The sequence below is a fragment of the Hominimerdicola aceti genome, assembly GCF_025567495.1.
GTDB classification, from domain to species: Bacteria; Bacillota; Clostridia; order Oscillospirales; family Ruminococcaceae; genus Hominimerdicola; species Hominimerdicola aceti.
Window position 1 is genome coordinate 1 of the sequence record NZ_JAOQJZ010000018.1, and the last position, 42,489, is coordinate 42,489.

At 43.4% G+C, this 42,489-nt stretch carries 43 protein-coding genes and 1 other annotated feature; of the genes, 24 read left to right on the plus strand and 19 right to left on the minus strand.

Annotated elements, in window-relative coordinates; translation table 11 throughout:
- Positions 1-100 precede the first annotated feature (100 nt).
- From OCV57_RS13095 to OCV57_RS13145, 11 genes are all read right to left on the minus strand, one after another.
- Positions 101-1,018 carry a 3'-5' exonuclease gene (locus tag OCV57_RS13095; protein WP_117924627.1) on the minus strand — a complete coding sequence of 306 codons (918 nt, stop codon included), beginning with the start codon at positions 1,016-1,018 and terminating at the stop codon, positions 101-103.
- A 22-nt stretch (positions 1,019-1,040) separates the two neighbouring features.
- The gene (locus OCV57_RS13100; protein ID WP_051706702.1) at positions 1,041-1,442 is read right to left on the minus strand and encodes a DUF6075 family protein; all 402 of its coding nucleotides are present in this window, start codon (positions 1,440-1,442) and stop codon (positions 1,041-1,043) included.
- Positions 1,439-1,561, minus strand: a complete 123-nt coding sequence (locus tag OCV57_RS13105) for a hypothetical protein (RefSeq protein ID WP_256320652.1) — start codon at positions 1,559-1,561, stop codon at positions 1,439-1,441. Before OCV57_RS13105 ends, OCV57_RS13100 begins: the two co-directional genes overlap by 4 nt.
- A gap of 67 nt (positions 1,562-1,628) precedes the next feature.
- On the minus strand, positions 1,629-2,159 hold the full coding sequence (locus OCV57_RS13110; protein ID WP_038672330.1) for an N-acetyltransferase: 531 nt from the start codon (positions 2,157-2,159) through the stop codon (positions 1,629-1,631).
- 8 nt (positions 2,160-2,167) lie between these two features.
- Positions 2,168-2,482 carry a hypothetical protein gene (locus tag OCV57_RS13115; RefSeq protein ID WP_147342898.1) on the minus strand — a complete coding sequence of 105 codons (315 nt, stop codon included), beginning with the start codon at positions 2,480-2,482 and terminating at the stop codon, positions 2,168-2,170.
- 613 nt (positions 2,483-3,095) lie between these two features.
- Positions 3,096-3,941, minus strand: a complete 846-nt coding sequence (locus OCV57_RS13120; RefSeq protein WP_051706701.1) for a PD-(D/E)XK nuclease family transposase — start codon at positions 3,939-3,941, stop codon at positions 3,096-3,098.
- 102 nt (positions 3,942-4,043) lie between these two features.
- Positions 4,044-4,478 (minus strand): TnpV protein, encoded by a 435-nt coding sequence (locus OCV57_RS13125; protein ID WP_256321806.1) that lies wholly within the window; start codon positions 4,476-4,478, stop codon positions 4,044-4,046.
- 19 nt (positions 4,479-4,497) lie between these two features.
- Positions 4,498-4,842 carry a hypothetical protein gene (locus OCV57_RS13130; protein WP_267301921.1) on the minus strand — a complete coding sequence of 115 codons (345 nt, stop codon included), beginning with the start codon at positions 4,840-4,842 and terminating at the stop codon, positions 4,498-4,500.
- Positions 4,835-5,068, minus strand: a complete 234-nt coding sequence (locus OCV57_RS13135) for a hypothetical protein (RefSeq protein ID WP_117924631.1) — start codon at positions 5,066-5,068, stop codon at positions 4,835-4,837. Before OCV57_RS13135 ends, OCV57_RS13130 begins: the two co-directional genes overlap by 8 nt.
- A 33-nt stretch (positions 5,069-5,101) precedes the next feature.
- Positions 5,102-6,028 (minus strand): ParB/RepB/Spo0J family partition protein, encoded by a 927-nt coding sequence (locus OCV57_RS13140; protein WP_267301922.1) that lies wholly within the window; start codon positions 6,026-6,028, stop codon positions 5,102-5,104.
- Positions 6,029-6,040: 12 nt separating this feature from the next.
- Entirely contained in the window at positions 6,041-6,856 is an 816-nt protein-coding gene (locus OCV57_RS13145) for a ParA family protein (protein ID WP_256320647.1), read from the minus strand.
- Positions 6,857-7,293: 437 nt separating this feature from the next.
- Between OCV57_RS13145 and OCV57_RS13150 the strand changes: the two genes are divergently transcribed.
- Both OCV57_RS13150 and OCV57_RS13155 read left to right on the plus strand, forming a co-directional pair.
- A complete protein-coding gene (locus tag OCV57_RS13150; RefSeq protein WP_267301924.1) occupies positions 7,294-8,247 on the plus strand; it encodes a GTP-binding protein in 954 nt (317 codons plus the stop codon).
- 345 nt (positions 8,248-8,592) lie between these two features.
- On the plus strand, positions 8,593-9,249 hold the full coding sequence (locus OCV57_RS13155; protein WP_022287608.1) for an HD domain-containing protein: 657 nt from the start codon (positions 8,593-8,595) through the stop codon (positions 9,247-9,249).
- A gap of 245 nt (positions 9,250-9,494) precedes the next feature.
- Here OCV57_RS13155 and OCV57_RS13160 read toward each other — a convergent pair whose 3' ends face one another.
- Positions 9,495-12,032, minus strand: coding sequence for a GH25 family lysozyme (locus OCV57_RS13160; RefSeq protein WP_267301925.1), 2,538 nt, complete (start codon positions 12,030-12,032; stop codon positions 9,495-9,497).
- Positions 12,033-12,372: 340 nt separating this feature from the next.
- On the opposite strand from OCV57_RS13160, the gene ypeB reads away from it, so the two are divergent.
- The 10 genes from ypeB (at position 12,373) to OCV57_RS13210 (ending at position 23,142) form a co-directional block, all read left to right on the plus strand.
- Positions 12,373-13,704, plus strand: coding sequence for a germination protein YpeB (gene ypeB, locus OCV57_RS13165; RefSeq protein WP_267301927.1), 1,332 nt, complete (start codon positions 12,373-12,375; stop codon positions 13,702-13,704).
- Between the two features lie 17 nt (positions 13,705-13,721).
- Positions 13,722-14,333, plus strand: coding sequence for a rubrerythrin (rbr, locus tag OCV57_RS13170; protein WP_046441622.1), 612 nt, complete (start codon positions 13,722-13,724; stop codon positions 14,331-14,333).
- A 173-nt stretch (positions 14,334-14,506) separates the two neighbouring features.
- Entirely contained in the window at positions 14,507-15,637 is a 1,131-nt protein-coding gene (locus OCV57_RS13175; RefSeq protein ID WP_267301929.1) for a cysteine desulfurase family protein, read from the plus strand.
- Positions 15,638-15,754: 117 nt separating this feature from the next.
- Positions 15,755-16,930, plus strand: coding sequence for a tRNA uracil 4-sulfurtransferase ThiI (gene thiI, locus OCV57_RS13180; protein WP_117863880.1), 1,176 nt, complete (start codon positions 15,755-15,757; stop codon positions 16,928-16,930).
- Positions 16,931-17,281: 351 nt separating this feature from the next.
- The gene (locus OCV57_RS13185) at positions 17,282-17,821 is read left to right on the plus strand and encodes a CinA family protein (RefSeq protein ID WP_046441625.1); all 540 of its coding nucleotides are present in this window, start codon (positions 17,282-17,284) and stop codon (positions 17,819-17,821) included.
- Positions 17,822-17,826: 5 nt separating this feature from the next.
- Positions 17,827-18,897: a class B sortase gene (locus OCV57_RS13190; protein ID WP_022287615.1), complete on the plus strand. Its 1,071-nt coding sequence runs from the start codon at positions 17,827-17,829 to the stop codon at positions 18,895-18,897.
- A gap of 109 nt (positions 18,898-19,006) precedes the next feature.
- A complete protein-coding gene (locus OCV57_RS13195; RefSeq protein ID WP_046441626.1) occupies positions 19,007-20,107 on the plus strand; it encodes a cell wall hydrolase in 1,101 nt (366 codons plus the stop codon).
- Positions 20,108-20,308: 201 nt separating this feature from the next.
- Positions 20,309-21,742, plus strand: coding sequence for a SpoIID/LytB domain-containing protein (locus OCV57_RS13200; protein WP_267301932.1), 1,434 nt, complete (start codon positions 20,309-20,311; stop codon positions 21,740-21,742).
- Between the two features lie 18 nt (positions 21,743-21,760).
- Complete coding sequence (locus tag OCV57_RS13205) at positions 21,761-22,456, plus strand: zinc-ribbon domain-containing protein (protein ID WP_267301933.1); 696 nt, start codon at positions 21,761-21,763, stop codon at positions 22,454-22,456.
- A gap of 80 nt (positions 22,457-22,536) precedes the next feature.
- Positions 22,537-23,142, plus strand: coding sequence for a Maf family protein (locus OCV57_RS13210; RefSeq protein ID WP_181979751.1), 606 nt, complete (start codon positions 22,537-22,539; stop codon positions 23,140-23,142).
- Here OCV57_RS13210 and OCV57_RS13215 read toward each other — a convergent pair.
- Positions 23,130-23,882: a DUF421 domain-containing protein gene (locus tag OCV57_RS13215; RefSeq protein ID WP_267301935.1), complete on the minus strand. Its 753-nt coding sequence runs from the start codon at positions 23,880-23,882 to the stop codon at positions 23,130-23,132. The two genes, OCV57_RS13210 and OCV57_RS13215, sit on opposite strands and share 13 nt — an antisense overlap.
- 31 nt (positions 23,883-23,913) lie before the next feature.
- Here OCV57_RS13215 and OCV57_RS13220 point away from each other — a divergent pair, with 31 nt between their 5' ends.
- The 5 genes from OCV57_RS13220 to OCV57_RS13240 all read left to right on the plus strand — a co-directional run bounded on the left by OCV57_RS13220 (position 23,914) and on the right by OCV57_RS13240 (position 28,010).
- On the plus strand, positions 23,914-24,153 hold the full coding sequence (locus OCV57_RS13220) for a hypothetical protein (protein WP_038672306.1): 240 nt from the start codon (positions 23,914-23,916) through the stop codon (positions 24,151-24,153).
- Between the two features lie 14 nt (positions 24,154-24,167).
- On the plus strand, positions 24,168-24,473 hold the full coding sequence (locus OCV57_RS13225; RefSeq protein ID WP_022287622.1) for a hypothetical protein: 306 nt from the start codon (positions 24,168-24,170) through the stop codon (positions 24,471-24,473).
- Positions 24,474-24,733: 260 nt separating this feature from the next.
- Positions 24,734-24,958 (plus strand) — a binding site (T-box leader).
- 46 nt (positions 24,959-25,004) lie between these two features.
- Positions 25,005-26,207 (plus strand): threonine ammonia-lyase, encoded by a 1,203-nt coding sequence (gene ilvA / locus OCV57_RS13230; RefSeq protein WP_022287623.1) that lies wholly within the window; start codon positions 25,005-25,007, stop codon positions 26,205-26,207.
- Between the two features lie 23 nt (positions 26,208-26,230).
- A complete protein-coding gene (locus OCV57_RS13235) occupies positions 26,231-26,605 on the plus strand; it encodes a RidA family protein (protein WP_022287624.1) in 375 nt (124 codons plus the stop codon).
- Positions 26,606-26,771: 166 nt separating this feature from the next.
- The gene (locus OCV57_RS13240; protein ID WP_046441633.1) at positions 26,772-28,010 is read left to right on the plus strand and encodes a chloride channel protein; all 1,239 of its coding nucleotides are present in this window, start codon (positions 26,772-26,774) and stop codon (positions 28,008-28,010) included.
- Positions 28,011-28,037: 27 nt separating this feature from the next.
- On the opposite strand, the gene ybaK is transcribed toward OCV57_RS13240, so the two are convergent.
- From ybaK to gpr, 5 genes are all read right to left on the minus strand, one after another.
- Positions 28,038-28,526 carry a Cys-tRNA(Pro) deacylase gene (gene ybaK, locus OCV57_RS13245; protein WP_022287626.1) on the minus strand — a complete coding sequence of 163 codons (489 nt, stop codon included), beginning with the start codon at positions 28,524-28,526 and terminating at the stop codon, positions 28,038-28,040.
- A gap of 29 nt (positions 28,527-28,555) precedes the next feature.
- Positions 28,556-29,158 carry a cytidylate kinase-like family protein gene (locus OCV57_RS13250; RefSeq protein ID WP_022287627.1) on the minus strand — a complete coding sequence of 201 codons (603 nt, stop codon included), beginning with the start codon at positions 29,156-29,158 and terminating at the stop codon, positions 28,556-28,558.
- A 217-nt stretch (positions 29,159-29,375) separates the two neighbouring features.
- Positions 29,376-30,005, minus strand: coding sequence for a cytidylate kinase-like family protein (locus OCV57_RS13255; protein ID WP_022287628.1), 630 nt, complete (start codon positions 30,003-30,005; stop codon positions 29,376-29,378).
- Between the two features lie 214 nt (positions 30,006-30,219).
- Positions 30,220-31,635, minus strand: a complete 1,416-nt coding sequence (locus OCV57_RS13260) for an ABC transporter substrate-binding protein (protein ID WP_267301936.1) — start codon at positions 31,633-31,635, stop codon at positions 30,220-30,222.
- A gap of 321 nt (positions 31,636-31,956) precedes the next feature.
- Positions 31,957-32,826, minus strand: coding sequence for a GPR endopeptidase (gpr, locus tag OCV57_RS13265; protein ID WP_267301937.1), 870 nt, complete (start codon positions 32,824-32,826; stop codon positions 31,957-31,959).
- Between the two features lie 221 nt (positions 32,827-33,047).
- On the opposite strand from gpr, the gene rpsT reads away from it, so the two are divergent.
- From rpsT to OCV57_RS13280, 3 genes are all read left to right on the plus strand, one after another.
- Positions 33,048-33,299 (plus strand): 30S ribosomal protein S20, encoded by a 252-nt coding sequence (gene rpsT / locus OCV57_RS13270; protein WP_022287631.1) that lies wholly within the window; start codon positions 33,048-33,050, stop codon positions 33,297-33,299.
- 154 nt (positions 33,300-33,453) lie between these two features.
- The gene (locus OCV57_RS13275) at positions 33,454-34,299 is read left to right on the plus strand and encodes a glycosyltransferase (protein WP_022287632.1); all 846 of its coding nucleotides are present in this window, start codon (positions 33,454-33,456) and stop codon (positions 34,297-34,299) included.
- A gap of 240 nt (positions 34,300-34,539) precedes the next feature.
- Positions 34,540-36,192 carry a glycosyl hydrolase gene (locus OCV57_RS13280; RefSeq protein WP_267301938.1) on the plus strand — a complete coding sequence of 551 codons (1,653 nt, stop codon included), beginning with the start codon at positions 34,540-34,542 and terminating at the stop codon, positions 36,190-36,192.
- A 122-nt stretch (positions 36,193-36,314) separates the two neighbouring features.
- On the opposite strand, the gene OCV57_RS13285 is transcribed toward OCV57_RS13280, so the two are convergent.
- On the minus strand, positions 36,315-38,990 hold the full coding sequence (locus OCV57_RS13285; RefSeq protein ID WP_267301939.1) for a YfhO family protein: 2,676 nt from the start codon (positions 38,988-38,990) through the stop codon (positions 36,315-36,317).
- A 232-nt stretch (positions 38,991-39,222) separates the two neighbouring features.
- Between OCV57_RS13285 and OCV57_RS13290 the strand changes: the two genes are divergently transcribed.
- From OCV57_RS13290 to OCV57_RS13305, 4 genes are all read left to right on the plus strand, one after another.
- A complete protein-coding gene (locus tag OCV57_RS13290; RefSeq protein WP_267301940.1) occupies positions 39,223-39,858 on the plus strand; it encodes a peptidylprolyl isomerase in 636 nt (211 codons plus the stop codon).
- A 213-nt stretch (positions 39,859-40,071) separates the two neighbouring features.
- Positions 40,072-40,851, plus strand: coding sequence for a transporter substrate-binding domain-containing protein (locus OCV57_RS13295; RefSeq protein WP_022287636.1), 780 nt, complete (start codon positions 40,072-40,074; stop codon positions 40,849-40,851).
- A gap of 68 nt (positions 40,852-40,919) precedes the next feature.
- The gene (locus OCV57_RS13300) at positions 40,920-41,612 is read left to right on the plus strand and encodes an amino acid ABC transporter permease (protein WP_022287637.1); all 693 of its coding nucleotides are present in this window, start codon (positions 40,920-40,922) and stop codon (positions 41,610-41,612) included.
- Positions 41,599-42,324 carry an amino acid ABC transporter ATP-binding protein gene (locus OCV57_RS13305; RefSeq protein ID WP_267301941.1) on the plus strand — a complete coding sequence of 242 codons (726 nt, stop codon included), beginning with the start codon at positions 41,599-41,601 and terminating at the stop codon, positions 42,322-42,324. Before OCV57_RS13300 ends, OCV57_RS13305 begins: the two co-directional genes overlap by 14 nt.
- The last annotated feature ends 165 nt before the right edge of the window (positions 42,325-42,489 follow it).

A 42,489-nucleotide genomic window follows, 5' to 3' on the forward strand; every position in this document is an offset into this window, starting at 1 on the left:
TTAAGTCGAACAAACAACCGTCCTATGCGTCCCCTCAAATGGTTTTCGCCTATCGAATTTCTTAATAATAGTGTCCAATATGATTGACAAACCTACACTGCTATTCTTCGCTAAGTATTTTATGATACACAAAAAGCGTTGCAAAGCAATCACCCAAGCTGTTATGTGCTTCCTCATGCTCAGCCCAATCATAATCATAGTACGCTGCCGCTGTTGTGAGTTTCTGCCACTTATAATCTTCATGATATACACTGTATTCACCGTAAATTTCAGCGAATTGTATCATCACATCTTCAGTGCGAAAGGCGTTGCACTCCTCATCTGTTATGATATCGCTTCCCACAAGAAAATTCAAATCAAAATCAACGTTATAGCCGATTATCCAGTGTGCCTGTGATAATATCGCATATAGTTCAGCGGCTTTCTCGTTTATATATGGTGCGTCAGCTACCATTTTTGGCGAGATATGATTAACACTTTCTGCTTTTGACCATTCTTTGTGCCTGATCGGCTTGAAGTAGCTGTCAAAAAGAACGTTTCCTTCCTCGTCAATGATAGACACCTGCAATAGCTCATCATGAAAAGGGTCAAGTCCTGTGGTTTCGGTGTCTATAACAATTGCCTGTGGATACTCTTTTTTCGGATAAAGCTCTTTTGTTTTCTCGGTTAATCTCCATATCAACTTTCTATAAGGCAATAAGGCAGCTTCAACTGCTTCGTCAAAAATCTTTTTCTGCTCCTCTTGGCGTTTCTTTTCCTCGGCTTCTTTACGCCACTTGCGGTTAAGTCTTGCCAGCTTATTTTTTCTGTCCCTCTCAGGCTGAAAAAAATCCTGCAACTCTTTTTCTGTTGCAGGATCTACCTCATCAGGGCTATAGTACACATATGAGGCTTGACAATTCCTATTTGCCCAAAGTTCAACGCCTTTAGCGTCTTTTTTCGGCAACTGTCCTAAGAGCGCCCACTGACGTATGGTTTTGTATTCTTCAAATTCAGGACAATAGTTCTTAGCTTTCATATCATTACCTTCATTTCATTACTTACATGAAAATCTCGAATCTCATCTTGAGCGCTTCCATATAGTATGGCGTATACGTGCAGTGGAAAATTCTGTCGGGCGCATAGTATTTGCTTGGTACATATTCTTTCTCTCCATTTTTGTCGATATAAGTTTCAGGTGGATCTGAGTCATAAACCGTGCCGTTCCAAAGATTAAATGCAAGGCGTGTTGTTTTCAAGCTCGTATGCGTCTGAAACGGCTTGCTCAAGCCCTCGAAAATAATCACGTCTTTTTTAACGTCATACAGTGCGCCAATATGATAACGCAAAACAGCGTCCATCGTGAGGAGATAAGCAAGTGACAAGTGATAGCCGTCTAAATAGGGCATTTTGCCACACAGCTTATTGAACATTTCCTCGTGTTCGTCATCATAAAAAATCATTTTTCTTTCCTGCCTTTCTTGAAAATTCTGAATTTATCAGGAATAAATGCGCTTATAATAGTCCAAATTCCTGTTATACAAAGAGCTATTCCCAGTGAACCATAAAATATTTTTTCCATTGTCCAATCACTCCTTTTTGTAAAAAAAGGACACCTGAAACTTCAAGTGTCCTTATGTTTGTGTTTATTACTCTAAATTCATGTAAAATCTTTTGCCTTTTATTTCAAACCCGTTTTTTTGATAAAAACAGCAAAGATTATCAAAACCGATCGGTGTATCTACCCAGATACTCCCCCATATTTTTTTTAACTTCATTAATCTTGCAATGGCTATCATTGCTTGAATATTTCTGCTGCCATGACCTTCTCTGTGCAGTTCTTTTGTATCAACAGAAACAATTTCCATTACATCATCCACAATATCACTTGATGACATAGATATTGGATTGCAATAAGCTGCACATCGTGTTGTAACATATATTGGTCTATTGCGATTTAATATAGGTGATACAAATAGTCCAAATAGTGAGCCATTAACATCGTACATGTCAAGTAGTGTTTCTTGATGATCACCTATATGATCCATTATTGTATTGAGGAAATCTGCTCTGTCTGATAGTTTTGACATGGTATGTTGTAGCTTTGCAAGCTGCTCTCTGCTTTTAACAAGAGAGTTGTATTCAAAATTTGGTATGATTTTATAATTCTTTATGATCATGTGTACACCTATATTCTAAATGCAGAAGTAATTATTTCTGCAAGCAGCCTGTTATACTCAATCGTATCAAATTTTGTTTTATTATGATTGAGAGTTTTGAGCATAGCTTTGAGCAGCATACCCTTATTTCTGTCATTGTTTATATTTTTGAGATACAACATTGTACGATCTATCACCGTTCTATCAATGCGTTCGTTATTGTTAAGTGCCGAATAAAAATTTGCATTTGATAAATTATTATAGTAATCGGATATACAATTTTCAACTTTCATGAGAAGATATTCGTACTGTGACTTGGTAAGACATTGCATATCAACGATCATGAGTCTTCGACAAAACTTTTTTTGTTCAGACAGAATACCTGAACATATGCAAGCGTTGCATTCGTGTAAGAGTTCTGTGTAAAGATCCAATGTTGTTCACCTTTATTCTATCATTTTCGCTTTATCTTGTCAACAAAAAAGGACACCTGAAATTCAAGTGTCCTTACGTTTGTATTCGAATGTAGTTTTAAGTAAGTTCATAAATCCACTTCCAACATAGAAAAATTAAAAGAAAATTGGTTATACTCAATAAAATTATTTTCTGTGTCTTAGATAAAGGACTGCAGTATTTTTCCCTCAGAACAATATATATATCCATTAATAAGGTAACCGTCAGTTGGGGAATAAGCCGCTTAGTAAGTTTTGTTGATATAACATATAATGCTAGTAAGCAAAACTTATCAATAATAGATGTTACTAATTCGCTGCTGTTCTTCTTGTTATTTGAAATGTACAATATTCCAAACAGAAATATGATTATAAATATAGTATACCAAATCATTCCTCATTCTCCCATTTTATCATTTAAAGTGACATTTGTCAACAAAAAAGGACACCTGAAATTCAAGTGTCCTTATAATCATATTCTGTTCTGCTTTGTCCACGGACAAAATTACTTTTCAGCTTTACCCTCTTGCTTCTTGTAAGCGTTATAGTATTCTATAGCTCTTTCTTTGGAAATCTCAAGCCGTGACATCAACCTTGCAATTATCGCTTCATCGTCTGCTCCAGTTTCCAACATAAGAGCGATTATTTCGTAGGCTCTGCCTTCAACTCTGCCCTCAGCCTCTTTCCTATATCCATAGTTTTCAACAGCCTCACACATACTATCCGCTCCTTTCGTTGTTCTTTTGTGGTTGTATACTGCCTTTGACAGCTCTCCGAACGAGCTGTTGTCAGCACTGCTGTTCTTTAGATATTGCAGCAGCTTGGCAAGAGAGCTGCCGTCATCAACTGCTGCATTAAAGTAATATTCGTGTACGCCGTTGTCAATTTCCTGATGTGTTTCATCGACCATGCGGCGAACCGTGTATTTACACTTGCCGCCTTTCAGCCAGTCAGTAGCCGAAATAAATATCAGGTACAACTCAGGCAGCTCTTTGTAATTCTGATTTTTCTCAAGAAACAGAGTATCAAGACTTGCCTGATAGTATCTTACCCTTTTGGGGTGATAATCTTTGTTTTTGACCTGAACTTCTATGTTATATAGCTTATGCTCCTCGTCCTCGGCAAGTGCGTCAAGCACTACCGAATGTCCGTTGTAATTTCTTATGGCATATTGCGTATCAACTTTAATGACATTGAGCTTTTTGTCAAGCAGTCTGCTCAGTGTATATGAACACGCAGCTTTGTCACGCATTACCACGGCAAAGAAGTCATCGTCCATAAGGTTAAAGCTGTCAGCGATAGCCATTTTATCCTCAATGGACCCTTTTAGCTTTTCATCAGTTATTATCATTCTCTTTTCACCTTTATTTTATCAGATTTTTGAGCCAATGTCAATAAAGTGTATATCTTTTTTATATATTTTTGTGTCACGGTGACACACTGGAGAAATTTTTCATTCTCTGCGCTTATAAACGATCTCCTCCATTACCTGATGTTCGAGCGTCATGAGCCTTTCCTTTTCCCACTTGCGTATAGCATTGAACTCTGTAGGACGTGGGTGATCTTTTCTGTAGATCTCGTCAAGCTCGTCAAACCTCTCCTCAGCTTCGATATCTATTTCTCTCGGAATGATCTGCCAACGGCATTCGCACACGAGAATGTCAACGTCTGCTGGGTGTTCTGCTTCCATCCATTTCATCCATGCACGTCCCCATCTGCGGATAGGCTTCTTAAGCAACTTTTCTTCTTCGGGGTCACTTGTGTATGCTATCTTCGGGACGTATGTACCCTCTGGAGTAAGCTCATACTCAAAAAGATCGCAGCCAACATCTTCTGGTCCTGCCTGCTCGATTTCAAAATCTTCGTTAAAATTCCTGTTTTCGTTCATAATGGTCCTCCTCTTTCAATTACAAACTTTTATGCTTTTGAGTGATGTTATCTGAGTGTGTCACCGTGACACATTGTTCTTTGATGTTTTCTTCTGCTTTGGAGCTGTCAAAGCATTTATGAAGTCTATCACTGTAGCTTTTCGCCTGTGATAAACGGTCAAAGTATTCAATGCTCGAATAGTCTATTACATTGTTTACTTCGTCAAGGAACGGCTTCGCAGCTACCGCAAATGTATCATTAAACGCCGCCATTACAGCGCAATCACTGTCTATTGATACTATCTCATAAAGCCGTTTGTCTTTAGCCATATACAAGGCGGTCTGATGATTGCTGCCAAATGTTTTTATGACGCCGCTACTCATTGACCTGCTCCGCCTTTTTCTTGCTGTCAGTTTTAATCTCCGCTGATTTTCTGAGATATTCCTGAACTTTTTTCGGAACAGTCTTGCTGTACAGCCTGTTCACCACATTTTCAGCAGCTTTGGTTATCTCCTCATTGAGCAGATCTTCAATGTTTCCGTCAGGCATATAGCAGCGGATAGCTTCAACTTTTCTGCGGTCTATGTCTATTTTGAACGTCATGTTCATATCTTTTCCTCCTGTTGCTATGATTATAGCATATTATTTTTCATTTGTGGTAACTTTTTTTGTACTCTTGAAATTATTTTCAAGATATTTATCAAGCAGCTCATACACTATCTTGTCAAGCTCACTTTCGGTCATGTTCTGCATACATGACGACTTTTTGATATACATCTCATTGTATAAGCTGTTCTTGTATGGCTCTTTTTCCTTTTCAGACAGATTCCTTATAGCTTTTATGATATCATAGATATCACTGCTTCCGTTGTCTGTCATTTGCTCTATAACCAATGTCAGCTCTTTTGAACTGAGCCGTTCGTCATAATTGTAATAGTCTGCTATGGCTTTCTGCTGCTCAGGACTGAGCTTTGCAAGCGGCTCAATGAATCTTATCTGAATAGATTTGCTGTCTATAAGCTCTGCTAACCCATTATCAAGATTTGAGATATTTGCATAGCGGTAAATGGTTTTTCTGGATATACCGAACATATTGCTTATCTCATTTACTGTCAGGTCTGCTGAAACGTTTTTCCTTAGACTTAAGTATGTATTGAACATTTTTGAAAGCTCGCTTGGACGTGGCTCTTTACGCTGAATGTTTGCCTGGCAGACTATATCGAAAGCCACGTTATCATCAGTGACTTCGATAACAACGGCGTCAATGTCAAGGTACATAAGCTTTTTGCAGGCGGCGTATCTTTTATGACCGCTGAGTATCTGATAGCTGTTGCTGCTAATGCTGCGAACTATTATCGGTGTGATAATTCCACACTTTGAAATAGAGTCGGCAAGTGCAGATATCTCATTTTCATCTATTGCAAAGGGCTGTGGATCACCATTAAAGCTGAATGGCTCAATTTTTGACATAGGCAGTGAAACCACCTTTTGCTTATCCATGAGAAGCTCCTCAAAGTTATTTGAGAAGTTAGCTCTTGGACGATTTGCGGAGCGTTTTATATCTATCATATTGAAACCTCCTTAGTGTGTCACCGTGACACACTCTATTTTGTCAGCTATAACACGATACTCGTCTGCGAGCATATTCTTGTATTTATTTGTGCTGCTGATTTTATAGTTGCAAAGGGCGATGCCCTCACGGCTGCTGTCCTGAGCTGCTTTTGACTTGCTTATGCTGCCAAGGTATTTATCATTGAATGCGGCTTTTATTGACTCAATTACTTCAGCTGACATTGTGTTGTTTTTCTCTGTCCATGTTGCGAATACTCCGAGTATTTCAAGGTCAGGGTTAGCGTACTCATGGATATCGTCAATGCTGTCAAGAAGAAGCGGTATTCCGCCCAATGCCATTTCCTGAGCAAGCACAGGTATCAAGACCATATCTGCGGCGGAAAGCGCATTGTAGAGCAAGTTGCTCAGTGACGGAGGGCAATCTATGATGATGTAGTCATAGCAGCCGATGTAATTACTAATGACACGCTTCAGCACCATTTCGCAGCAGCGTGTTCTGCACAGGTCAACTTCAATTCCCGAAAGTGTTATAGTCGCAGGAATATAGTCAATGTTGTTCGGCTCGTTGTGGTGTACAGCTGCCTTGAAATCAATGGTTTTCTTATTTATGATAGATGACATAAGCTCAGTGATAGTGATATCGTCAGGGTCATATTCGTACTTCATGCACGATACTGACAAGCTGCTCTGAGGGTCAAGGTCTATCATAAGGACTCTTTTCTCTCGCTGTGCAAGAATAGCGGCAATATTGAATGCCGATGTTGTTTTGGCAACTCCGCCTTTCTGATTTGCCACGGATACGATCTTTGTTTTTGTGTTCTCCATTAAAAACACCCTTTCTGAAAATGTTTAAGTTCTCCGTATTAAGCACAGAAAAAGCGGCAGGGGAGAACGTCCTGCCGCTCAGGGAGCTACCCTGTCTATGCTTGATGATATGTGTAAATATCATCAAAAAAGCTGCCAAAGTCTTAGCAGCAATTTTCATGATATTTTATTTGACTGAAAGAAAATTTGTGGTTTTATTTTTGGGTAGAGTGACTGGCTACGAACCAGTAGGTCGGGGGTTCGAGTCCCTTCTGGCGCACCAGCGTATTTACGCACTTTGCGAGCTTGCAGGGTGCGTTTTTTGTTGTCAACTTTACAATGTAGGGCGAGTCCCTGTACAAAACACGCTTTACTTAGTGTAAGGCGTGTTTTTTTATTTCTCTCATTGCAAAAGCCTTGTCAATGTGGTATAATATGACCATTAGGAGGCATTAACTATGAATACAGAGAAAAAGAAAACCAAGGTAGATCTTGTGACGGGGTTTCTCGGAGCAGGGAAGACCACTTTTATAAAAAAATATGCCCGTTATCTTTTGGATAAGGGCTGTAAAATTGGCGTGCTGGAGAATGATTTCGGTGCAGTGAATGTGGATATGCTTCTTTTGCAGGAGCTTTTGGACGAGAATTGCGACCTTGAAATGGTCTCGGCGGCTGATAAGGATTGCCACAGACGGCGTTTTAAGACTAAGCTTATCGCTATGGGTATGCGTGGCCTTGACAGGGTCATTGTGGAGCCGTCAGGCATTTATGAAGCTGACGAGTTCTTTGACGTGCTTAGAGAAGAACCTCTTGATAATTGGTATGAGATAGGAAGCGTTATAACTATTGCAGATGCCTGCCTTGATACCAACTTGTCGGAAGCTTCTGATTATCTTCTTGCTTCTCAGCTTTCGGAAGCAGGCATAGTTCTCATGAGCAGATGTCAGGAAGCCACAAAACAGGAGCTTGAGGATACTCTAAAACACCTTGAAGCCGTGCAGAAAAAGTTCCATTGCCACAGAATGACCAAGCCTGAGATAATAATGAAAGATTGGTCGGGGCTTACAGACGATGATATGGAAAGGATAGCCAACAGTGGCTATGAGCCGGATTCCCACGAAAAGCTGTGGTTCGACCAAGATAAAGCTTATACCTCTTTGTATTTTATGAATATGAAGCTTCCTGACAATGCTATGGAAGATGCTGTGAGCAGGCTTATGAGCGACAGCAAGTGCGGAAGGATATTCCGCGTAAAAGGCTTTATGCAAAACGCTGAGGGCGAGTGGCTTGAGCTTAATGCCACCCACAAGAACATCACTGTTGAGCCTATAGAGCGAGGTCAGGCGGTGTTTATCGTCATTGGCGAGGGGCTTGACAATGAGCATATTGACGGCTATTTTGTGCCTGTATAGTGTCAAAATATTGTAAAATAAATGCGGAATGTATTGTATATAAGCTTGGATAGTGATATGATAATTGCAGGCTATAATTACACATTTTAAAGATCGGTGCAAGTGTATCTCATGCTGCAATGTATGGCGTAAAATGCCCGTCACGGCGAGTGACTGTAGGGGAGCGGCGCAATTTCTGCTTTGCAGAAATACGATGTCCCGTTCGGAGAGCGACATGGTTTGTATAATCGCAAATTCATGCAGGCGAGCAAATGCGGGCGAACACTGTTCGCCCCTACAATACATTATGTGGACGTAAAAAGCCTTGCGTAGATAAATATAATCATAAACCAACAGGAGAAATCAATGACATACAAAGAGATAAGAAAAAACAAGGAAATAAAAGCATTTATAAAAAGGGCAGGGATAAATCTTACATCTCTGGGTTTTACAGACCATTCAGAGGTGCATACCACTCTTGTGGCAGACAGAGCCGCCGCAATACTTAAAGAGTTCGGCTATGATGAGCATACCATAGAGCTTGCAAAGATAGCAGGGTATATGCACGATATCGGCAACGCTGTCAATCGTACACACCATGCAGAGTATGGTGCAATACTTGCAAACGATATTCTCAAAGACACTGATATGCCATTGGAAGATAGGGTGACGATAGTTTCCTGCATTGGAAGCCATGACGAATCAACAGGGGGCGCAACAGACCCGGTGTCAGCCGCAGTGATAATAGGTGATAAAACAGACGTGCGAAGAAATCGTGTGTCAAATAAGGATAAGTCCTCTTTTGATATCCATGACAGGGTGAACTATGCGGTAACAGAAGCGAGCTTAAAGATAAATGCTGATAAAAAGGTCATATCCCTTAATTTGCAGATAGACGAAAGTATCTGCACCATGTATGACTATTTTGACATTTTCCTGCAGCGTATGCTTATGTGCAGAGGTGCGGCAGGTGTTCTGGGAGCAAAGTTCAAGCTTACAGCAAATGGAAGCAAAGTATTGTGATTTAACGCACAAACTATGTAGGGGAGCGGCGCAATTTCTGCTTTGCAGAAATACGACGTCCCACTCGGGGCGATATGGTTTGGATTATCCAGAATTTGTGTAGAGCAACATTGTGCGGATAATACAAATGAGATTGCAGACGAAACGTCGAGGGGACGGGCTGTCGAGGGCGCCAGCCCCTACAGTTGCATTATATCCATAAATAACAAAAGGCTATGTGTTTTTTTTCACACATAGCCTTTGTTTTATTTTACAGTCTTTTCAGTATAAGCACCATAATAGTTCACACCATTGTATTTTCTGTATGCCCTTATTCTGAATGTTTTAGTGCCTGACAGATTTTTTGCAGTGTAGCTTTTGCCTGATGTTGTGGTGAGCTTCTTCCAACTGCGTCCTGACTTAACATATATCTCATAACCTGTGGCTTTTGATACCTTGTTCCATGCAAGTGAGATGTTGCTTCCCGAACGCTTTGCCGTTTTGACAGTGACGTTTGCAGGAAGTGTGCAGGTGACCACCTGTGCAGGCTTGCTGTATTGCATAACATTGTCGCTTACATAATATGCCTTTACTCTGTACGTGTACATAGTGCCTGATGACTTGCCTGAGTTGGTGTAGTATGGATAAGCAGTGTCCCCAAGCTTTTTGTAGCTGTCTGACGTTCCTACCCACTGATAAACGCTGTAGCCAGATACTCCATTCACGCTTTCCCATGTGATAGTGTTAGAACTTGATGTGTTCGCTGATGAGGAAAGCCCCTCTGGTGTGTTTGCAGGACGAATGGTGATGTCCTTTTCAGTGTAGTCACCGTAGTAGTTTATGTAGTTATAATTTCTTATGGCTCTCACTCTGAAACGATACGCTGTTTTCTGTGAAAGATCGCTTGCAGTGTAGCTCGTTCCCGAAAGGGTGGAGAGAGTTTTCCATGTTCCGTTTGTGTACATCTCTACCTGATAGCCTGTAGCCTTTGATACCTTGTTCCAGTTGAGTGTTATGGAATCAACGTCAGTGGAGCAAAGGGAGAATGATACGTTTGCAGGAAGAGTGCAGGTGGTAAGCTCAGAGGAATATGCACCCTCGATACGCTGTCCGTCAACAATGTTGAATGCCCTTACCTTGTATCTGTACATCGTGCCTGAGCTTTTCTTTGAGTTTGTGAACTTTGTGGACGTGGTCGTGCCTATGAGCTTGTAGCTGTCGTTAGTACCTATCCACTGATAGATCTCATAGCCTTCCGCTTTTTTGGAAGCGTTCCATGTTATGGTGTTTGATGTAGAAGTGTTTGAAGTGCTTCTTATGCCTGTTACTGTACTTGGTATGTCAGTGACCTCAGCGTTTACATATGTGTAGCCACCATTGTAATATACGCCACAGTAATTTCTTCTCGCCTTTACCCTGAACTTATTAACGCCGTTCTGTGTGATACCATTCACCTTGTATGATAAGCTTGAAGTTGTGCCGACCTGCTTCCATGCACCGTTCACATAATGCTCCACGATGTAGTCGGTCGCCTTTGAAACTTTGTCCCAGCTAATGGTGACAGAAGTTCCCCTTGCAGAAGCGGATATCTTTGAGATGTTCGCAGGAAGAGTGCAGGTGGTGAAAACATCAGAGTAATCGCCGTAAACACGCTTGCCAGAAGCGTCACTGTAGGCTCTCACCTTGTATTTATACATCGTGCCTGAACTTTTCTTTGAGTTTGTGAACTTTGTCGATGTGGTCGTGCCTATGCGCTTATAGCTGTCGTTAGTACCTATCCACTGATATACCTCATATCCTGTTGCGTCAGGAGCGCCGTTCCAGGCAAATGTGTTGGAGGTGGAGGTGTTTTTCACTGAGATAAGGTCGGACACATAAAGTGGAAGCTTGCCCGAATACCATACGTTCACGTCAGTGTAGGCTGAAATGCCTGAAACAGTACCGCTTCCTGAATATTGCCACATATCCATGCGTTGGTCATAATTGGTGTTGCTTGTGTAGTGAGCCAGCCATATAGGATATTTCTTGCCAAGCCCTGCTCCGTCAATGTAGTAGTTTAGCCATGTGTAGTTTGCATAAACACCTGCGCTGTAGCCCGACTTTATGATAGTGTCGCAAAAAGCTGTGCAAAGAGCGGTCTTTTGAGCCTTGGAAAGCCCTGCGCTGTCAAGTCTGCCAGTGTCATAGTCAACAGACTCGATATCGTAATAAACAGGCATTTGCAGAGAATATCCCTTTATCCTGTCAAGAACGAACTTAGCCTCTGCCTTAGCCTCGGCTGTGGTTATCGCCTGCGTGTAGAAGTATACGCCAACTTTAAGTCCTGCCTTGGTAGCTCCGTCAAGATAGGTCTTGAACTTAGGGTCTTCCACAAGCGTTCCTGCACTGCCATAGCCACGGTAGCCTACTCTTATGATAACAAATTCCACGCCGCTGTTTTTGACCTTTTTCCAATCTATGTTGCCCTGATAATAGGAAACGTCAATGCCATAGACCTTTGAAACACCGCTGAATCTGTTTTGATGAGTAAGGCTGTCAGCCCCCCACAGAGCAGACATTGTCATAATGCCGTATGGATCGTTGTTTTCAAGATATTTATGATACTCAGGGTCGTCCTCAGTGACAGGCTCTAAAAGACCATCAGCCTCCATATTGCCTGTAGCATATTCAGGCTTTGATATCTGGATATCATTTGAAAGCTCACTTGATGCAATGCTTTTCTCTGCCGCATACACGAATGGAACAGACTGAGCCATTATTGCCGCTGACAAAACCACGCCAGTCAGCTTTGGAATAAATTTCATAATTTCCTCCCGTAGAATTGTAGGCAGAGCTAACATTTTTTTCTGCCATTTTACACGATAATTTTTACACATCCTTTATTATAGCCCTTTTACAGCACGTTGTCAAATTTGCGTTTATACAGATAAATACAATTCAGTAATTTTAAAGTTAAATCATTACACTTATTTTGAGATTTATGTAATAATAAGTAAATAAAGATGTTCATGATACACAAGATTAGGAAAGAAATTTTGTGTATCATGATATGCCTGAAATGGCACTGCAAGGCACAGTTAATGAGAATAATCAGCATTTTAGCTGGCATAATAATGGAGAAAAAAGAAAAGGAGAGCATAAAAAATGGATATATCAAAGCGAAACGCAGTTAGGATAGTGTCTTTCACAGTGGCTGTCATGGGTGTGCTTGCGGTGAGAAATATACAGCTTATGAGCAGTGAAAAAAGGGCGTTGCGTAGTGTGAGCTACACCTATTCAAGAGCCATGGGCGACCTGTGCGACGCAGTAGATAACGTGAGCGACACTCTTGAAAAGGAACTTTATGCAGGCTCAGGAAAGATGCACCAGTCACTTGCGGTGAAGCTTTACAGAGAAGCGTCCTCGGCAAAGGCGGCTCTGTCACAGCTTCCCATAGAAGAGCTGCAGCTTAAAAACACCTACAAATTTCTCTCACAGGTAGGAAATTACTCCATGGCAGTGAGCGAGAGGCTCATGAACGGCGAGGAGATAACAGACGAGGAGTATGAGAACATATCCTCGCTCTATGACTTTTCCAAAGAACTTTCCGAGGATATGTGGGAGCTTGAAAGCTCAGTGAACAGCGGTGAGATAGCCCTCACCCAAACAGGCTCACAGCAGAGCGACCCGCCCACAGTGACAGAGGGCTTCTCAGACTTTGAGGGAAGCTTTGAAAGCTATCCAAGCCTTATTTATGACGGCCCATTCTCAGACAATATCATGGAGCGTACCCCACGCATGACATCTGAGGCAGAGAACGTTTCACAGACCAAAGCCCTTGAACGCTGTTCCCTGGGGCTTAACATGAACTCCACAGTGTTCACAGATATCTCAGAGGTAGAGGGCAAAATGCCATGCTGGAGATTTTCAAACGAGGATAAGACGGTGGCTTGCGAGGTGACAAAGCAGGGTGGATATATCTCATATTTCCTCAAAAGCCGTATCAGCGAAAGCACAGAGCTTACAAACGAGCAGGGAGTAAAGGCAGCAGAGGATTTTCTCGATGACCTCGGCATACTGTCCATGAAAACCACCTACTATGAGAATATCGACAACGTTCTCACAGTGAATTTCGCCTACAACGACCTTGACGTGTGCTGTTACACCGACCTTATAAAGGTATCAGTAGCAATGGACGACGGTGAGATATTAGGCTTTGACGCAAAGGGCTTTTTGGTGAACCACTATGACAGAGATATTCCCGAAGCGGATATATCCCAAAGCCGAGCGAGAGAGAGCGTGTCCCCACGCCTTGAAATAGTATCCGGCAGGCTTGCACTTATCCCTACCGACGGTTTGGAGGAGAAGCTGTGTTATGAGTTCAGGTGCAGGGCAGAAAACGGCAGGAACGTGCTTGTATATATAAATGCACAGACCGCTGAGGAGGAGCAGATACTCATTCTTGTGGAAAGCAAGTCAGGAACACTGACTGTATAAAGTAGGAGGATAAAAAAATGTCAGATTTCAGAAATTCAAAGACAAAGGATAACCTTATGAGAGCCTTTGCAGGGGAAAGTCAGGCACGAAACCGCTACACAATGGCGGAGGAAAAAGCAAGACAGCAGAAGCTGTATGTGCTTGCCGACCTGTTCAAATTCACTGCCGATCAGGAGAAAGTTCACGCAAGGATATTCTACGAGCATCTCAAAGAGCTGTCAGGAGAGAGCGTGTTTGTTGACGGCGGTTATCCTGTGGATATTTCGGAGGATATGTGTACCTTGCTTGGTATGGCAGACCACAACGAGCGTCAGGAATCAGACGACGTTTATCCTGCATTTGCTGAGGTCGCAAGGCAGGAGGGCTATGGAAAGATAGCGCAGGACTTTACGAATATCGCCAAGATAGAGAATGTTCACGGCAAGCGTTTTGCGGCATTTGGCAAGCTTATGAAAGAGGGAAAGCTGTTCTCTTCCTCCCAGTCTGAAACGTGGGTATGCTTGAACTGCGGTTATATCGTGGAGGGCACGCAAGCCCCTGAGAGGTGTCCTGTTTGCGGAGAAGCGCAGGGATATTATATCAGACTGTCAATGGCTTCATGGGGAAGTAATTGTAACTGTGATAAATAGTGCTCTGTGCGGTGCGGCTGAAAATGCCGTGCCGCATTGTGCTATGTAAAAATACATCGCCGCAGGCGATACCATAATTCCTCACTCCTCACTTTCCCGATTTATTTGCATTATTCACAATTATATGTTATAATAAAAATAATTGCGATAAAACATGAAAGGACTTGTGATAATTGATATATCTTGATAATGCCGCCACCACAAAACCTTGTGATGAAGCTAAAGCGGCTGTAATGAAAGGCTTGGAGGTCTTCGGAAACCCCTCTTCTCTGCACAGAGCAGGTCTTGACGCTGAGCTTCTTGTTTCTGACGCTCGTGAGATCATTGCCGACGCTCTCGGTGTTACCCCTGATGAGGTCTATTTCACTTCAGGCGCTACTGAAAGCAACAATACCGCTATTTTCGGGGCTTACAAGGCTCACGGAAAACGTAAAAAGCGTGTTGTCATATCCTCTGTAGAACACCCTGCTGTGAAAAATCCTGCCCAGGAGCTTGAAGATATGGGCTGTGAGGTCGTAAGGATATCACCTGACGAGAACGGCGAGATAAACGCCCGTGACATATTTGCGGCTGTGAATGAGGATACGTTCCTTGTTAGCTGTATGCTTGTGAATAACGAAAACGGCTACATACTCCCTGTGGAAAAGGCTTTTTCTATGATAAAGAAAAAGTATCCCCAGGTGATTACTCATTGCGACTGCGTTCAGGGATTTATGAAAATTCCTGTGAAAGCCAAAAAGCTGAATGCCGATATGATATCCCTCAGCGGTCATAAAATATATGCTCCAAAGGGCATCGGTGCGCTGTATGTAAAAAAGGGCGTTCATATACCGCCTTTTATGCTTGGGGGAGGACAGGAAAAAGGTTTTCGTTCGGGTACTGAGTCAGTGCCGCTCATATGCGGTTTCGGTGCGGCGGTGAAAAAGCTTGCGCCGAATGTTTCTGCGAACTTTGAAAAGGCGGCTGACATCCAAGCCTATCTCATAGAAAAGTGTAACGAAAACGGCGATGTTTTCGTAAATTCACGAAAAGGCGGCTCGCCTTATGTCACAAGCATTGCCGTCAATGGGTTAAAGTCCGAAGTGCTTCTCCACTATCTTGAAAAGCGAGAGATATATGTTTCAAGCGGCTCAGCCTGCTCAAAGGGCAAGAAAAGCTCTGTGCTAAAAGAGTTCAGATATCCCGAGCAGAGCCTTGACTCCACTATCAGGATAAGCTTTAGCATCGACACCACAAAGGCCGATATCGACGCTCTTATGGAGGGCATAAAGTCTGCGCAGAATGACCTGTGCAAGGTAAGGTAAAACACACAAACAAATGTTTTGTACTATTTATAAAGGGGAACGGCGAAAAAGGTCGCTTTTGACAGGTTTTTGACGAGGACTTTTTTGTGCAGTTTTCGTAAAGAAAGGATAAAATTTATGAAAGAAATCATTCTCTGCAAATATGGTGAGATAGCTCTGAAAGGTCTTAACAAATCAAGCTTCGAGAGCATGATGACAAAGAGCGTAAAAAGAAGACTTAAAAGCTGTGGACAGTTCAGCGTATCAAAAGCACAATCTACTTTGTATGTTGAGCCACTTAATGATGACAGCGATGTTGACATGGCGGTGGAAAAGCTGTCGAAAATTTTCGGTATTGTTAAGCTCTGTCGCTGCTGCGTTTTGGAAAAGGATATGGACGAGATACTCACAAAGTCACTTGACTATATCGAGGACGAAATGGAAACTGCGAGAACTTTCAAGGTCGACGCAAAGCGTTCAGATAAGAAGTTCCCATTCAAGTCCCCTGAGATATGTATAGAAATGGGCGGAAAGATACTTGAAAGATTTCCACACCTTAAAGTTGACGTTCACGATCCTGACGTTGTAGTAACAGTGGAGATAAGAGAAACGAACGCCTATGTTCACGCAGGCTCTATCGAGGGTGCTGGCGGAATACCTGTCGGCTCAAGCGGAAAGGCAATGCTTCTTCTCTCAGGCGGTATAGATTCGCCTGTTGCAGGCTATATGATGGCAAAGCGTGGTGCGATAATATCCGCTATCCACTTTGAAGCTCCACCATATACTTCCGACAGAGCGAAGATGAAAGTTGAAAAGCTTGCCAAGATAATCACTGCTTACTGCGGTGATATCAACTTCTTCTGCGTGCCTTTTACGGAGATCCAGGAGCTTCTGAGAGATAACTGCCCTGAGGAGCTTTTCACTATCCTGATGAGAAGACTTATGATGGAGATAGCTCAGAGGATATGCGAAAAGGAGGACATTCAGGCACTTGTCACAGGCGAGAGCCTTGGTCAGGTGGCGAGCCAGACTATGTATGCAATGGTCTGCACAGACGCCGCTTGCCGTATGCCTGTATTCAGACCATGCGTTGGTATGGACAAATCTGAGATAGTGGAGATAGCAAGAAAGATAGATACTTTTGATACCTCTATCCTCCCTTATGAGGATTGCTGTACAGTTTTCACGCCAAAGCACCCTAAGACAAGACCAAATCTTGCAGACGTTGAAGCCGCTCAGAACGCTTTCGATTGGGAGCCTTATATCCAGAAAGCTATCGAGGGAACAAAGCCTTATCTTATCAAAAACGCATAGCGTATTTTCATGGCGTACACCCGTTGCATGGTGTCTGTGAAAAGGTTACAAACGGGTTAAAACTGTAACAGCTTGTAGCTTAATTGTACGCTTTTTTGTACCCGAATATTGTGTCTTTCCATGGTGAAAAATGCCGAAAAGCCCCGAATTTTCAGGGCTTTTCTTGCGTCTAAAAGGGTGTTGAACGGGCTTGCTAATAATGAAAAATCAGTAATTTGGTAACAAAAGTGTAACATCTGATTACAAAATTTGCTATTAACATTGGTTTTTGAAAATCGTCGAATTAACAAAATGGACAAAAAGAGCCGATTTTTTATGTGCAATATATAACTAAAAGGGGTGATTATTACTATGAAATTTGCTGAAGGTGACAAAGTGGTTACAGATAGTATTGACATAGTTACAAAAAGTGTAGTAAAATATATGATAAAGAGCGGTCGGAAGCTGTGTACTGCGGAAAGTTGTACAGGCGGAATGATAAGCCAGACGATCACTTCCGTTTCGGGAGCGTCGGAAATGTTCCTCGGCGGTGCTTGCACCTATACGGAGGAAATAAAGATGAAGCTTCTGAACGTGAAAAAGGAAACGCTGGAGCAGTATACTGTTTATTCTGAGCAGACAGCCAGTGAGATGAGCAAGGGTGCGCTGAAGCTTTTCGGTGCAGATTGTGCAGTGGCTGTTACTGGTATAGCAGGCCCAAGCGGCGGCTCTCAGGAAAAGCCTGTGGGAACTGTATATGTTTCAGTGAGAAGTCGTCAGAAAGAAATAGTCAGACGGCTTGAGCTTTATAAAGAATATGAGAATTTGGACAGAAGAAAGATCCGTATGCTTACAACAGAAACAGCACTGAGAATGGTGCTTGAGCTGTATGAACAAAAGGCGGAGGCTTGAAATAAATGTCAATGGCTAATGAAACAATGAATCTGTCCGAAAAGGACGATACAAACTTTTTTGTAAGAGTAGTAAGATATTTTATCCCGTGGAAGGGCGACGGAGCAGGAGAAGTGTTCAGAAAGATAGTGTTCATGTTCTCTATCGTGCTTTTCTGTGTTTCTCTTAATGAGCTTTCTGATTTTCTGAAAGCCGACGAGCAGGATCAGAACTATATGCAGGAGATCGTAAATTACGAGCCTGACTTTAGCGATGACGTTGACCTGAGCAAGAATAACGGCTCAGACGATATTGACGTTTCTGACCCTGAGGCTTCAACGAAAGACAGAGAAGTTCAGGGTTGGGCTAAGAAGCTTCTGAAAAGGAACAAGGACGTCGTAGGCTGGATAAAGATCCCCGGCTTTAAAAATTCCGCAGGTGATGAATATATAAACTTCCCTGTTCTTAAAGGCAAGGATAATGAATATTATCTTTACAAGAATATAGACAAGCAGTATTACGAATCGGGAAGCATTTATGCAGACGCTTGGTCTACCATAAATAAGGACGGGCAGTCTGACAATATCACGATATATGGTCATAACATGAGATATGTGGGAACTTCCTTTACTCACCTTACTGAGTATAAAAAGGGAGTGGATTTTCTTAAGAAATATCCTGTTATCGAGTTCAATACTATCTATGACAGCAACTGTAAGTATGTTATCGTGGGTGCGTTCGTAACGGGAATACTTGAAAATCAGGACGACGGAAAGCTCTTCAAATACTGGACTACCAGATATTTTGACGACGCTGACTATAAGTTTGACGATTGGATCTCAGAAGTGAGAAAGCGTTCGTGGTATTCAAACGATATCGAGTGTACAGCAGACGATAAGTATATATCGCTCTCAACTTGTACAAACGAAACTTCAAATCTCAGGTGGGTAATCGTGGCAAAGAAAATGACGGCTGACGATAACCTGGATCTTATAATAGATTCCTATAAGGACAAGGCAAATAAGGATATTTATTTTCCTAAATGCTGGAGAAACGTATACGGAAACAATAAGAAGTATTTCGGCTGGGATTATTGATGTTTATTACACCAAATCGGTGTAAAATAAATTTTAGCTGACGTCAAGCTCACGGACGGCAGTGAAGACGGTTTGCGTGCAGACGGTCGGAAAGGGTAATGTGATTAAAATGAAGCAGAAAAAAACTGAAGACAGCATAAAGCGAACAGCTAAGCCGTCGGTCAGGAAAGTAGGAACAATGCTGGGCAGCGGTGCGCTGGCAGTGCTGATGATAGGTACAGTAAGTATCTTTGCACTTACAAGCGGCAACAACGAGGCTCAGAAGGACACAAAAGCTGCAATAACCAACACTAAGACCACTTCTGTGACAGAAGCAGAAACTGAGAGAGATGAGACCTATACTTCAATGAACACCGTCACATGGAGAAAAGCGGGTATCAGCGAGTATAAAATGGCACAGGCAGAGTCTGAGACAACAACTTCCGCCAAAGCCACTACAACAAAAAAGACAGAAACTACTAAAAATGCAGCAAAAGAAACAAAGGTCAATAACGTAACAATGGTCGCAACTGAGATCGTGAACGTCAGAGAAAAGGCTGACAAGAACTCAGAGATAGAAGCTATCGTTGCAACAGACGAGGAAGTTATCGTTACGGCTGAAACAAGCGACGGTTGGTATAAGGTTACATACGGCGACTACAGCGGATATGTAATGAAGGACTATCTTAAAAAGGCAGAGGTAACAACAACTTCCGCTGCGAAGTCCGAAACTACAACAGCAGCTAAGAAGTCTGAAACAAAAAAGACTACGACAACAAAGGCTAAGACAACAAAGTCTGAAACAAAAAAGACAGAAACAAAGAAAGCAACAACAGCAAACTCGAACAGTTCTGTTATAAGCTATACAGATGAAGAATTTGATATGCTTTGCTACGTTCTTCAGGGCGAGGTAGGAAACTGTTCAGAGCAGAGCAAGATCGCTGTTGCAAATGTTATTATCAACAGAGTGAAAACAGGTAGATTTGGAAGCTCTATAAGCGACGTTCTTACAGCGCCAAATCAGTTCACTGCAATAAACGGCTATTACAGTGGCAGAAACAAGCCAACTCAGAACACTATTGATTGTGCAAAGAGAGCGCTGAACGGTGAGGATAACTCAAACGGTGCAGTTTATTACTACGCCCCACAGTATTGCGGTGGAAGCACAGCGTCTTGGTTTGAATCACTCACATTCTGCATGGAGCTTGATGGTCAGAGATACTTCAAGTAATATTTGAAGTTTTTGGCTAAAATGCCGATATTGTAGATATAAAATTGTATATTATGCTGAAAAGTCAGGACGAAACTTAGCTTTGTCTTGACTTTTTTTCAGTATTTGATAAACTATTATTTAGGTATGCAGTGAGTATTTTGCTGCCATTGGGAATGTTTTGCGGTGTGACCGCTTGAAGGTAAGGACAGTGTCTTGACGATGAATTTGATGACAAAAAAGATATGTGCAAATGTCTGCGCAGCAGTAATGAGCATAACTGCCGTTGGTATATGCGGCGAGCTGCTGCTGGATAATAAAAGCGTGGGCGCAGAAAAAGCCCCTGCGGTGCAGGTCAAAAACGTTGAAGCTCAAAGCGTTAAGACCACTGCCGCTACTGAGGTCTATGACTTTGTGAAGTTCAAAAAGTCCTCTGTGGATAAGTATGATATGTCTTATGTTCAGCAGAAAAAGCAGGCAAAGACCACAAAGAAAAAGGCTTCAGCCAGTGAGTTTACTGTGAAAATGCCTGAGGATAAGGGTGAGTATTACGATATAAAGAACGACCCTGCTAACTTTACAGATACAAGAAGCGTCGCTGATGAGTATTATACTGTCAACGATATAATCTCAGGAAATATCGTCACTCTTAATGGTCATGAACTGCTCTGTCAGATAGTCAACAGCGAGATAGGCGGTGAGTGGGGCGAGGAAGCCATAAAGGCGCAGGCCGTGGCGGCTTATACATGGGTCAGATTTAACGATTCTATCGGTGCTATACCTACGGTGGGGCTTAAAAGCGGATATTCTTCAAAGATAGAAAGATGTGTAAATGCCGTTGAGGGTCAGACCGTTATGTATAATGGCAATATCATAAATGCGGTTTATTCTGCTTCAACAGCAGGTTATTCTACCACCAGCGAGGATATATGGGGCGTTTCTTACCCGTATCTCAAGCGTGTAAAGAGCGAGTTTGACGATAAAGATCCTAACTGGGGCATTGAAGCTACATATACAAAAGACGAGGTCAAGGAGCGTATCGAGAGCCAAACTGATATAAAGCTCTCCGACGACGTGAAGAACTGGTTTAAAATAGACTCTGCTTTCAGCGGAAAGTATATAAGCGGAGTGACTATCGACGGTCATACGAGCTGTACCTATGATGGCAGTGAAGCCAGGATAACAGGTATCACGCTCTGCAACCTCTTTGATGTGAAATCGAACGCCATGGAGATAAGCTATAAGGACGGTGTGTTCACTTTCAAGTCCTATGGCTGGGGTCATGGCGTTGGAATGTCGCAGTGGGGCGCTTGCTATTATGCCGAGGCTGGCTATACATACGATCAGATACTTACTCACTATTATGTGAATTGCTATCTTGGTCTGTCGGCTGTAAATGACAAAGCTGTAAAGAGAGGTCAGATGTCGCAGGACGAGATAGATAAGGAGATAAAGGATTCAGAGATAGTTGACGAGGGCGGAAACGCTTCAGGCGACAGCAAAGAGGACAGTGAGCCTGCACAGACTCAGCCGACCGAGAACGGCACTGTTACCACCGCTCCTGCTACAGAAGCACCTGATACTACAACAACTTCGTTTGACGTTCAGCCTGAGGATAATGTCACCATAGAGCAAAATACAGAAGAAATATTATAACCGAAAGGGAGAATAAAAATGGGATTTTTTTCACCTAAGAATACACCTGAAAATGCAGTAAAGGCACAGATAGACGCAAAGCTTGCCTTTATAAACGATAAGTATACCGAGATAGGCAGATTTGTCAAGCTCAGAATGGCTGACAAGATAGAAGAGCCGGAGGTGAAAAACCTTATTGCTCAGATAGACGCAACTCTTGAAGAACTGAAAAATCTTAATGAACAGCTTCTTACCATCAGAGGAATGAAACTTTGTTCCGGCTGTGGCCACGAGATACCAGTGAATATGGCGTTCTGCCCTAACTGCGGAACAAAACAGCCTGAAATGGCTCAGCCTGTTTATCAGCAGCCTGCTCAGGGCGTTGCAGTTCCAATGGGCGCACAGCCTGTTATACAAAACAGTCAGGGCTATCATAATCACCCTGTTTCACCTGCTTATAATCAGCCACAGGCTAATCCTGTTTATGGCAATCCTGCTCAGCAGAATGTTCAGACAGCCGCTCCTATCCCTGAGCCTGCTGTGGCACAGACTGCTGCACCTATCCCACAGCCTGAAACAGCACCTCAGCCTGCACCAATGCCACAGCCTGCTCCGGTGATAGCAGAAGCTCCGGTGCAAGAGCCTGCAAACAGCAGTTTTGTGTTCTGCTCTCAGTGCGGCCACAAAGAGCCGGCAGGCGTTAAGTTCTGCTCAGAGTGCGGAATGAAGTTGTAATAAAAAAAACTAAGGCAGCGCAGGATAATAAGTGCGTTGCCTTTTTGAGTAAGAAGTAAAAGAAGTAAAGGAAGATCTTTATGTCAGTGAATATTTCAAGCGAGCTTATGGATTATGATGTTATACTTGCTTCAGCGTCGCCAAGAAGAAAAGAACTGCTGTCATTGATGTGTGAGAATTTCAGGGTTATCCCCTCTGATTGTGACGAAAAAATACCGGAGGACGTTACACCAGAGCTTGCCCCTGAGTATCTTTCAGGGATAAAATGCAGATGTATCGCTTCGGTCTATGACCTGAGCGTTGTTATCGGCTGTGACACTGTTGTAATATGCGATGGGGAAGTTCTCGGTAAGCCTGTGGACGAAGCTGATGCCATAAGAATGTTAAAAATGCTGTCAGGCAAGACTCATCATGTTGTAACAGGCGTTACCCTTGGCAGAGGCTGTCGTTACAGTAGCTTTTCCGTTGATACCGCAGTGACTTTCAGAGAGCTTTCCGACCAGGAGATAAAAGCCTATGTGAAAAGCGGCGAGCCTATGGATAAGGCGGGGGCTTACGGCATACAAGGGCTTGGAGCACTTCTTGTGGAAAAGATAGACGGGGACTTTTATAACGTTGTTGGTCTGCCTGTGAGCAGGCTTGCAGAGGAGCTGCACGAGTTCTTGAAGAAGGTTCAGTCGAAGTAGATCTTCTTGTTGCTCTCCTGAGTTTTCGGGAACACTGTCACCTTGTCGTTTCCGTCAACTATGCAGAGAAAGACCTTGTCAGGTGATGAACAGCCTTGCTTTCTTATTTCGTTGGTGAGCCATTTTATCTCCTTGCCTGCGTATTTCAGGTTGTCCTCCATAATAACGCCGTCAAGGATAAGGTCGGTGCAAAGCTTTTCGTCATGCTTCTCATATCCTAAGTCTTTTGGAGTGAGAGGTGCTTCTGTGGCACGTTCCATGAAAGAGATAGTGCCGTTGGTTTCCAGAATAGCGTAGTATATCTTTGAGATGTCGAAATAGCCTGACGTTCTTGCTCTTGAAAGCAGATCATTCACATCAAGCTTGGCGGTCTTAAGGTTTTCGGGATATATTTTGCCTTTTTCAATAAGCAGGATAGGCTTGCCCGAAAGAAAATGTCGGCAGTGGATAGACTTCATCGTAAGCACCGACAACAGAAAGCCTGTCAGTCCGTAAAGCACCATTGCGATAACAGGCACGATAAGCTCGTCCATTTCCTGCGAAACAGCCATTTCAGAGGCGATAGAGCCTATGGTGATGCCGTTGATGTAGTCAAAAAGCGTGAGCTGTGATATCTGCTTGTTGCCAAGAAGCTTTGATATGGCAAACATAACGATTATAGAGCCAACTGTGGCAAGTATGGTGTGAGTGATGTTCATAGGTGTTTGACCCCTTTCAGAATATGCCCTTATTATCTGCATATGCGAACGTATTATTCTTCTGACGCATATTATGACAGAGAAACGTTGTGAGCAGGAAAGGGCGGTATCAGTGGAAAACCGGGGATCGTGCTGCGGTCAGCAGCTTAATATAATGGCTGCGGCATTTGCAAATTATCTTGGCGAGGGTTTGAGCGTTGACCAGCTTGGGTTGCTGTCAGCCTTTTTGCAGTCGGTGGGCGAGTCGCTTGACGTTATCGTCTCCGCAAGGCAGCTTTGTGCAGGAAATGATAATAATATAGCAGATAATTGATACAGGAGCGTAAAATGGGACTTTTCAGAAAAAATAAAGGTACGCCCTTGAAAGAGCTTGAACGCTATCATGGGAAACGAGTTTCCTATGTGGTGGAGCGTGAGGGCGCAGAGGAAAATGTTATCGGAAGAACAGGCGGAATATCTGTTGATAGTGAAAAGCTTGTGGTGGTGTGTGACGGACACGAGGTTTTCAGGTGCAGTACCGACGGCATAGTCTGCGCTGAGCTTATGAGCCACAACGGAGCGGATATAAAGGGCAGGGATATGACCACAGGGAAGCTTCGTCATATCGTTGTGCATTACGCAAACAAAAGGTGATATTTTTGCAAATGCACTCTCTTTGCACATAATTCTATCACATTGCAGTGGTAATATTATTACAGTCGGAAAGGAAAGACCGACAGTTAAAAAGACTTCATGATTGTTTTCTTCATATATTTTTTCTATACTTCCTTAATGAATAAAAACCTGCACGCTCGTGCGGGTTTTTATTTTTTGTATAATGTCTTAGAGAAAAATTCATTTTATTGCTGTTGACAATTCATATTTATGGTGATATAATGATTGTATTGAATATCGTAAAGGCTGTGACGAGAAAGGTGACGGTGCGAATACTTCGCAGAGAGCGGACGTTTGGTGAAAGTCCGCAGGGATAACGCCGTCAGGATCATCTCTGAGCTGATCCGCCTAAGCAGATGTGTTAAGCGGATACGGTTTCTCACCGTTAGAAAGAGATATGAGTGGCAGGCTTATGGTCTGCAATCAGAGTGGTAACACGGAGATATTATGTCTTCGCCTCTAGTCAGGCGAGGGCTTTTTTTATTACATAGAAAAAAGAGGTTGTTTTTTATGCTTACATTGGATAAGGTTTTTGACGCTTCAAACGTGCTTAAAGAGGTCATCAGACCAACAGCGTGTATCCATGCGCCAAAGGTAAACCCTGATTGTGACGTTTATCTGAAAACAGAAAATCTTCAGGTAACAGGTTCTTTCAAGGTAAGAGGAGCTTATTATAAGATATCACAGCTTTCAGACGAGGAAAAGTCACACGGCGTTATCGCCTGCTCAGCAGGAAACCACGCACAGGGCGTTGCTCTCGCCGCAACAAAGAACGGTATAAAGTCTATCATCTGTCTTCCTGACGGCGCACCTATCTCAAAGGTAGAGGCAACCAAGGGCTATGGCGCTGAGGTATGTCTTGTGCCTGGCGTTTATGATGACGCTTATGCAAAGGCTATCGAGCTTCGTGACGCTAACGGCTATACATTTATTCACCCGTTCGATGACGAAAATGTTATCGCAGGTCAGGGAACTATCGGTCTGGAGATACTAAGTCAGGTGGCTGACGCAGACGTTATCGTTGTTCCTGTTGGCGGCGGCGGACTTATCTCAGGTGTTGCATTCACTGTAAAACAGCTCAAGCCAAGCGTTAGAGTATACGGCGTTCAGGCTGAAGGCGCACCTTCAATGGTAAATTCACTTAAAGACGGCAAGATAGAGTGCCTTGAAAGCGTTCACACTATCGCAGACGGAATCAAGGTAAAAGAGCCTGGCGAGCATACCTTTGAGTATTGCAGTAAGTATGTTGACGGCGTTGTTACAGTTTCAGACGACGAGATATCATCAGCTATCCTCCACCTTATCGAGAAGCAAAAGCTCGTTTCAGAGGGCGCAGGCGCAACACCTGTTGCCGCAGTAATGTTTAATAAGATACCTGACATCAAGGGCAAAAAGGTTGTATGTCTTGTTTCAGGCGGAAATATAGACGTAACTATCCTTTCAAGAGTTATCAAGAGAGGTCTGCTCAAGTCTGGCAGATCTGATACTCTTACTATCCAGCTTGAGGACAGACCTGGTCAGCTGAGAGATGTTTCAGAGATAATTTCAAAGCTTGGCGGAAACGTTGTTTCTGTTCACCACGAGAGAGCAAGCGAGGACAGCGATATCACAGATTGCCTGCTCAGACTTGTTCTTGAAACAAGAAACTTTGATCATATCAGAGAGATAAGACAGGCTCTTACAGCCGCAGGCTTTAAGATAGTCAATAAGTAATTTTAAGACAGGAGTAGATAAAAATGGCAGAAGTTGTTTACACAAAGAACGCACCGGACGCAATTGGTCCATATTCACAGGCAATGAAGGTAGGAAACCTTGTTTTCACATCAGGTCAGATAGCAATCAATCCTGCAACAGGCAACGTTGAGGCAACAACTATCGAGGAGCAGACACATCAGGTTTGCAAGAACCTCACAAATGTTCTTGAAGCCGCAGGAACATCTATCGGCAAGGCTGTAAAGACAGTATGCTTCCTTAAGAATATGTCAGATTTCGGCGCATTTAACGGAGTTTACGGCGAGTATTTCACATCAAAGCCTGCACGTTCATGCGTTGCCGCAAAAGAGCTTCCAAAGGACGTTCTCGTTGAGGTAGAGGTAATCGCTGAGGTATAATTTAGCATATTATCTTGTAGTGGAACGGCTGAATTTCTGTTTCACAGAAATGCGACGTCCCATTATTGTGGGGCTGTATTTCAAGTATTTCGGGCGGCGTATGTCGCCCGTTGTTTTTCTGTAAAAAGGGGTGAGGAAAATAAGCAGTGAGTTTATAAAAAGCAAAATGCGGACGGTGAAAAAATTCTCCATAGCCTTTGCAAAGTGGGTCTTTATCGCCTGCGCAGTGGGTGTAATAGGGGGAATAGTCGGCTCGCTGTTTCATATGGCGGTAAATTTTGCCACAGGCTTCCGTGAGTGTCATAGCTGGACATTGTATCTTATGCCGTTGGCAGGTCTGTTTATCATTTTCAGCTATCGTGTCTGCAAGGTGAACGAGGAGACCGGTACAAATCTTATCATAAGCTCTGTTCGTGGAAACATCAAAGTGCCGCTGCTTATGGCGCCTCTCATCTTTCTAGGCACCGTACTCACCCACCTTACGGGAGGTTCGGCAGGACGTGAGGGTGCGGCTTTGCAACTTGGCGGAAGCATTGGCGCAAAGGCAGGCGAGCTTTTAAAGCTTGACGAAAAAGACTCCAGCCTTGTGATAATGTGCGGAATGAGCGCGGTGTTTGCCGCACTTTTCGGCACGCCTTTGACTGCGACTTTTTTCGCTATGGAAGTAATAAGTGTGGGCGTTATATACTATGTGGGTCTTGTGCCTTGCATAGCTTCCTCTCTTATCGCATATAAAATATCGCTGTTGGCAGGGCTTGCGCCAACAAAGTTCAACATAACAGGCATACCAAGGCTTTCCCTTGTGTCTGTGACCCAGATAGCGGCGCTTGCGGCTCTTTGTGCGGTGATATCCATACTCCTTTGCATGGTAATGGAGTTTTCACATTCAAGATTTCAGATGTATCTGCCTAACACCTATCTCAGGATAGCTGTAGGTGGCGTTGTGATCATTGCATTGACTTTGCTTGTAGGTACAAGGGATTACAACGGAGCAGGCGTAGACGTTATCGTGGCGGCTTTAGAGAAAGGTAAGGCGCACCCAGAAGCCTTTGCCCTGAAAATGCTTTTCACCGCCATAACTATAAATACAGGTTTCAAGGGCGGTGAGATAGTCCCGACCTTCTTTATCGGAGCAACTTTCGGCTGTACAGCCGCAGGCTTTTTGGGGCTTGACCCATCATTCGGTGCGGCTATAGGTCTTGTGGCACTTTTCTGTGGCGTTGTGAACTGCCCTGTGGCTTCCATACTTCTCAGCTATGAGCTTTTCGGTGGAAGTGGGCTTGTGCTTTTTGCGGTTGCCTGCGGAGTAAGCTATATGCTTTCGGGCTATTACGGACTTTATTCCAGCCAGAAAATAATGTACTCAAAGACAAAGCCCGAATATATCAACATAAATGCAAAATAAAAGAGAGCCAAGCGGCTCTCTTTTTTTCTATTCACTCATTGTTATGCTCTCAAATTTACCCCTTGTGACCTTGATAAGGTCTTTCGGAGAAAGCATTATCTGCGACCCGATACGTCCGCCGCTTATGATTATCTCCTCAAACTGCTCTGCAGAGCTGTCAACTACCGTCATGTACTGCTTTTTCATGCCAAGGGGTGTACAGCCACCACGAATGTAGCCCGTAACAGAGTTTATATCCTTCACATGGAGCATCTCAACCGACTTTTCGCCCACAGACTTTGCCGCCTTTTTCATGTCAAGCTCCTCTGCGATAGGGATAGCGAAAACATAGTAATTGCCGCTTTTACCCACTGTCACAAGGGTCTTGAATGAGCTTTCATAAGGCTGACCGAGCATATCTGCAATGTGTATGCCGTCGATAAACTCGTCGCACTCGTATGTGTTGACCTTGTATTTTACCTTATTTCTGTCAAGAATACGCATGGCGTTGGTCTTGACTTCCTTATCCTTTGACATTTTTTATCGCTCCCAATAAAATATTGCCCCTATTTCTCCCTTGAAAGCTTCACAGTGTCAGCAATTATCTCGGCACACATTTCGTAGCCAAGCCTGCCGCTGTCAAGGCACATATCATAGCTTGAAATATCCCCCCACTTTTTGTTGGTGTTGGAGTTGTAATAGTCGGCACGTTTTTTGTCATACTTTTTGAGCCTTGCTTCTACCTCGTCCTCGGAGATGTTGTGCTTCTCAATTGCGCATTCCTGACGCTTCTCAAAGCTTGCATTAATGAAGACATTCAGCGTCTTGACTTTGTTTTTCAGTATAAAATCTGCACATCTGCCCACGATAACGCAGTTTCCCTTTGAAACAAGCTCCATTATTACCTCTGTTTCAGCGGCGAATATCTTCTCTGTTATAGGATACTCTTTCTCCTTTGAAAACAGATTTATCGGTGTTTTGAGAATGCTCAGAGCGGCTTCCTCGTATTTTTGTATCTCGCTCATTGCAATGCCACTTTTTTGTGCCGCCATGTCGATTATCTCTCTGTCATAGCATGGGATACCAAGCTTTTCAGCCACAAGCTTACCGATAGTCGAACCGCCTGCGCAATAATGTCTGCCGATAGTGATAACTTTTATTTCAGCCATTTTCTGTTTCTCCTTTTGCAGTATTTTTTATTTTTTTTTGTCGGACTTCTGCCCTTTTATACAGTATAATATATTTGCTTGTTATTGTCAATAACATATTGGTTACACTTTGTTTAAGCTGGAGTAATAAAACTTCTCATAAAACGGAAAAGGACCGACCCTATGGTCAGCCCTCTTTCGTAGTAAGGAAAGTAAAATGAATTAAAACGAAAAATTCCTATTTATCAGCGTTGGCTTCTTTTATTTCGATATAAGCCTTCATAAGCTTGATAGCACCGTCAACGCCTGTTTTGGACGAGTTGATACAAAGGTCATAGTTCTTTGCTTCGCCCCATTTCATGTCGGTGTAATAATTATAGTATGAAGCTCTCCGCTTATCAGTCTTGCGGATAAAGTCCTCAGCTTTGTTTTTTTCGATATCGTATCTCTCAAGGATACGCTTTTTCTTTTCGGCAGTGTTGCCGGAAATGAAGAAGTCGATAATATTAGGCTCATTTTTCAGAACATAGTCAGCACAACGTCCTACAATAACACAAGGACCCTTCTTTGCAATGTTCTTGATAGTTTCAAACTGAGCCAAGAATATCTTGTGATTCAGCGGCATATCAGGATTGATCCTGCCGTCTGCACTTACAGGGTAATTACCCATGACCAGTGAGAAAAGAAAGCTGTTAGTATAGGACTCATCGTTCTTAACAAAAAGCTCCTGACATATACCGCTCTCTTTTGAAGCCATTTCCAAAAGCTCTTTATCATAGAAAGGTATGCCCAGATCATCAGCAAGCTTCTTGCCTATTTCACGTCCTCCGCTGCCAAATTCACGGCTGATAGTAATAATCGATCTCATAAAACATATCTCCCTTCTTTGATATATTCTTTTTAACGTACATTTATTATAGCATATTTTTTGTGATTTGTACATAAAAATCCGTAAAATTCTTGCACAAATTTATGTATTTTATATTGTGCATTTTGCGTACAAATATATTTAACAAATTCGTGACAAATACAAAGGCAATAAAAAAGCGGGACGAATGAACGTCCCGCTTGAAAATACTGAATTATTCAGCAACGTTAGCGTTTGCTTCCTTGATGATGTAATCAACAGCCTTCTGGTTCTCAGCAACGCACTCTGTCCATGTAGTAGCTCCGCCGCCTGTTACCATTGTAGCCTGGTTTACTGTCTGCATAAGTGTTGAAAGCTCAGCAGATACGCCGTCCTGGAAGTCGAATACAGGATTCTGTCTAGCCAGATCGTAAATTGTCTTACGCATCTCGATCATATCGTCTGTCCAGCCGTAGTCGTTCTTGAGCTGTTCTTCTGTGATGTTCTGTACCTCAGAGTTTGCAACCTTGCAGCAGTTTACGAACGCATTGAAGCCGTCTGGGTTTGGAGCGTTCTTGCAGAGGAGATAGCCGTTTACGCCTGTAGATACATAGTACTTGTCAGAATCGTCCATTCTTGGCATTGGAACGAACATAACCTCGCCGTCCTTGACGCTTCCGAATGTCTTAGTCTTTTCAGGAGTATCCTCGAGAGCCCATGTGCCGATAGGAATGAACAGTGTGAGCTGTGAACCAAGACCTTCACCGTTAGCTCCGTCACCTCTTGTCTTCCAGTTGTTGCTTGATCTGTCGAATACAACGTTGTTCTTCTCAAGGTTGTACATAAGATCCTGAACTGTGCCAACTTCAGCCTTGCCCATGTTGTTTACAAGCTTGCCGTCCTCAAGACCGATAAGTGGATAACCGCAAGTATCGTTAAGAGCCTTGCCGTACCAGTAACCATCAAGAGCATATCTGTCAGCTTCAGAGTCTGCAAAGTCAAGGCACATCTCTGTGAACTTGCTCCATGTCCACTCGTCATTAGCGTAAAGCTCAGCAGGATCGTCATAGCCAAAGTCTGATATTGTCTTTGTGTTGTATGTACAAACATACTGTGGTCTTACGTCGATAGCAGCTACATAGTGCTTGCCGTTGAATACGAATGAATCGTTAAGTGTCTGTGATGATGACCAGATGTCTGAGCTGAAATCAACTACATCGTCGATAGGCTCGAACATGGCCTTGATAGCACCCTTAGGGAATGCGTCCATGTCGTCAGCAGGGAAGAAGTCAGGTGAGTCGTTAGCCATAACTGCCTTAGCAAGATCAGTATATCTGTTATCCCAAGTTGTCTGAACATACTCGATCTTTCCACCGTACTTAGTCTGGAAAAGTGAGATAGCAGGTGATTCTGACTTACCATCACTAGGGTTGATGTCATAGTGAGACATCCACTTGATAGTCTTGTTTGAAAGCTCGATGTCAGGGAGCTTATCCTGAAGTGCATTTACCTGCTCCTTCTGATCATCTGTCATAGCCTTAGCTTCCTTCTTGGAAGATGAGCTGTCACTTGATGAGCTGCCACAAGCAGCCATGCTGCAAGCCAGTGAAAGCGCACAAGCAGCAGCGAAAATTCTCTTTGCCATTTTCATTATAGTAACCTCCTTGATAATAGACGAATGTTCCTTACCCAAAACGTTCATCTGTTACGATCGACAAGCATTGTTACCCGACAACGCTTGCCATAACGCTTATTTTTCGTCCTTACTAATGATAACAAAAAGTTTAAATTTAGTCAATCAGCATTTTGCAATATAAAGCTCAAGCGTTTTTGTTGATTATGACAAAGGTGTGTTGAATTTGTGTGAGTATTCGTTTTCAGAAAACGTTTTCGCAATTTCACTCATACATATTAATAAAAAGTTTACAATTGTTGTATACAGGTTTTACATTACCGTACCACCTGTCTTTTGTCAGCAGGTGAGAGTTTGAATGTCCTCTTGCGACAGGGCAGGGTGAACGGCACGGTTTATGCCCATTGCAATGAGCTTTGCGCAGTTTTCCGAAAGTTTGTCAGCAGTTTTCGGAGCGACCATGATGTTTTCGGAGCTTTCAGGTGCGGTCTGACCGAAAATGTGCTGTGCGGCAGTGCAAAGATCTATGACCGTTGGCACGCCTATGGCAATGCACTTTACCCCGAGAGTCGAAAGCGAAAGCTCTTTTCGTGCGTTTTCGACTCCGCTTCCCGGAGAAATGCCCGTGTTGCAAAGCTGTATTGTCCTGCCAAGATTTGAAAGCTCGCTGCAAGCCAGTGCGTCAACGGCAATGATAGCCTGCGGTGTTACACGCTCCGCAATTGCTTTTACCTGCTCTGAGGATTCTATTCCCGTGTTTCCAAGAACTCCTGGCTGTATCACTGTGACCTCGCCCAGATCGTCAGTATCAATCTCTTTTGCAAGGCTTTTTATGTGACGGGTAGCGAAGATCTTTTCAGCGGTAAGAGGGCCAACAGCGTCAGAAGTCAGGGCATAGTTCCCAAGCCCTACTGCCAAAAAACGTTCACATCCACCGCAAAGCTCACCTAAGGCTTTTGCTATGACTTCTGCACGCTCACGAAAACTGTCGCTGTACATATCGAATGTTGAATCTGTGGCGGTAAGGGTGATGTATCTGCCGACAGGTCTGCCAAGCTTTTCGGCGGCTTCCTGTGTTTCTATGGTGATGTCCGTTACCTCAAGCCTAGCGTTTTCAATAACCTTGTTTTTGACTTTCACTCCCTGAAGCTTTTCCGCACCGCCTGCCTGAGAAAAGCTCTCCGCCGCCATATCCGTTCTAATGCTCATTTTATTCACCTTCCTGTGATATCGTGTAAGTTTTTGTGTGTTCCTACAATTTAGGCCGCAAAATTTCTATATTTTTTTCAGTAAACCCCCTTGCAATTTCTTTTGAAATGTGGTAAAATATTTTACAAGGCTTGTTTAAAGGGCTTTCCGCATTTCCTCTCAGTCTGCGGATAGCTTGTGCAAATAAGTGCAAATTTATACAGAATGAGGGAGGTGTCGGTATGCCAAACATTAAATCCGCTAAGAAGAGAGTCAAGGTTATCAACACTAAGACAATGAGAAACAAGGCTGTAAAGTCTGATCTTAAAACTGCACTCAAGAAGGCTGACGCTGCTGTAGCTGAGAATGCAGAAAACAAGGAAGAAGTAGTAAGAGCTGCTATCAAGAAGGTAGATATGGCTTGCACAAAGGGCATTATGCATAAGAATGCTGCTGCAAGAAAGGTATCACAGCTTGCTAAGAAGCTTGGCTAATTTTTCAAAGTAGCTTACAAGACCGTTCCGAATGGGGCGGTCTTTTTTGTGTATTGGTCTGTACTATATAAATAGTATACTTTGTTGGTCGTAGTTGACTTTTTGGAGCTGTTATAGTATAATTGAGTTGATAATAATGCAGGGGAGGGATTTTATGACGTATCGTGTTGGAAAATATACGCTGCCTGAATACAGTGTGCTTATGTCGGTGTATGACCGTGAGCTTCCTGAGAACCTTAACGAGAGTCTTGAGTCTATGCTCATGCAGTCATATCCTCCCTCTGACTTCGTGCTTGTGTGCGACGGCAAGCTCACCTGCGAGCTTAATATTATCGTAAAGTCATTTCAGGACGAGTTCAAGCATATTTTCCATATCGTTCAGATAGACGAGAACGTGGGCGTTGGAAAGGCTTACAACGAGGGCATAAAGGCGTGTAAATGCGATTATATCGTGAAAATGGACAGCGACGATATATCTCTCCCTAACCGATGCTTGAAGCAGATGACCCTTTTTGCGGTGAAGCCTAAGCTTGATATAATCGGCACATATGTGGAGGAGTTCGACACTGACACTGACGAGGTAGTTTCGGTGAAAAAAGTGCCTGTCATGCATAAGGATATCGCTTCATATTCCAAACGACGCAACCCTTTCAACAGGCAGTCTGTGGCTTTTCGCAAGTCCTTTGCGGAAAAGATAGGCGGTTACAGTGACCTTAAAATGTGCGAGGACTATGAGTTTATCGCACGAATGTTACAGCATGGTGCAAAGGGGCAGAATATACCCGAGGTGCTTGTGCGCTACCGCATAGATGAAAATACTGTAGATACACGCAAAAGCTGGGAGCATACAAAGGCTTTCATTCGTGTGAGGTGGATAATACACCGTTCAGGGTATACGGGCTTCCGTGACTTTTTCATGCCATGCGCTCTGCAGCTTGGCTTGTTTATATTTCCCAGAAAATTCACCCGTTGGGTATACAGAACGTTTCTCAGAAAATAATATTTTTTATGTATGAAAATATGAACCCAATGTCGTGTGGGTTCATATTTTTTTAGTTCAAATAAAAGTAAACGTTATCAATTTTGAACACGATGTTAAACATTAAAAATGGCTATTGACAATGATTTTTTATATGATATATTTAAAAGTATGGAATATAAAGCCTAAAGGCGAGAGCTTCGCAAAGCTTGGCTTTATAAAAATTTGAATATTATAATTATAAATGATAAGGAGAACATTATGCGTGGAATGATGAAAAGAACAGTTGCTACCGTTATGGCAGTGCTTATCGCTTGTGCGGCAGCAGGCTGCAGCAGCACAGGAAACAGCAGCTCAGGCAGCTCGTCAGCAGGCGAGACTACCACTACAACAGCCCCTGTCGTTGAGGATATGGGCAATATCGACCTTTCAGACGTAACGACAGAGTATGACGTTCCTGAGGATTTCAGCTACGAATCCGAGGCGGAAAAAGGAACTCTTTCGGGAGGTGCGGCAGTGCTTGATAAGAATTTTCTTGGTAAGTTTTCTGGCGATGGCTTCGTTTCCATAGGCTCATCGGGAGATATGGTGGAGTTCGAGATAGATTTTCCTGCAAAGGGAAGCTATAATATTACTCTCACAATGGCGGCAGACGGCGAGGGTCAGTCAAATCTTATCACTGTTGACGGTGCTGCGCTCACAAACTTCACATCAACCACAACAGAGTTTGGCGACACTATGGCTGAAAATGTGCTTATCGACGAAGGTACTCATAAGGTAGGCATAAAGGGCGACAATGGTCATATCTATATTGACAAGATAAAGATAAACCCAGCTCCTGCTATCGACCTTTCACAGTATGAGGTATCAAATCAGCTTTCAAACCCTAACGCTTCTGACGAGGCAAAAAGACTATATAATTTCCTTACGGACGTTTACGGAAAGTATACTATCTCAGGTCAGTTCTCAGGAGATAACGAGGGCAAGGACTGCCGTGAGTTCAAGGAGATAAAGAAGCACACAGGCAAGACGCCTGCTATACTTGGTCTTGACGTTTCAAACCTTTCAAACAGCGCACTTTCACATGGCGCAGGCGGCGGAGATATGGTACCTTTGCAGGCTATGGATTGGTACAACAATGAAAACGGAATAGTTTCACTTTGCTGGCATTGGTATGCCCCTGAGAAAAACCTGGAAAAGAACGGCGGAGCATGGTGGCAGGGCTTCTATTCTGAATACACAGACTTCGACCTTGCAAAGGCTCTAAGTGGCGAGGACAAAGAGGGCTACGATTCTATCATAGCAGACCTTGACCATATGGCAGGGGTACTTAAAGAGCTTGCAGACGCAAACGTGCCTATACTTTGGCGACCTCTCCACGAGGCGGCAGGCGACCCTAAGTATCCTGGCAACGCATGGTTCTGGTGGGGCTCGGCAGGAAAGGACGCTTATATCCAGCTTTGGAAACTTATGTATGACAAGTTCACAAATGAGTATGGTCTTAATAACCTTATCTGGGTATGGAACGCACAGAATCCTGACTGGTATCCGGGAGATGAGTATGTTGACATCATGGGCTATGACTGTTACCCTGCAGAGCGGGACAGCTCTTCACAGAAGTGGTATTATGACCTTGTGAAGTCAAGCACATCCACAAAAAAGATAATCGCAATGACAGAGAACGGCTCGATGTTCGACCCTGACGGAGCATTCAACGACGGCACACGCTGGGCGTGGTTCAGTACATGGAACGGCGAGTTCTGTATCAAGGATAAACAGCTTTCAGATCAGTACACCACATTTGACGAGTGGAACAAGATCTACAACAGCGAAAGAGTTCTCACCCTTGACGAGCTTCCAAACCTGAAATGTTATCCAATGGATACTGAAAAGTATCTGGAGGAGCATAAGTAAATTCGGATAAAATAAAAACTGCGGACGGCAAAATGCTATCCGCAGTTTTGTTATGTAGGGGAACGGCTCAATTTCTGTTTCACAGAAATGCGACGTCCCGAATTATTGTTCTGTACTATTTATCAGCTATAAATATTCAGTATGCAAGGTGCAACATAAACCACTATGATCACAATAGCTCCCGCACCGATAACAGCCACAAGTGCAGCGGCTTCCATAGTTTCTCCGAATTTCAGTTTCTTTCTTATGAAGAAAAATCCTGCTGTCAGTGCAATGCCTGCGATAGTCAGTGCAAGACCTGCATAAAAGCCCTTTGGCACGCTTGTTACAGTTATGGTGTTCTCGCCCTCCTGCAAGTCAAAGCTTACAAGGTCACCGAAAACCTTGTCATATGAAACAGCCTTGCCGTTGACCTTTATTTTCAGACCCTCCTGATATGGTATCTGAAGCACACATTTCTGTCCTGCCTTTGCATTAACGCTTCCAGAAAGCTTGCCGTCACTGTCTGTAAGACCGGCGGTCTGTGCCTGCTCAAGTGCCTTTTCAAGAACATTGTGGTGAAGCCCGAAAACGCCATAGGAACGGCAGCTTGTGATGTCTTTCTTCAAGGTCACACGCACGTTGACGTGTTCATTTTCAAATTTCCCAAGCTTCAAAAGCCCGTTGCTCGATTGTGACGGATAATCCATCTGCTTTACCTGACCGTTCACTGTTACCATGAAGCTTCCGTTTATATCCTCGCTGAGGCTGTTTGAAAGCTTGTCGAAGCAGTCAAAATAAAGTGTCTGCTTGTCTGTCACATCTATGCTGTAGTCCATGTAGGCTACATCGCTAGTAGTAGTGAGGGTGTAGTTCGGTTTAAAGTTACTGTCGTCCTGCACACCATAGATCGTGGTGTATTCGTAGTCTGTGATAAGCTCGTTACCGTTGCCACCGAAAAGCTGTTCAAAAAGCTTCTTCTGAACGTTGCTTCTTGTGCCTGTGGAAAGCTCCTCACTGCCGCTCAGGTCAGCGTCGGTCACAATGCCAAGGGGGAGATAGTATTCTGTCGGCACTATCTCGTAGGTATCGTTTGAATATACAGCGTCAGCCGAGCCTGTACCTTTTTCAATAAGATATTTTACTGACAGCAAAGCGTCAGTAAGCTCCGTTCCGCCATATGAGCCTACCTCCATCCAGTAGGAAGAGTAACCAAGCTGCTTCATCATGTACATATAATCACGGCTTGTGAGGGAGGTGTAGTGGCTCAGGGAATTGTAGCCCATTGAGCCGACCAGATTGACCTCGAAAAGCTTGCTTGCGGTCTTTACTCTGTAAAAGCCCTCTGTTTCGTCAAGCCTGTCTGAAAGATCCATTATCTTCTGATGATTAGCCGCGCGGAGAGTATTGTTCATGCTTGGAGATACCATATAAATGTTCACGTTTGCGTATGACTCAGCCGCAACAAACATTGCGAGGAAGACAGCAAATATCTTCTTTGATATCCAGCCCTTTTTGTGCAGCAGAACGATAACAGTATAGAAAGCCGCCGCCACAATGAAAAATTCAAGGCAAAGCTCAAAGGCGGTGCTGTCCTGCCAAAGGCTTTTAGTGTATTTTGACATTCCGTCACGATTGTTCTCAACAAAGCCCTCAGAGAAGTTGTAAAAGCCGTAGATAAGTGCCGCAAGTATCAGGAAAATAACAAAGTGGTCGCAGTTTTTCTTTCCTTTTGCCACTGCGTTTTCCGATGACAGAAAATATCCTGCGCAGATAAGTGCAAAGAATATGGTAATGAAAGCGTATCTGCATGGGAACGACATATAGCTTCCCGTGTGCCACATAAGGTTCGCAGGCTCTATTAAAATAGGTACGAGCATCAAAAAGAGCATTATAAGGTCGGTATTAAGACGCTTGCTTCTCTTTTTGCCGTCAAGAAGAAACACCGCAACTATCACTATCACCGAAGCCGTTGACAACAGCAGGCAGAATGTGGTGTTGTAGTTTGTGATGAATGAGGCGGTTTCGATCTGTTGGATAACTGATTTAGAACGTCCGCTTGACAAAAACTGCAGAAAGCATGGCATCCATACCACCGCTGAGAGCAATGCACCAAGGAGCGAGCCTATAACAAATCTGCATGGAACGTCCTTGTATTTTTCCTCCTTGCGGTAACGCCAGCAGCAAAGCGCCATGAAAATCATTATGAAAACAACTATCATGTAGCTGATGTAGTAGTTCACTATCATCATAAGTGTGAGCATGACAGTGTACGGGATAATGCGCTTTTTCTCGAAAAGCTCCCTGAATGCCACCATGAGGAGTGGGAAAAGATACATCATGTCAAGCCATATGTTGTTCTGATAATAGAACATTCCATAGCCGCAGAATGCGTATATGACGCTGAGTACAGCGCCAATATAAGGGTCGAGCTTTTTTTGACAGGAGCGGAAATATATCTGCGCCGTTACAGCCGCTGTCATCATTTTAAGCACTGTGAGAATGTTGACGAGGTAGATTATGTCAGCCTTGTCAACAAAAAGCACAAGCAAGGTGTAGGGGCTTGCGATAAAGAAGAAGAAAACGCCCCACAGGTCCATTCCTCCTGCATTGTGGAAGTTAAGGAACATTCCGTCCTTGCCTGTGAAAATATCCTTGAAGTCGGTGAGCAGAGGTATCACCTGCTGTGACATATCACACCATGAAACAGTGCCGTCACCAAAAGGGTAAAGCCCATGCCGATAAAAAGCAAATCCCATTATGAGCAATACAGCCAGAGGTGGGAAAATAAAGGGCAGAGCTTTTTTCAGCTTATCCATTTTGTTCAGTCCTCCATACATAACATAGTTTTTATATTTTTCTTTAAAAAAACATTATAATTATACTCCATTAAGAGCCAAAAATCAATATTAAATAAGCCAACTTTAGGCTTCGTATGATGAAAATTCTGTGAAAAACATGGTCTGATGTTGATTTTTTTCCAGGGAGGTGCTATAATAGGCTAGTGAAAAGGCAGGAGTGCCATTAATAATGATCGAAAGGACGATAAAAATGAAACTTAAAAAGCTATTCAGAGCATTGGCTCTTTGTACAGCAGGCGTGCTTGCCTGCGCAATTCTTACAGCCTGCGGTGATAAGAGCGACAGCTCATCACAGACATCTGCGGCTGACACTGACAAGAAGTTCGTTATCACGCTTTATGCCAATGACGCACCTATCACCTGCGAGAACTTCGAGAAGCTGGTGAAGGAAAAGTTCTATGACGGACTTACTTTCCATAGAGTTGTAGACGGCTTTATGGCACAGGGCGGTGACCCTAACGGTGACGGCACAGGCGGAAGCAAGGAAACTATCAAGGGCGAGTTCTCAGCAAATGGCGTTGAAAACAGCCTGAGCCATACAAGAGGCGTTGTTTCAATGGCAAGAGCAAGCGATATGGACAGTGCTTCAAGCCAGTTCTTTATCTGCTACAGCGATGACGATACTTTCCTTGACGGTCAGTATGCGGCTTTCGGCATGGTAACAGAGGGCATGGACGTTGTTGATGACTTTCTTAAAGTTGAGAGAACAACAGGTTCAGACAACGAACAGTCAAAGCCTGTTACACCTATCACTATCGTAAAGGCTGAAATGATAGATGATGACGCAGACGGCAACCACAGAGTTCAGTTCACAATGAATTTCTAAGCTGATTTTCACAAAGAGGTGTCCCCATTGGGTGGATACCTTTTTTGTTTACTAAAATGGTTTGGCAAAACAAAAAATTCATAATTTATATATTAAATCACTGATAAAAGCTATTGCAAAAAGCCGTGTGTTCAGTTATAATATATGATATAGGTTTATGCACAGCCGGTATTGGAGGGCTGTCGCTATCAATTTTTGAAAGGAATGTATGTTATGAAGAAATTTGCAGCAGGACTTATTGCAGTGGCAATGAGCGTTACAATGCTTGCAGGCTGCGGAGTGCCTGCTAATACAGTTCACAGCGTTGACGATCTGGAGGGCAAGACTATCGGTGTTCAGCTTGGAACAACAGGCGACATCTATGCCGAGGACGTTAAGGACGCTAAGGTAGAAAAATACAACAAGGGCGCTGATGCTGTTCAGGCTCTGAAGCAGGGCAAGATAGACGCTGTTATAATCGACGCTGAGCCTGCTAAGGTATTCGTTGAGAAGAATGACGATCTTGAAATACTTGACGAGCCTTTTGCTGAGGAAGAATACGCTATCGCTATGAAGCTTGACAACACTGAGCTTCAGACAGCTGTCAACGGTGCTCTCAAGGAGCTTAAGGCTGACGGAACACTTGACGCTATCAAGGCAAACTACGTTGGCGAGAACGCTGGCAAGAACCCATACAAGTCCCCTGATAATGTTAGCAGAGATAAGGGTACGCTTGTAATGGCAACAAACGCTGAGTTCCCTCCATATGAGAGCAAAGAGAACGATAAGGTCGTTGGTATCGATGCTGATATGATGCAGGCAGTTTGCGACAAGCTTGGTTATGAGCTTAAGATAGACGATATGGCATTTGATTCTATCATCTCAGCCGTTCAGTCAGGCAAGGCAGACGTTGGCGTTGCAGGTATGACAGTTACACCTGACAGAGAGAAAAACGTTCTTTTCTCTGACACTTACACATCATCAAGTCAGGTAATAATCGTAAGAAAGAAATAATTTTTCACACTTCGGCTGTCGTAGAGCGGCAGCCGAAATTATTTTGATAAAGAACAGGAAGTGCTGAATTGAACAAATTGATCGACGATTTCCAGCAAAATTTTTTGGACGAGAGCCGTTGGCATTATCTTACCAATGGTCTTAAAACAACACTTATCATAACCTTCTTTGCGGTCATACTTGGCTTTGTGTTGGGATTTCTTGTGGCTATAGTCCGCTCTACTCATGATAAGACAGGCAAAATGAAGATACTCAACGCCCTTTGCAGAGTGTATCTTACAGTGATAAGAGGAACTCCTATGGTAGTTCAGCTCCTTATAACATATTTTGTTATTTTCGGAAGCGTGAACATAGACAAGACTCTTGTGGCTGTGCTTGCATTTGGCGTGAACTCAGGCGCATATGTGGCTGAGATAGTCCGTTCAGGTATCATGTCAGTTGACAACGGTCAGTTTGAAGCAGGAAGAAGCCTTGGCCTTAGCTATCGTCAGACAATGATATCAATCGTTCTTCCGCAGGCTTTTAAAACTGTTCTGCCTGCCCTTGCAAACGAGTGCATAGTCTTGCTTAAAGAAACCTCTGTTGCAGGATATATCGCAATTCAGGACCTTACAAAGGGCGGAGATATAATCCGTTCTCAGACGTTCTCGGCATTCATGCCGCTTATAACAGTTGCACTTATTTACCTTATAATGGTAGTTGTGCTTACTCATCTGGTAGGAAAGCTTGAAAGGAGGCTGTCGCAAAGTGATAGACGTTAAACATCTCAGCAAGTCTTTCGGCGAGGTCGAAGTGCTGAAAGATATAAACGAAACTATCGAAAAGGGCGAAAAGGTCGTTATCGTTGGTCCGTCAGGCTCAGGAAAATCCACCTTTCTCCGCTGTCTTAACCTTATGGAAAGACCTACTTCTGGAGATATTTTCTTCGAGGGCGAGAACATCACTCAGGCGAACGAGCATGAAATGAACAAGCTCAGACAGAGAATGGGCATGGTTTTTCAGCATTTCAACCTCTTCCCACATCTTACAATAAAAAAGAATATCACTCTTGCCCCTGTGAAGCTTGGACTTATGACAGCCGATGAAGCCGACAAAAAGGCGGAGGAGCTTTTGGAAAGAGTTGGTCTGCCAGATAAGGCTGACGAGTATCCTTCAAGGCTCTCAGGCGGTCAGAAGCAGAGAATAGCAATCGCACGTTCACTGGCGATGAACCCTGAAGTAATGCTTTTTGACGAGCCTACTTCTGCGCTTGACCCTGAGATGGTGGGCGAGGTGCTGGAGCTTATGAAACAGCTTGCAAACGACGGAATGACAATGGTTGTCGTTACCCACGAAATGGGCTTTGCAAGGGAAGTTGCTTCAAGAGTTCTGTTTATGGCAGACGGAAAAATACTCGAACAGAACAAGCCGTCAGAGTTCTTTGCACACCCTGAAAATCAGCGTTTGAAAGATTTTCTCTCAAAAATTATATAGAAGCCAACACCGCACAAGGGGCGCCTATCGTCTTTGTGCGGTGTTTTTTTTGTTTGCAAAGGTCTAAATGTAGGTTTGTCAATCATATTGGACACTATTATTAAGAAATTCGATAGGCGAAAACCATTTGAGGGGACGCATAGGACGGTTGTTTGTTCGACTTAA

Bases quoted from the DNA above. Each gene is read 5' to 3' on its own strand.
- ybaK (WP_022287626.1), bottom strand. From the start codon at position 28,526: ATGTCAAAGGATAAGGAAGTCAAGACCAACGCCATGCGTATTCTTGAC.
- OCV57_RS13200 (WP_267301932.1), top strand. From the start codon at position 20,309: ATGAATTTGATGACAAAAAAGATATGTGCAAATGTCTGCGCAGCAGTA.
- OCV57_RS13145 (WP_256320647.1), bottom strand. From the start codon at position 6,856: ATGGAGAACACAAAAACAAAGATCGTATCCGTGGCAAATCAGAAAGGC.
- OCV57_RS13155 (WP_022287608.1), top strand. From the start codon at position 8,593: ATGACATACAAAGAGATAAGAAAAAACAAGGAAATAAAAGCATTTATA.
- OCV57_RS13275 (WP_022287632.1), top strand. From the start codon at position 33,454: ATGACGTATCGTGTTGGAAAATATACGCTGCCTGAATACAGTGTGCTT.
- OCV57_RS13225 (WP_022287622.1), top strand. From the start codon at position 24,168: ATGGGACTTTTCAGAAAAAATAAAGGTACGCCCTTGAAAGAGCTTGAA.
- OCV57_RS13235 (WP_022287624.1), top strand. From the start codon at position 26,231: ATGGCAGAAGTTGTTTACACAAAGAACGCACCGGACGCAATTGGTCCA.
- rbr (WP_046441622.1), top strand. From the start codon at position 13,722: ATGTCAGATTTCAGAAATTCAAAGACAAAGGATAACCTTATGAGAGCC.
- OCV57_RS13130 (WP_267301921.1), bottom strand. From the start codon at position 4,842: ATGAGTAGCGGCGTCATAAAAACATTTGGCAGCAATCATCAGACCGCC.
- ilvA (WP_022287623.1), top strand. From the start codon at position 25,005: ATGCTTACATTGGATAAGGTTTTTGACGCTTCAAACGTGCTTAAAGAG.
- OCV57_RS13100 (WP_051706702.1), bottom strand. From the start codon at position 1,442: ATGATTTTTTATGATGACGAACACGAGGAAATGTTCAATAAGCTGTGT.
- OCV57_RS13280 (WP_267301938.1), top strand. From the start codon at position 34,540: ATGCGTGGAATGATGAAAAGAACAGTTGCTACCGTTATGGCAGTGCTT.
- OCV57_RS13095 (WP_117924627.1), bottom strand. From the start codon at position 1,018: ATGAAAGCTAAGAACTATTGTCCTGAATTTGAAGAATACAAAACCATA.
- OCV57_RS13115 (WP_147342898.1), bottom strand. From the start codon at position 2,482: ATGATCGTTGATATGCAATGTCTTACCAAGTCACAGTACGAATATCTT.
- ypeB (WP_267301927.1), top strand. From the start codon at position 12,373: ATGGATATATCAAAGCGAAACGCAGTTAGGATAGTGTCTTTCACAGTG.
- OCV57_RS13295 (WP_022287636.1), top strand. From the start codon at position 40,072: ATGAAGAAATTTGCAGCAGGACTTATTGCAGTGGCAATGAGCGTTACA.
- OCV57_RS13205 (WP_267301933.1), top strand. From the start codon at position 21,761: ATGGGATTTTTTTCACCTAAGAATACACCTGAAAATGCAGTAAAGGCA.
- OCV57_RS13210 (WP_181979751.1), top strand. From the start codon at position 22,537: ATGTCAGTGAATATTTCAAGCGAGCTTATGGATTATGATGTTATACTT.
- gpr (WP_267301937.1), bottom strand. From the start codon at position 32,826: ATGAGCATTAGAACGGATATGGCGGCGGAGAGCTTTTCTCAGGCAGGC.
- OCV57_RS13185 (WP_046441625.1), top strand. From the start codon at position 17,282: ATGAAATTTGCTGAAGGTGACAAAGTGGTTACAGATAGTATTGACATA.
- OCV57_RS13190 (WP_022287615.1), top strand. From the start codon at position 17,827: ATGTCAATGGCTAATGAAACAATGAATCTGTCCGAAAAGGACGATACA.
- OCV57_RS13110 (WP_038672330.1), bottom strand. From the start codon at position 2,159: ATGATCATAAAGAATTATAAAATCATACCAAATTTTGAATACAACTCT.
- thiI (WP_117863880.1), top strand. From the start codon at position 15,755: ATGAAAGAAATCATTCTCTGCAAATATGGTGAGATAGCTCTGAAAGGT.
- OCV57_RS13125 (WP_256321806.1), bottom strand. From the start codon at position 4,478: ATGAACGAAAACAGGAATTTTAACGAAGATTTTGAAATCGAGCAGGCA.
- OCV57_RS13215 (WP_267301935.1), bottom strand. From the start codon at position 23,882: ATGCAGATAATAAGGGCATATTCTGAAAGGGGTCAAACACCTATGAAC.
- OCV57_RS13160 (WP_267301925.1), bottom strand. From the start codon at position 12,032: ATGAAATTTATTCCAAAGCTGACTGGCGTGGTTTTGTCAGCGGCAATA.
- OCV57_RS13250 (WP_022287627.1), bottom strand. From the start codon at position 29,158: ATGGCTGAAATAAAAGTTATCACTATCGGCAGACATTATTGCGCAGGC.
- OCV57_RS13285 (WP_267301939.1), bottom strand. From the start codon at position 38,990: ATGGATAAGCTGAAAAAAGCTCTGCCCTTTATTTTCCCACCTCTGGCT.
- OCV57_RS13240 (WP_046441633.1), top strand. From the start codon at position 26,772: ATGCGGACGGTGAAAAAATTCTCCATAGCCTTTGCAAAGTGGGTCTTT.
- OCV57_RS13135 (WP_117924631.1), bottom strand. From the start codon at position 5,068: ATGAACATGACGTTCAAAATAGACATAGACCGCAGAAAAGTTGAAGCT.
- OCV57_RS13255 (WP_022287628.1), bottom strand. From the start codon at position 30,005: ATGAGATCGATTATTACTATCAGCCGTGAATTTGGCAGCGGAGGACGT.
- OCV57_RS13220 (WP_038672306.1), top strand. From the start codon at position 23,914: ATGACAGAGAAACGTTGTGAGCAGGAAAGGGCGGTATCAGTGGAAAAC.
- OCV57_RS13150 (WP_267301924.1), top strand. From the start codon at position 7,294: ATGAATACAGAGAAAAAGAAAACCAAGGTAGATCTTGTGACGGGGTTT.
- OCV57_RS13195 (WP_046441626.1), top strand. From the start codon at position 19,007: ATGAAGCAGAAAAAAACTGAAGACAGCATAAAGCGAACAGCTAAGCCG.
- rpsT (WP_022287631.1), top strand. From the start codon at position 33,048: ATGCCAAACATTAAATCCGCTAAGAAGAGAGTCAAGGTTATCAACACT.
- OCV57_RS13290 (WP_267301940.1), top strand. From the start codon at position 39,223: ATGAAACTTAAAAAGCTATTCAGAGCATTGGCTCTTTGTACAGCAGGC.
- OCV57_RS13105 (WP_256320652.1), bottom strand. From the start codon at position 1,561: ATGGAAAAAATATTTTATGGTTCACTGGGAATAGCTCTTTGTATAACA.
- OCV57_RS13140 (WP_267301922.1), bottom strand. From the start codon at position 6,028: ATGATAGATATAAAACGCTCCGCAAATCGTCCAAGAGCTAACTTCTCA.
- OCV57_RS13120 (WP_051706701.1), bottom strand. From the start codon at position 3,941: ATGATAATAACTGATGAAAAGCTAAAAGGGTCCATTGAGGATAAAATG.
- OCV57_RS13260 (WP_267301936.1), bottom strand. From the start codon at position 31,635: ATGAAAATGGCAAAGAGAATTTTCGCTGCTGCTTGTGCGCTTTCACTG.